A 57671-nucleotide genomic window follows, 5' to 3' on the forward strand; every position below is an offset into this window, starting at 1 on the left:
GCCGACGATGGTCTTGACGACCTCGCCACCCTGGAAGACGTACATCGACGGGATCGACGTGATGCCGTAGCGACCGGTCGTCTGCGGGTTGGCGTCGGTGTCGAGCTTGACGATCTTCAGCTTGCCCTCGTACTGCCCGGAGAGCTCCTCGAGCACGGGCGCGACGGCGCGGCACGGGCCGCACCAGGTGGCCCAGAAGTCGACGAGGACAGGGACATCGCTCTGGAGGACGTCCTGCTCGAAAGTTGCATCGGTGGTCGGTGTGGTGGCCATGTGGTCCTTGTCTCCTTGGGTGGTCTCGGGTGAGTTGGTCAGCGGGCGCCGACGGTGCCGGCGACGGGGTAGTCCTGGGCGGTGAGGGCCTGGTCCTCGGCGGGCGCACCCGCCTCCTCGCGGGCGGCGAGCCAGCGCTCGGCGTCCAGCGCCGCGGAACAACCGGAACCGGCCGCGGTGATCGCCTGACGGTAGGTGTGGTCGACGAGGTCGCCAGCGGCGAAGACTCCGTCGACGTTGGTGCGGGAGGAGCGTCCGTCGACGAGTACGTAGCCTTCGTCGTCCAGGTCGACGACACCCTTGACGAGCTCGTTGCGCGGGTCGTGCCCGATGGCGACGAAAAGGCCCGTGGCCTCGATCTCGCGGGTCTCGCCCGTCACGATGTCGCGCAGCGTCATGCCGGTGACCTTGTCGTCACCGTGGATCGCCGCGACCTCGGAGTTCCACGCGAAGCGGATCTTGTCGTTGCTGTGGGCGCGGTCGGCCATGATCTTGCTGGCGCGCAGCTCGTCGCGCCGGTGGACGATGGTCACCGAGCGCGCGAACTTCGTCAGGAAGGTGGCCTCCTCGACAGCCGAGTCACCGCCGCCGACGACGACGATGTCCTGCTCCCGGAAGAAGAAGCCGTCGCACGTCGCGCACCAGCTGACGCCGTGGCCGGAGAGGCGCTTCTCGTCAGGCAGACCGAGCTCACGGTAGGCGGAGCCCATCGCGAGGATGACCGAGTGAGCGCGGTGGGTGTTGCCCTCGCCGTCGGTGACGACCTTGATCGGGCCCTCCAGCTCGACGGCCGTCACGTCGTCGGTGACGATCTCGGTCCCGAAGCGCTCGGCCTGCGCGCGCATGTTGAGCATGAGGTCCGGCCCCATGACTCCCTCGGTGAACCCGGGGAAGTTCTCGACGTCGGTGGTGTTCATCAGCGCACCGCCGGCGGTGACGGACCCCTCGAACATCAGGGGCTCGAGGTTGGCCCGAGCGGCGTAGACGGCCGCGGTGTAGCCCGCGGGGCCGGAGCCGATGATGATGACGTTGCGGATGTCGGAGCTGGCGTCGGCCACGAGGTGAGTCCTTGGATCGGGGGTGGCGCGTCAGGGCGCGCACGGTCTGACGATGTCAACGCCATCGTAGGGCCGTCTGTTCCACGGGTGTCGAGGACACCCGTGGGTCACGAGGTGCGGACCTTGACGGGGTTCGGCCAGATGGGCTCGCAGCCCGAGGTGACCGCCCAGGCGCGCGAGGGACCGTCAGGGAGGCTCTCCGCGATGAGCAGGAGCCCGTCCTTGCCGTCGAAGCGCGCCACGTCGATCACGACGGCCTGCATCTGCGGCTGGCCCAGTCGGGCGAGGCAGTCGGTCGCGCCAGCCGCCGTCGTCATCGTGCCGAGGGCCTTGTCATCCGTGTTGTCCGGGAATTCAGTGGGGTTGTCGAGCAGCTTGGCGGCACCGTCCGCGAGGGTAGCCTTGCTGTAGTCGGCTCCGCTGGCCGTGATGACGAAGGCCGGTACCTCACTGTCCGCAGACGGCGTGGCGTCTGCGGGGGCGCCCCTGTCAGCCGTGGGCTGCGCGCTGCTGCCGCTCTGGGCGGCCGCGTCGGAGGACGCCTCCTGACCCCCGCCGTTCTTGAGCATCAGACCACCGACGCCCAGGGCGATCACGGTGGCTGCGGCCGCGCCGAGGATCCAGGGAGCGACCGGGCGACGACGGCGAAGGGGGGTGGGCCCGGGCTCGTCCATGGCCCCCCAGAAGCCGGATTCGCCGTCGGCGTCACCGGCGGCCGCGTCACCGGCGTCACCGGCGCGTGCTGCTTGCTCGTCCGCGAGGCTGGCGCGGATACGGTCGTTGAGGTCGGCGGGCATGGGTCCGCTCTCCTTGAGGCTCGCGAGTAGATGACGCATGCCGGTGGGGTCCTGGTTGTCAGTCATGGCCACCTCCCTGGGGGTTCGTCCGGCCTGATGTGTCTGACGAGTCGGAGGGCCTGGAGGTTCCCTCGGCGCCGAACCCGGCGTCGCGCAGAGCGCGTCCGATCGCCTCGCGCCCCCGTGAGCAGCGGGACTTCACGGTGCCAGGAGCGACCTGAAGGATCTCGGCCGCCTCAGCGACCGGGACGGCGTGCATGTCGACCAGGACGAGGGCCAGACGCTGGGCCTCGGGGAGGCCGTGCAGCGCCTCGTGGACCGCCAGGCGGGTGTCGACCCGGCCGGTGGCGTCGGGCGTGGCAGGGGCGAGTCGGATGACATCGTCGGAGAGCTCGCTCGTGGGGCGCGCCCGACGCGTCAGGTCGATGCAGGCGTTGACGACGATCCGGTGCAGCCAGGTCGTCACCGCGGCGTCTCCCCGGTAGGTGTCGGCGCGACGGAAGGCGGAGATGAAGGCGTCCTGGACGGCCTCGGCCGCCAGCTCGCGGTCGCCACAGACTCCGACGGCCACGGCCCACATGCGGTCGCGATGGCGTCGGTAGAGCTCACCGAAGGCCTCTGGGTCTCCGCCGGCGTGTCGGCGCATCAGGGCCCGGTCATCGTCCTCGGCGAGGGAGGGGATCGTCACGACAGCTCTCAGCGGACGGCGATCTCGCCGAGCACAGCCCGGTAGCGTCCGTCGTCGCTGGGCGCCAGGGAGGTGAACCAGACCGTCACGAACTGTCCGGTGACCTCGGAGGAGGGTGTCAGGACGACCGTGCCGGTCCGACCCTCGGTCTTGCCGACCTCGGTGCCGGAGTTGGTCGCCTGGTCGCCCGCGTAGACGGTCGCCCGGGACGTGGTGGGCAGGTCGAGCGTGACCGAGCTGATCTTCTGGGTCTGCCCGAGGTCGACGGTGATGCCGACCCCCTGCTTGACGCCCCCGAAGCTCTCGCTGTTGTAGCCCTCGGTCGTCCAGATGGTCGACGGGTCACCGTCGTAGACGCGCGGCACCTCGGCGTTGTGCTCGGCACCGTCGCCGGGCGGCGGGTCGAAGCCGGCGGCGTTGATGATGCCCAGCGGCTCACCCGTACCGTTGCCGCCAGCGTCCGAGCTCGGCTCGCTCGTCTGCACCGCGGTCGTCTCGTCGCCGCCGAGGATCTTGCCGAGGTCGGTGCTGGACCCGATGCGAGAGGTGCCGAAGACGCCGAGGAGGCAGGCCAGGACGACGAAGCCCGCCATGATCATCATCACGAGGTTGGCCTGACCGCGGCTCGGTGGTGCACCGGCCTCTGCCGGCAGGAGCGGGGCGGGGGACTCGATCTCGGCGGTGGCGGGTGCGGAGCCGAGTGAGGTGCGGGTGCGCTGGTCGGCACGGATGGCCTCGCGTCGGGCCCGGACGTCGTGGATGGCCTCCTTGGACCGGCCCCCGGCGGTGCGGGCGGCCTTGCCGAGGCGATCGCCGATGACCTTGCCACCGGTTCCGACGGCACCGGCTGCTGCTGCTGCGGCGGCTGCCGCTGCACTCGCTCCGACCTTGCGGTCGTGGTGGTCGTCGTCAGCGATGTCCCGTTCCTCGTCGGCCCCCTCGGTGGGGTCCTGCGAGGCAGCGGCGGGGGATGTCTGCGAGGAGGTCGCGCGGCCGCCCGGCGTGATGACGACCGTGTGTCGTCCGTCATCGTCGAGCGTGACCGGCCGGGTGACCTGGTCCGCATCCTCATCGGTGTCGGTGTCGGTACCGGTGTCGGTCCCGGTGGCTGCCACCGTCGTGGCGGCGCCGGCAGCGCTGACGGAGAAGACCTCGGTGGGTGCCTCGTCCGCGCTCGTCGGGCTGGTGCGCACGGCACCCGCGAGCGGGATGCGCGACCACGGTGCTATCTGCGCGGCGTAGTCGCCGGGTGAGTCCGGCCCGGTGCCCTCGGTGAGGGTCTCCCGGCAGATCGTGTCGAGGTCGCCCGGGACCGCGACGGCCACGTGCGAAGGGGGCGTGGCTCGCCCGTGGGTGCGGGGCGCCGCGGGCAAGGTCGTGGTGGTCTCCAGGGGCCAGGTCGCGGTGAGACCGGCGTAGGCGAGGGCCACGATGCTCAGGGCGTCGTCGCGGTCGGCCTCGGCCCCCTCGGTCTCGATGCCGGCGAGGGCGGCGGTCGTGGCGAGGCCGCGGACCTTGACCCGGCCGTCGCTCGTCAGCTGCACGATCTCGGGTGTGAGGGCGAGGTGGTGGAGTCCTCGGGCGCGGGCTGCCTCGACGCCGGTGGCGACCTCACCGGTGATGCGGCGGACCTCCTCGGCGGGCAGGCCGTCGGTGCCGATGGCCGCGGCGTAGGTGCGGGCCCCGTCGAGGGCGTCCTCGGCGATCCAGGCGAGGTCTCCCTCGCCACCGACGTCGAGGATGCGCACGAGCTGGGCCGCCTCGACCCCGGCTGCCCGTCGGGCTGCGTCGAGCGCGGCGGCCGTGGTGTCGGCGTCAGCGGGCATGACGAGCAGGGTCACGTCGCGATCGAGCGTCGTGTCCCTGGCCGCCCAACGTTCGCCGCCCGGGATCTCTTCGATCCGGGATTCGACCGTGTAGCGACCGAGCTCGGTCCCCGGGTTTACCCCGTGCACGCTGTCCCTCTCGTCGGTGGATGTCTGCCGCGCCATCCTAGGTCCCCCAGCCGGTGGAGGCCGGGAGCCGGGCGCGGGGCGCGTCAGCCCCTCCTGAGGCGGCGGGTGAAGGGCTCGAGCGTCTCGGTGACCTCGGTGACCCGCAGCCGCGCGGCGATCGCGATGCTCAGGACGAGCACGACGAGGCCGACGACGGTGGTGAGGACCACGGAGCCGATCCACGTGCTGCCGTCGACGACCTGGCCCAGGCCGCGCAGGACGAGCCACCCGATGGCGGTCCCGACGAGGGTGGCCAGACCGAGCCGGACGAAGGTGCGCACGACCCGGGTGAGCCCGAGGCGGCCGAGGCGGCGGCGCAGCAGCCACAGTCCGAGGACGGCAGCGACCACGTTGGACACGGTCTGGCCCAGACCTACCCAGGTCGCGGCGTGTGCTGGGGGCCCGACGCTGCCGATGATGGTGAAGGTCACCGCGACGGCCGTCACGAGCAGCTGGAGGAAGAAGGGGGTGCGACCGTCCTCGTAGGCGTAGTAGGCCCGCTGGACGAGGAAGAACCAGCCGTAGGGCACGAGGCCGAGCATCATCGCGACGAGGACCCCGACGGAGGCGTCGACCTGTACGCGCGGGATGCCGGGCAGGACGGCCGCGAGCAGGTAGGGCGCGACGAGCAGGATGGCCGCGGTGCCCGGCAGGAGGAGGACACCGGGCATCGTCAACCCGCGGCGCAGGTCGGCGGTCACGGCTGGCGTGTCGCCGTCGTGGGCGGCGTGGGAGATCCGGGTGAAGAGGGCCGTCACGAGCGAGACCGTGATGATGCCGTGCGGCAGCATGAAGAGGAGGAAGGCGTTGGCGTAGGCGGTCAGCCCGGCGCCCTCGACGCCCTGCGCCTCCGCGGCGTGCAGCGCCCCGGTGAGGACCCGGGAGTTGACGAGGTAGGCCAGCTGCCCGACGGCCACCGCGCCGAAGGCCCACATCGCCATCCGTGAGGCACCCCGCAGGCCGCTGCCACGCAGCCCCCAGACGGGGCGGAAGCGCAGCCCGATCCCGCGCAGCGCGGGGATGAGCGCGAAGGCCTGCAAGGCGATGGACAGGGTCGCCGAGCCTCCGAGCACGGCGATCATCGTCGGGTCCCACGTGGAGACGGACCCCTGCAGCGGGCGGTCGGAGAAGACGAACCACAGCAGGCCACCGATGGCCACGACATTGGCCAGGGCCGGGGCCCACATGAAGGCGCCGAAGCGGTGGTGCGCGGTGAGGACCTGCCCCAGGAGGGTGTAGAGCCCGTAGAAGAAGACCTGCGGCAGGCACAGCACCGCGAAGGCCGTCGCGAGGGTGCGCGCCTCGGGCGGCCAGCTGCTCGAGACGACGAGCGAGATGAGCAGGGGGGCGGCCAGGGTCAGCAGCAGCGTGATGACGGCCAGCGCGGTCACCGACAGCGTGAGCAGGCGGTTGATGTAGGTCTGCCCGCCGTCGTGGTCGCGCATGGCCCGTGTGATCTGCGGGACGATCACCGCGTTGAGCACGCCACCGGCGATGAGCAGGTGGAAGATGTTGGGCAGGGTGTTGGCGGCGTTCCACGCGTCGGCGGCGATGATCGTCAGACCGACCACGTAGGCCGTCAGGCTGTTGCGGGCGAAGCCCAGCACCCGGGAGAAGAGCGTCCCCGCCGCCATGATCGCGCTCGAGCGCCCGATGCCGGGGCTGGATCGATCGCCGGTGCTGTCGCCCAGGACCTCATCGGGGGTGGCGGCCTCGCTCATGCCTCGTGGTCCTCGGGGTGGTCGGTCGTGGAGGTCGCCTCCGGTGCGCGACGACCGCCCCGCACGGTACGCCACGTCCCGGCAGCGAGCAGGAGCAGCGCCGCGCCGCCGATGATGCGGTAGATCCAGTCGCCCGTCGGGCGCACCTTGACGTGCAGGGTGGCCGGGGCGGCGACCTGCTCCCCGTCGGGGGTCGTGACGCTCACGTTGACCGGCACCTGCCCGGCGGCCAGGGCGGTCGCGTTCACCGTCACGGTGTGCCGGCCGTCCGGTCCGATCGTCACGGGGCCCGGGTCACCGTCGATGCGCAGCGAGGGGCTGTCCGGGACGAGGCGCACCACGAGGTTGGACAGCTTGACGTCGGTCCGGTTGACGATGGTGATCTGCAGCCGCCCTGTGTCGGCGAAGAAGTTGACGTCCCCGGAGGACACCTGGAGGTCATCCTTCGCCAGGGTGACCTCGTTGGTGAGCTGCTTGTCGAGGATGCTGTAGGCAGGGAGGTCGGATCGCCACCGCGTGGACGTCAGCTGGCGGATGCTCAGCGTCATCTCACGCCGCCAGGTGGGACCGTCGGCGCGCACCGAGGCGAAGGTGAACATCGCCTCGGTGTCATGGATGAGCTTCTCCGCGCGCTGACTGGTGAGGACCGCGGGCGCGACGGGATCCCCCTTCGTCGCTGCCTGGATCTGCGCCCGGGTCCGTGGGGTGCGCTCCGGCGCGGCCTCCGCGGCATCGTCGAGGACGGTGGCCAGGTCGCCCTCGGCGAGCCAGGGGATGGCGCCGGTGGAGCTGCGCAGCCGTTCCCACGCCTGCGGGTCCGGCGTCGCGCTCCGGTCGGGGACGACGACGAGCGTGCGGGCCGTGCCGGCGCGCTCGCGCAGCACGGAGGCGGTCTCGGCGACGAGCTGCTGACGGGCCAGGATCACCTCATCGGCCGATTCCAGCCCGGCGACGAGCGTGGAGAGCGGGCCGTCCCGCACGACCAGCGGCGTGCCGCTCGCGGTGCGGGTGGCGCCGGTGGGGGTGAAGCTGCCCGGCGTCAGGCTCGAGTCGGGCACGAGGAGCGTCGAGCTCCCACCGGGGCGCAGCGCGTCCAGGGCGCTGGCGCGCTCCCGGGTGGCGAGCCCGTCGGCCGGCCAGAGGACGTCGCTGCGGGCGCCGAGCTCCTCGGCGGCAGCGGCCCCCTCCTTGACCCGGCCGCGCACCAGCCTGCGGGCGTGGGCGGACCCGGCTCCGGCTGCGACATCAGCATCGGCGTCGGGCAGGACGAGGGTCTGGCGCCCGACGACCTGCTCCCGCAGCGCGCTCGCCCGCGCAGAGCGCACCGTGCGCTCGGCCGTGCCGATCGCGCTGTCGGGGGACTCCTTCGGCACGTCGAGCAGCGAGGGGTCGACGAGCCAGGCCTCGTCCTCGGCCGGGGGAGTCGCGGTCAGCGCGGCCAGGCGGGAGTCGTCGCCGACTGCCGCCTCCCAGGCCGTGTCCCGCTCGGACCCATTGCGCTCGAAGAGCCGCCGGTCGGCAGGCAGGAGGAGCGGGATGCCCCAGAGCAGGCGAAGGGGGACGTACTCCTTGCGGCGGTGCACGCCGATGAAGGTGTGCACCGCGGTCCCGGTGGTCTGGATGCTCACCCAGGCCGCCCCCGCGGACTCGCCCGGGATCAGGTCAGCGGCAGCCACCTGCAGGGAGAAGGGGGCCGACTCCCCCGCCGGTACGTCGTCGAGGGTCGTGCGGTCCAGTGCCGTACCGGGGACCGGGGTGCTCTCACGGGTCCACGAGGCGATGTCGGAGCGTCGGGGTCCGGCGTCCTGGGGGACGAGCGCGACCTTGGGCCGGGTGAGGGTGCTCGTGCCGGGATTGGTCAGGGTGCCCCGCACCGTCGCCTTCTCGTCCTCGTCGACCACGGTCGAGATCGACGTGATGGTCAGCTCGGCGGTACCCGCGTCCGCGGTGACGGGCGCCGGGTCAGCGGCAGAGGGAGGTGCAGCGACGGGGAGCAGGACGAGCAGCGCGAGCAGCACGCTCGCGGTGACCGCGCTCAGGCGTCGCCGGCGAGCCGCTGCCACGCCTCCCTCGCGATACGCCGCTCGTTGGGGAAGGTCAGGTGCCGCGGCGCGTCCCGCAGGGACAGCCAGGCGACGTCGACCGCCTCGTGGTCGGGGTCGTTGTCGATCGTCAGGTACCCACCGATCGCCTCGAGCAGGTAGTGGTGGACGAACTTGTGGATCCTCCGGTCGGGCGTGGCGAACCAGTAGTCGATGGTGCCGAGCTCGACGAGGACCCTGGCCTCGATGCCGGTCTCCTCGGCCACCTCACGGGCGGCCGTCTCGACGAGGGTCTCCTCGCCCTCGATGTGACCCTTGGGCAGGCACCACTCGAGCCGTCCCGCGCGGTTGCGGCGGGCGATGACGGCGATCCGGGCCTCCCCTTCGTGCACGTCGACGACGACCCCACCCGCGCTGCGCTCCTCGACCGCAGGCAGGCGGCGCTGCGGTCCGGAGGTGGGAGCGGGGTGACTCATGTGGTCACTGTAGCCATGGTGCCTGCGACCGTCCGGGGCCGATGTGCCCCACCGCAAGTGTGACCGCTCGTCTGCATTGCCCTATGGCAATGCAGACGAGCGGTCGTCCGTCCGTCTGCATTGCCATAGGGCAATGCAGGTCACCAGGGCGGAAGGCACCCTTCCTCGGGGCGGGCCCCGGCGGGACGGTGCACGACGTCACCTGCCAGGAGGTTGGACCCCGGGGACGAAGGGGGTGCGTGCGCTGCCTGCCGATGCACGGGCGCTGCGACGAGCACCGCGTAACCTTGGGCCCCATGTCCTCCCCCGCTCTGCCTCCCGAGATCCTGCGTGCCGCGGTGGCCCACCTGGCGCCGACGCTCCCGCTGCTGACCGACCTCGGGGGCAGGTTCGCGGAGGGTGGGCACGAGCTGGCACTCGTCGGCGGCCCGGTCCGGGACGCCTTCCTCGCCCGCACGAGCGGTGACCTGGACTTCACGACGTCTGCGTCACCCGAGGAGACGGAGGCGATCCTCGCGGACTGGGGCGATGCCCACTGGGACATGGGGCGCGAGTTCGGCACCATCGGTGCGCGCAAGGGAGCGGACACGGTCGAGGTGACGACCTACCGGGCCGATGCGTACGACGGCACCACCCGCAAGCCGGTCGTGGCCTTCGGCGACAACCTGCAGGACGACCTCGTGCGACGCGACTTCACCGTCAACGCCATGGCCCTGCGCCTGCCCGATCTCGAGCTGGTCGATCCTCACGGTGGCCTGATCGACCTCGCGGCGCGACGGCTGCGCACCCCGTCGGCCCCCGAGGTCTCCTTCAGCGACGACCCGTTGCGGATGATGCGGGCGGCCCGCTTCGTCGCCCAGCTGGGCCTCGTGCCCGCGCCCGAGGTCGTCACGGCGATGACCGAGGCCGCGACCACCCTGCAGATCGTCTCCGCCGAGCGGATCCGCGACGAGCTGGTCAAGCTGCTCCTCGGCGAGGACCCGGTCGCGGGTCTACGGGTGCTCGTGGACACCGGACTGGCCGACCAGATGCTGCCGGAGCTGCCCGCCCTTCGCCTGGAGATCGACGAGCACCACCGCCACAAGGACGTCTACGAGCACTCGCTGACGGTGCTGGAGCAGGCCATCGACCTCGAGGGCCCCCGGGGCGACGACGAGCACCCCGTCGCCCGGCCGGACCTGGTCCTGCGGCTGGCTGCCCTGCTCCACGACATCGGCAAGCCGCGCACCCGCCGTTTCGAGGACAAGGGGGGCGTCTCCTTCCATCATCACGACGTCGTCGGCGCCAAGATGACGGCCAAGCGGCTGAAGGCGCTGCGCTTCGACAAGGCGACGACGCAGTCGGTGGCCCGGCTCGTCGAGCTGCACCTGCGCTTCCACGGCTACGGCGACGGGCAGTGGAGCGACTCGGCCGTCCGCCGCTACGTCACGGACGCCGGTCCGCACCTGGAGCGCCTGCACCGGCTGACCCGCGCGGACTGCACGACGCGCAACCAGCGCAAGGCCACGCGTCTGCGTCAGGCCTACGACGACCTCGAGGTGCGCATCGACGAGCTGCTCGAGCAGGAGGAGCTGGGCAAGGTCCGGCCCGACCTCGACGGCAACGAGATCGCCGAGGTCCTCGGGATCGCCCCGGGACCCGTCCTCGGTGAGGCCTACCGACACCTGCTGCAGGTGCGTCTCGACGAGGGCCCGCTCGACAAGCAGGAGGCCGCGCAGCGGCTGCGCACGTGGTGGACCGCGCGCGACTGACCGGTCGGGACGCACGGTCCGGCGCACGGGAGGGGAGTGCTACCCATCGCGCACCCCGGGGCCTCGCCCTACGTTGGTCCCAGTTGTGCACCACACCGCCTCACGACCCACCAGGGAGACCGTCCATGAGCCTCGATCAAGGGATGGACACCGGGCGCGTCCGGCAGATCGCGAGCGGGATGGAGTCCCAGGTCGTCCGCCTCGGTGAGATCGTCGCCGCCGGCACGACCAGTGCCGACGTCCTGAGCGCCAACTGGGACGGCACGGACGGGCAGGAGCTGATCGTGCGCTGGCGCACCCAGGCCGCCAAGCAGATCGGCGCCGCCAGCGAGCTGCTGCGGGCGACGGCCAAGGAGCTGCGTCGCCAGGCCGACCAGCAGGACGGGGCCTCCGACGGCACCGGCCCGGGTGGGGGAGGCGGCGGTGGAGGTGGCGGCGGCCAGGGTGGGGGAGGCGGCGGTGGAGGTGGCGGCGGCCAGGGTGGCAGCTCCGGAGGTGGTGGCGGTGGCGGCCAGGGCGGTGGCCGCGGTCAGGGACAGCCCGGCACGGGCAGTGACGGTCGGTGGCCCGACGGGCTCCCGGGCGGGTACGACATCTTCGGTCGTGATCCCGGCTCCGTCGGCGTGCGCACCAACCGCGGGGACGACAACACCCAGCACCACTACGACCCGCTCACCGGCAAGACCTGGCAGGAGGCGGAGGACGGCAGCTGGCGCAACGGCCAGGACGTCTTCGGCAACGAGACCGTGTCGAGGACCGACACCACCGACCGCGGCGACGGCTGGGAGAGCTCCCACGAGAGCACCCGCGGCCAGGCCGGGCGAGGGGAGTGGGGTGACTCGTGGTCGACCGAGCGGTCCTTCGACAACGAGGTCGCCTCCAACACGCAGGAGATCCTCGACAACGTCCAGAGCGAGCCGATCGTCGAGCAGGACCTGTGGGACGTCTCGGGGCACGACAGCGTCGCCGAGGCGCGCGCGGGCGATGACCGGACCGGGGCCAGTGCGGAGTTCCTCTCCTACGACGCCTCGACGGACGGCTCGATGGGCATCGACGCCACCCGCGGTGCCTATGTCGAGGCCAATGCCGAGGCCGGGGCCTACCTGGGCCGCGCCGAGGCCCACTGGACCGGTGACCACGGCACCACCGCACAGGCCGAGGCCATGGTCGGTGCCGAGGGCCAGGCCAACGCCGGAGCCCAGATCGGACCCGCCGGCGCGCAGGTGGGAGCCGGCTTCGAAGCCTTCGCCGGTGGACGGGTCGAGGGCGGCTTCAGCCAGGACCTCGGACCGGCTGACGTCGGTGCCTCGGGCTCGCTCTCCTACGGCATCGGCGCCCACGCCGACGCCAGCGCCGAGGTGTCCATGGACCGGGTGGGCGTCTCCTTCGACGTCGGAGCGACCCTCGGGGTCGGCGGCTCCGTGTCCCTGGACGTATCGGTCTCGCCCAAGGAGATCGTCGACGGTCTCGCCGACGTGGGCGAGGCGCTCGCAGATTCCCCGGTCAACCCAGGCAACTGGTGGTGACCCCCCTTCGACCCGGGATGGCAGGCTGGGCCCCAGACCACGGCCGCCGCCCCCGAACCCACAGGAGCGCAGCATGACCCAGATCAGCTATCCCAGCGAGGTCGTCCCCGGCCCGCCGCCCATCACCCTCGAGATGCCCGAGGGCTGGACGCAGGTCTGGGCCCCCGACACGCTCATCGCGATCCGCGACGGGGCACAGGGCGTCGACCACTTCCTGGCCAATGTCGTCGTCCGCTTCTACCAGCGGTTGGCTCCCTTCGGGCCGGATGAGATCCACGCCGAGCTCGGCGAGTACGTCGCCCAGCGCCGCGAGGGGACGCTCGGGGCCCTCAAGCACCAGGAGGTCGGTGGGCGGGAGTTCGTCGGCGCCGACCTGGCCTTCGTCGACGGGGATGCGGGCACAGTGGGGCAGGTCCACTGGTTCACCGCGCAGAAGAGCAACGACGTCCTGGACGTCGTCCAGATCACTGGTTCCTATGCCGGTGCGCGGCGCGAGACGGATTACGGCACGATCGACGGCGTCGTCGACTCCGTTCGCATCAATCCCTGAGAGTGCCCCCCACATGCCACAGCTGACGTACCCGAGCGAGACCTTCCCCGGCCCACCGGGCGTGACCATCGACGTCCCCGACACCTGGGGACCGGTACGCGTCGGGGGCACGCTGCTCGCCTGCCGACGGATCGCGAGCGACCACGGCTTCGCGCCCAATGTCGTCGTCCGGGGCTTCCAGCGCACGTCGGACTTCACCATGCGGCACGCCCTGGAAGAGCTGCGCGGATTCGTCGCCCAGCAGCAGGAGGGCAGTGTCGACGAGCCCTTCGAGCTCGAGCTGGGGGAGATCCCCTTCGTCGGGGTCAATGTCTCGTGGGTGGACCCGCAGATCGGCACGATCGTTCAGATCCACCTCTTCGCCGGGTCTCGGAGGGGTCGCGTCGTCGACCTGCTCCAGGCCACGGGGTCAGTCGGTGGCACTGATGCGCAGAGCGCCTACGCCGAAGTTCAACAGGTTCTCCAGACGATCCGGGCCACCACGTGAGCGCCGTGACCGGGCACGACGAGCTGCCGGGACTGATGCTGCGGGTGGGAGCTGCGACCGACACCGGTCGGGTGCGCACCCTCAACGAGGACTCCGCGCTCGCCGAGGGCGGCATCTTCGTCGTCGCCGACGGGATGGGCGGGCACGCGGCAGGGGAGGTCGCCAGCGGCATCGTCGTGGAGACGATGCGCGACCTCGTCACCCGTGGTGACCTCACCGCTGACGACGTCACGCGCCAGCTGATCCTGGCCAACCAACGGATCCTCGCGGCGGTCGCTGCCCACCCGGAGAACAAGGGCATGGGGACGACCGCGACCGGTCTGGCCCTCGTCACGGCCGGGGGCGCGGACCACTGGGCGGTCTTCAACGTCGGTGACTCCCGGGTCTACCGCTCCATCGACGGGACCCTCACCCAGGTGACGGTCGACCACTCCGAGGTCCAGGAGCTCGTCGAGGCCGGCGTGATCACCTCCGAGGAGGCCCGGGTCCACCCGGCTCGCAATGTCGTGACCCGCTCCCTCGGGACCGACTACGCCTACCAGTCCGATGTCTGGGTGCTCCCCCCGTACGCGGGGGAGCGATTCGTCATCTGCAGCGACGGCCTGACCAACGAGCTCACCGATGCCCGCCTGCGTGAGATCCTGCTCCAGCACCCCGAGCCCCAGATCGCGGCCGAAGAACTGGTTCGCGCAGCGGTCGAGGCCGGGGGACGGGACAATGTCACGGTGGTGGTCGTCGATCTCGACGGCACCGTGGGCGACGACCTGTCGGTGACGAGCCCGCGGGCATCGGGCGAGGACACCGCGCCCCGGGGACAGCTGAGCGACAAGGAGTGACCATGCAGACGAGGATCGAGAGCCGCGAGGGCTGGATCGAGATCGCCCGTGACGGCATCCACCTGCTGGCGAAGGGGGAGGACTCTCTCGCCGCTCGGCTCGAGACCGCCTTGGCGAGCGCTGACGGCGACGACCCCACCGACGTGGTGACCGACGAGCTGAGCACCGGAGGGATCCGTCGGACCCCCGACTTCGCCCTCGTCGACGAGACCGCCGGCCGCGTCCTCGTGCGGGGCACGGCCTGCGTGGTCGTCACGCGTGCCGATGGCACGACGCACACGATCAGCGCCCCCGTCCGCGGCCCCTGGGCCGACGAGGACCTCGAGGGTGAGGTCGCCGAGGTGGTCATCGGGACCGGTGAGCCCGACGCCGAGCCCGAGCCTGAGCCTGCCCCCGAGCCCGAGCCCGAGCCCGAGCCCGAGCCTGAGCCTGGGGCCGAGCCCGAGCCCGAGCCCGAGCCCGGGGCCGAGCCCGAGGCACCGGCCGACGCCCCGGCTCCTGAGGTCGCCGGGTCCCGGGCAGCCGGTACCGGCTGGGCGATGCCGTCGGTGTTCGGCCGGGAGTCGGAGCAAGGACCCGAGCAGACCGCGCAGGACCCCACCGACCAGGAGCCGGTCCAGGAGGCCGAGGTGATCGAGACGCCGGCACCGCAGGCCGAGGACCTGGTCGCGGACGAGCCGCAGGAGAGCCCGGGACCCGACGTCGCGCGGGCCACCGACGCCCCGGCCGACGATGACGACGAGCTACCGAGCTTCGACTTCCTCTTCGGCAACACCCATCACCACCGCAGCTCGCTCATGGCCGCCTCCGAGACGGATGCCCCGCAGGACGCGCCCATCGACTCCGGCCCCGTGGCGGCAGCGGGTGGGTTCCAGCCGAGCGAGGACCCGGCCGGCGCCACCCTGGCTCCGCCGAACGAGGACGACGAGCACCCCGAGCCGGCACCGTCCGGGCCCACCGTGGCAGACCACTCCGGCGGGCTGCCCCCGATGCCGGGCAGCGCCCCCTTCGTCGAGGTCCCCACTCCCGGCCAGCCCGGACCACAGAACGCCACCGGGGGCCCCGCTCGCGTCCAGGCTGCCCGCGATGATGCACCCGGGCACGAGCCCGGCGGCAGTCGACCGCAGTTCGCGGACGGGCACCTCGTCGGCTCCCGGGTTCCGCTGGTCACGGCCGGCGACACCGCGGCGGCCGACAGCGGTCCGTCGCCGATCACTCCGGACACCGGCGCCGAGGACTCCTCAGGAGTCATCTCCTCGGTGCCCTGGGGCGCCGCTCCTGCCGCAGGACCCGTCGCGGGGGCCCCCGGCATGCCCTTCGGGTTGCCCTCGTTGCCCACCCCTGACGCGGGGGCCGCGCAGCCCGTCGACCCGGAGCCCGCAGCGGCCGAGGGGTCCGAGGGCGAGCCCGCCGGACCCATGGTCCTGGCGGTCAGGTGCTCCTCCGGCCACCTCAACGCGCCGCACGCGACCCGGTGCCGGGCGTGCGGTCAGGACCTGCCGTCACAGCAGCCGGAGCAGACCCTGCGCCCCGCGCTGGGTCAGCTGCGCATGTCCACGGGCGATGTCGTGACCCTCGATCGCGGAGTCCTCATCGGTCGGGCGCCGCGAGCCGCCGAGACGGGCTCGGGCTCGCCCCACCTCGTGCGCATCTCCAGCCCCGACAACGAGATCTCCCGCAACCACGTCGAGATCGTGCTCGATGGCTGGCACGTGCTCGTGCGCGACCTCGGTTCGACCAACGGCACGACCGTGGCCCTGCCCGGGTCCTCCCCGGTCCGGGTGCGCCCGGGTGACCAGCAGACCATCGAGCCGGGGACGACGATCACCCTCGCCGACCAGGTCTCCATGGTCTTCGAGGTCACGGGATGATGCCTGAGTGAGCAGCGCGATCCCGCCCGATCTCGAAGGGCTCGACTACGTCCAGCCGTTGGGCTCGGGCGGGTACGCCGACGTCTACCTCTACGAGCAGCAGATGCCTCGGATGAAGGTCGCCGTCAAGGTCCTCAAGACCGAGGGCCTCACTCCCACCATCCAGCAGCAGTTCATCGACGAGGCCAACACGATGGCCCAGCTGGCGGACCACCCCTACATCGTCCAGGTCTTCCGCGCCGGGACGAGCCGGGACGGACGTCCCTTCCTCGTGATGAAGTACTACCCGCCGCCCAACCTGGCGCAGCGGGCGCGCACGGCCAGGTTTTCCGTCGAGGAGGTCCTGCGCACAGGCATCCAGCTCGCGAGCGCCGTCGAGACGGCCCACCGCGCCGGCGTCATCCACCGCGACATCAAACCGGCCAATGTCCTCGTCAGTCAGTACGGCTCCCCGGGCCTGACGGACTTCGGCATCGCCGGCCGAGGTGGCGCCGCCGAGGAGGTCGACGAGGACCTGGGGGTCTCCGTCCCGTGGTCTCCACCGGAGGTGCTCTTCGGCCACAGCAATGGCGACGCGCGCGCCGACGTCTATGCGTTGTCGGCCACGTTGTGGCAGCTCCTCGTGGGCCGCTCTCCCTTCGAGGTGCCCGGCGGCAACAACTCTGCCTTCGAGCTCATGCCGCGGATCCGGTCCACCCCGCCACCGAGCACCGATCGCGCGGACGTGCCCCAGTCGCTCGAGCGGCTCCTGGCCCAGGCCATGAGCAAGAACCCGCTCGCGCGTCCGGCGAGCGCCATCGAGTTCGCCCGCAGCCTCCAGCAGATCGAGCAGGAGGAGCGTTTTTCGCGGACCGCGATCGTCGTCCTCGACGAGCTCGGTCACAGCGGGGACTCCGGGGCACTCGGCAACACCAGGGACCGGACCCAGCTGCGAGCCAGCACCGGGTCGGGATCACGCCCGACGACGAGCATGCCACCGCCCCCGCTGGGTCAGCCCGTCATCGGTGGCCAGCTCAGTGGTGGGCGCGGCATCGGGCACACGGGGTCCGTGCCGATCGCCGATGGGGTCGTCGCACGCTCGGGCAGGCAACCAGCACCCCCGTCCCAGCTCTCGGGTCCGCGTCCGCCGCAGGCCTCCGGTCCGCGCCCGCCGCAGGCCTCCAGTCCGCGGCCACCCCAGGCCTCCAGTCCGCGTCCGCCGCAGATGTCCGGTCCGCGGCCGGCCCCGTACTCGGGCCCACGTCCGCCCCAGGCCTCCGGTCCGCGCAGCCAGGGGAGCGGCCCGGTGCCGACCAAGGCCGCCCCGCGACGGTGGCTCCCGATGGTCGCCGGAGTGTGCGGGGTCCTGCTGCTCGTCGCCATCGTCGGCACGGCTCTCGCGCTGGGCGGCCGCGGGGGTGGCCCCGGGACCCAGACGCAGACCGACACCTCGCTCGCCAGCGCACCGACCTTCACGATGACGGTCGACAGCTCCGTGCTCGAGTACACGATCGACTACGCCGGGTACCAGAAGGGCGATCGCTATCTCGTCAAGGCCGCCCTGTCCAAGGACGTGATCGACAAGGCGACCGCCTACGGCGTCTCTGACATCGACGAGGCGACGGGGAAGGGATCCTTCTCCCAGGAGTTCGGGTCCGCTCCGCGTCAGTGCGCCAAGGTCCGCGTGCAGCGCGGCGAGGACTACTCGCCGTGGAGCGAGACCATGTGCAAGGACAAGGGCTGATGTCGACTCGTCCGCGCACCACCACGCCCCCGCCGCCGCAGCAACCGCGGTCGTCGGGGATCGAGGTGGGTCTGCTGCCCCTGATCGCCGGCATCGTCGGGGTACTGCTCGTCTGCGGCGTCATCGGGGGAGTCCTGTGGGCCACCCGCGACGGCGCCGAGGAGCCGGTGGCGACGCAGACCGAGGCGACCCAGCCCGGTGGAGCCGTGGCGGGGGCCCCTGATCTGCGGGTTCGGCTCGATGGTGAGACCCTCGTCTTCACCTTCGACTACACGGGACTGCAGGAGGGCGACTACTTCCGTATCCGCACCGGTGGCGACCCCGACGCGGTGACCGGGACGCCGGTCCGCGTCGATGGCACGGAGTTCAGGCTCGGTGTGGCCCCGGGCGTCCAGCAGTGCGGCACGGTCCAGGTCGTGCGGGGAGCGCAGCGCTCTGCCTGGTCACAAGTTCAGTGCGAGACGGTGAGGAAATCATGAGCGACAGCGTGGTGACGGTCGATTTTTGCGGAGAGCTGCACACAGCACCCCGTGACGGGACCCTGACGATCGGGCGTGAGGGCGATGTCGAGATCGACGACAACCCCTTCCTCCACCGGCACTTCCTCCAGGTCACGCACGAAGGGGGCTGGTGGTGGCTGACCAACATCGGCACCACGCTCACTGCGACCGTTGCGGACAAGAAGGGACTCTTCCAGGCCTGGCTGAGCCCCGGCGCCCGCATCCCGCTCGCCTTCGAACGCATCACCGTGTGGTTCACCGCAGGACCGACGACCTATGACTTCGACGTCCTCGTGGACAACCCGAGCTTCATGAGCATCGACAACGATGTCCTCCTGCCGCAGGAGGGTGGGGAGACGACCGTGGGGCGGGTCTCCCTGACGCCCGACCAGAAGCTGCTCGTCGTCGCGCTGTGCGAGGACTTCCTGCGGCGGGACGGCGCCGGACAGGGCACGATCCCGAGCTCCGCAGCGGCTGCTCACCGCCTGGGGTGGAAGGTCACGAAGTTCAACCGCAAGCTCGACAATGTCTGCCAGAAGCTGGCTGACGCCGGCATCCGAGGCCTCCACGGCGGGCCCGGCAAGCTCGCGAGCAACCGCAAGTCGCGGTTGGTCGAGCACGCCCTGTCGACGCGGATGGTGACACTCGACGACCTGGCGCTCCTCGAGGACCCGTCGGCGGCGGAGGACTGACCGGGGGATGACCACGCAGGGGAGCCGGGGCGGTGAGGGGACCGCCGTGACCGAGCGACGTCGACGACCGACGTGGCTGCGGGCGATCTCCGGCGCCCTGGTGACCCTGCTCGTCGTCGTGATCGGGATCCTCGCCGTCCGTGCCGATGGTCAGCCGGTCCACGACGTCGCCCTCACTGACGGCAGCGTCTGGGTGTCGGGTGGTCGCACGGGCGACTGGGCCCGGGTCAACACCGGTGCGCACGGCTTCGATCTCGTCATGCAGGAGGCGGCACCCGGGGCCGGAGAATCGACGGCGGCACGCCCCGACGTGCTGCAGGACGGGCGCAACGCCGTCGGCGTCACGAGCGACCTGCGACTCGTCGCCTTCGACTCACGGACGGGAGAGCCCATCGACGGCGTGGTGCAGGTGCCCCCGCCCACCTATGTCACCGGCGTGGACTTCCACGAGCCCGGGCTGGTCGCGATGCACGGCAACACCCTGGCCGTGGTGGACCAGACGACGGGACGGGTCTGGGCCAAACGCCTGGACCCCAAGGGAGGGACCCCGATCGGTGACCTCCGGGACAACGGTGGGCTGGCGACGGTGGGTGCCAACGCGGCGGTCACCGTCGACCTCGACGGGGACGTCATGGCCGTCTCGGCAGACACGGGCATCGTCGTCGAGATCCCCGCGAAGGGAACCGGGTTCGGCTCGCCCGAGCGCACCGACCTGGGCTTCACGGGCGGCCGCGCCGCGGACATCACCGCAGTCGGTGACACCTGGGTGGTCCTCGATCTCGAGAAGGGGGAGGTTCACGTCGAGGGGCAGGACAGCCCGCAGGAGCTGCCGGGCGAGAGCCAGCCGACCGCCGGGGTCACCCTCACGATGGCCACGCTCCAGCAACCCGGTCCGAGCAGCGATGTCGTCGCCTTCCAGACGAGGGAGCGGGCCGGGTACCTGCCCGTCACGCAGGGGTCCGTCCAGGCGAACGGTTCGGCCGGCATTGTCTCAGGCATGGTCAGCGACAAGCGCACGACGCGCTACCAACGCATCTCCGAGCCGGCCGTCAACGGGGACTGCCTCTACGCAGCCTGGGGCGATGGTGCCGCCGTCCGGTGGGGTTCGGTCTGCGGCGCGCAGGAGGTACCGGCTGGTGAGCTGTCGAGTCCCGGGACCCTGGCTCGCCGACACGGTGTCGCGGTCCGGCACAACCGTGGGCAGCTGCTCCTCAACGACCTCGACACGGGGCGCGTGTACGACCTGACGCTGACCGGCGATCTGCGGATCGACACCTGGCCCTCGTCGACATCGCCGGCCAAGAAGGCCACGAAGAAGGCCACGAAGAAGAAGACCGCGACGTCGAAGAAGACGTCTCCGGTCACGAAGTCCACCACGACATCCGGATGAGGAAGCAGGAACGATGAGCGTCTCCCAGGAGCAGGCCGGCTGGTTCAGTCATGCCTTCCAGCAGATGGTCGGCAACATCGACCAGGTCATCCTCGGCAAGCAGCACGTGGTGCGGCTGGCCCTGACCTGCCTGCTCTCCGAGGGGCACCTGCTCCTCGAGGACTACCCCGGCACCGGCAAGACCCAGCTGGCCCGGGCCATCGCGGCGACGGTCCAGGGCAGCAGCAGCCGGATCCAGTTCACCCCTGACCTGCTCCCGAGCGATGTCACGGGAGTGACGATCTACGACCAGCAGAGCAAGAAGTTCGACTTCCACCGCGGACCGATCTTCGCGTCGATCGTCCTCGCGGACGAGATCAACCGCGCCTCTCCCAAGACCCAGTCGGCGCTGCTCGAGGTCATGGAGGAGGGGCGGGTGACGGTGGACGGCACCACCCACGACGTCGGCTCGCCCTTCATGGTCGTCGCGACGCAGAACCCCATCGAGCAAGCCGGCACCTACCGCCTGCCCGAGGCCCAGCTCGACCGCTTCCTCATGAAGACCTCGCTGGGCTACCCCGATCACGAGGCGACCGTCGCCGTGCTCGCCGACTCGGCCCGACGGGATCGGACCCAGGGGCTGCGACCGGTCGTCACGTCCAAGGTCGTCACCGACATGGCCAAGCTCGCGGACCAGGTGCACGTCGACGCGGCGATCCTCGCCTACGTCTCCCGCATCGCCGAGGAGAGCCGCCGCCACCGGGATGTCCGGCTCGGACTGTCCGTGCGCGGATGCCTCGCCTTCGTGCGGTGTGCCAAGACCTGGGCCGCCGGCCAGAGCCGCACGCACGTCGTCCCCGACGACATCAAGATGCTCGCCGAGCCGGTGATGAGCCACCGGTTGCTGCTGTCCGCGGAGGCGGAGTTCGCCGGAGTGCAGGTCACCGACGTCATCGGCCGGATCCTCGGCCAGGTCGCTCCTCCGACCGAGCGCGTGGCCTGACCCTGCGATGACTTCAGGACTGCCGACCCCGCCCCCCGACGCCCCCCGTGGGCGTGGTCGGGTGCGCTCGGACGCCCCCGCGAGAGCGGCTGGGGGAGGCGACGAGGCCCGGTTGGAGCAGATGGCCAGGTCAACCCGTGAGCGCGCCTCGGGTACGCGGCGCACGGTCACCCTCCCGGGCGCCTCGGTCGTCGCCGCGGGCAAGGGTGCGGGTCGCGCAGTCCGTCAGGGCGTCGTGGCCACCGATGGACGGGTGCGGCGAAGGTGGTTCGGAGGTCGGCTCGACTGGATCACACCCCTGGGCTGGAGCTTCGTCGGTATCGGGCTGCTGCTGTGGTTGCTCGGTGCCCTCCTCGGGTGGGTCGAGCTGACGACCTTGGCAGCGGTGACCCTCACCCTCGTCCTGCTGTGCGTGCTGGTCTCCCTCGGACGGCACCGCGCCGACGTTGACCTCGTCGTCGAGCCCCTGCGGGTGGACATCGGTGGGCTGGCCCAGGGACACCTCGTGCTGACCAATGTCTCCCGGCGCACGATGCTCCCCTCGCTCGTGCGGCTGCCCGTCGGCGACGCCGAGGAGCTCATCCCGGTCCCCGTCCTGCGCAAGGGTGCTCAGCACCGCATCTCCTTCCCGATCACGTCCCCGCGGCGGGGCGTCATCCCGGTCGGCCCCCCGACGACGGTGCTCGGGGACCCTCTCGGGGTCACCCGCCGGACCACGACCTTCGGGACCCGGCAGCTCATGCACGTCCACCCGCGCCACATCGCCCTCGAGTCCGGCGCGCACGGCCTCCTGCGTGACCTGGAGGGCGAGGTCACCCCCGACCTGTCGATGGCTGACATCTCCTTCCACGCGTTGCGCGAGTACGAGCCGGGGGACGACCGTCGCCACGTGCACTGGAGGTCCTCGGCCAAGCACGACAAGCTGCTGGTCCGCCAGTTCCAGGAGACCCGGCGCTCGCACCTGGGCATCGTCGTCGACACGGACCCCGCGATGTACACCGACGGCGAAGGGGGCGTGGAGACGGCCATCGCCGTGGCCGCCTCGTTGATGGTCCAGTCGATCAAGGACGAGCAGGAGGCCAGCGTCGTGTGCAACGACGCTCTCGCGTCGCGCACGACCGTTCCCCTCGTCCTGGACACCCTCACGACGGCCACCACCGGTCGCGTCGACCTCGTGCGCTCCGCGCGCGCCGTCGTCCAGCGCGCCCCCGACTCCTCGGTCGCGGTGCTGTGCACGGGGCCGGGCCGGGCCTTCCTCGAGATCCAGCAGTGCCTCGGCGAGTTCGAGGCCGAGGTGCACAAGGTGGCTGTCGTCGTCGACCCGCGCGCGCAGACCAGCCTGCGACGGGTCCGAGGTCTGAGCATCATCACCGTCACCGAGCTGTCCGACCTCGGTCGGGTCGTCGGCGGGCTGGTGCCGGCATGAGCGGGGAGCGGAGCGCGGGCAGCACCCTGATCGGGGCCCCGAAGCCGGGGATGATCAAGCCCCAGCTCACGACCGGGGAAAAGGTCCGTGCCACGCTCGGGCGGATGCGGCCCGGGCGAGGGACCTGGGTCGACACCTTCTTCGCGATGGCCGTCGTCACCTGTGCGCTCGTCGGTCTGCGGACCGTCCTCTTCGGCTGGCAGTGGTGGCAGGCGGTCGCGGTGGGCGTCCTCCTCGGCCTGGTCGTGGGCCACGTCCAGGGCACCTACCGATGGCCACTCATCGCGATCACCGCGCTCGGGGCGCTCCTCTACTTCCTGCTCGGCGGTCCGCTGGCGGTCCGGGACGACCTGAGATGGGGGATCCTCCCCACCGGTCAGACCTTCAAGGACCTCGCCGCCGGGCCCACGAGCGGCTGGATGGACCTGGTGACCCTCGTCCCGCCCGTCGACGCCCGGGGGCGCTACCTGGCGTTCGCCTTCTTCCTGGCTCTCGTCGGGACCACGATCACCTACGCGACCGCGCGCGTGACGAGGTCGCGGCTGCGACTGGTGCTTCCCCCCTTCGTCCTGCTGGGGGTGACCATCGCCCTCGGGACGACGCAGCCCGCTGCCCGGTGGGTGCACGGACTCCTCCTCGGGGTCCTGCTCATCGGGTGGCTGTCGGTACGGGACCACCTCGACCCCGAGGTCGGCATCGCCCGTCCGGGTGCGCGTCGCCCCGCGCTGTCCCGGGTCATCTCGGGGATCGTGATCCTCGGCCTCGCGACCCTCGTGGGGGCCGTCATCGGGCCGCGCCTGCCGGGGCTGGGGTCGCCGAGCGACCGTCAGGTCGTGCGGACCGGTGTCGTGCCCGGTCACGACGCCACCATGCTGGCCTCGCCGCTCTCGCAGTACCGGGAGTTCACCAGGGCGAGTCCCTCCGGCATGTACGACCGCCAGCTCCTGCAGGTGGACGGGGTGCCGGCAACCACGCCGATGCGACTGGCCACCCTCGACACGTGGGACGGTTCGACCTGGGGCATCGCCGGCCGAGGTGATGCTCGGGCCGACGCGGGTCGGGCCTTCCAGCAGTTCGGTCGCCGGGTCGGGGTCCTCGCCAGCGGGTCGACCACGCAGGTCCGGGTCAGCGTCCCGGACGGCGGGTACCGCAGCCCCTGGATCCTCACGACCGGTCGCGTCGAGGGCATCGAGTTCCTCGGGTCGGCGCAGGAACGCCTGCGGGACCAGGCCTGGCTCAATCTCAGCACCAACACCGTGCTCGTCCCCCCGGGGATCGCGCCGGGTGACGTCTACGAGGTCCGCACGGAGCTGCCGCCGACCGGTGCCGGCGCGCTGCCCGAGGAGCTGCGGGTCGCTGCGGGCAGCATGCCGATCAGCGGGGACGCGAGCTTCGTCGACGGACGGATCCAGGCGTGGAAGGGGGACGCGACCGACCGTTGGGGTCAGTTCCGCGCCATCGCCACGACGATGCGTGAGGAGGGGACCTACACCGACGGGACGCCGGCGACGAGCAAGAAGCCCCTGGCCGAGGCCGAGCGCTCGGGGCGGGCACGCTCGAGCCTGCTGTACCCGGCCGGGCACGGGCTCGGCCGACTGGACGACTTCCTCAACTCCGACCCGCTCGCCGGCAACGACGAGCAGTACGCCGCGACACTGGCGCTCATCGGCAACCGACTGGGCATCCCCACCCGGGTCGTCGTCGGTGCCACCGCCACCGATGACGGGGTGGTGCGGGGCCGAGACATCCACGCCTGGGTCGAGGTCCGGCAGACCGATGGTCAGTGGTTCCAGGTCCTGCCGCAGACCTTCATACCGGACGCCGTCGAGCAGGCCACCCCGGCCGGCGCCGCCCCGACCGCGTGGACGGCGCCCGAGGTCACGCCACCCCCGCCGCCCCCACCGCCGCCGGTCGCGCCACCCGAGCCGGTCGTCGACTGGTCCTCCCCGTCGACCTGGCCGCTGTGGGCCCAGCTGCTCGGCGTCTTCGGTGGTGTGCCGCTGCTCCTCCTGCTGCTCACGCCCGTCGTCACCGCCACCCGGCGAGCCATCCGGCTGCGACGCGGCAGTCCCGATCGTCGGGTGGGTCGGGCGTGGAACGACCTCGTCGAGGAGGCCGGGGTGCTCGGCCGCCGACTGCCTGCCGGGGCCACCCGGCTCGAGCAGGCCCGTGCCCTCGGGCAGTCCAGCGGTGCCGTGCCCGCTGCGGTGAGGGCCGACGGCCTGATCTTCGGTGAGGCGCCACCCCGACCGGCCGACGTCAGCGCGTGGCAGGCCGAGCTACGGCGCGTGCGTCGCCGGATGCGGCGAGAGACTCCCTTCGTCACCCGGCTGCGGGCGACCTTCGACCCACGACCGCTGTTCTCCCACCAGGAGGACATCGGACTGCACGACTCCACCACCGCCCCCACCCGGAAGGCGCTTCGATGAAGCTGATGTTCACCCTCCGCGGGTCCGACAACGAGGACACCGACCTCGTCGCGACCGTCGACGGCCGCACCACCGTCGGGGACCTGGCCGAGCACCTCGTGCTCGCGGACCCGCGGCGGCAGCGCGCCGGAAGCAGCTACGAGAGGCCCGACCTGGGTCAGACGACCTTGGCGCTGGTCAACGAGAACTTCCGCGCGGTCGACCCCCACACGACGGTGCAGGAGTCGGGGCTGCGCTCGGGTGCGCACGTGAGCGTCACCCGACGTTCCTCCGGCTACCAGGACACCGAGGCACCGATCGCGGTCGCCACGGTCGTCGCCGGACCGGACGCCGGACGCGAGTACGCCCTGCAACGCGGGACCTCCCACGTCGGGCGCGGCCGGGACTGCGAGGTGCAGATCAACGACGCCTCCGTCTCCCGCAAGCACGCCAAGCTCCTCGTCGCCGACGTCGTGGAGGTCACCGACCTCGGGTCGTCCAACGGCGTGGTCGTCGGGGACGAGCACGTGGACCGGGCCATCCTGCGCGAGGGCGAGGCCTTCACGATCGGGGACACGACCTTCGAGATCTCGACGCGCACCGCCGCGGCCGGAGTGACCACGACCGAGTCGGGCGACGTGGCCTTCACGCGCTCGCCGCGGATCTCCCCCGTCTACCAGGGCCTGCAGTTCGAGGTCCCGGACCTGCCTGAGCGCGGCAAGCCGCAGCGCATCCCCCTCGCGATGATGATCGTGCCCGTCTTCATGGGCGCCACGCTCTTCGCCATCACCCGCTCGCGCTTCACGATCATGTTCATGCTCATGATGCCGATGATGATGCTGGCCAACGCCTGGGAGTCCAAGCGGCGCGTGCGGCTCGACTTCGAGGAGGCCATGGTCGACTTCCGCGAAGACGTCGGCTACCTCGTCGAGGACATCGAGACCGAGCTGGACCGCGAGCACGACACCCGCCGCCAGGAGCACCCGGCAGTGGCCGAGCTCGGGCAGGCCGTCGCCGCCCACCACCCGCTCATGTGGACCCGTCGTCCGGGAGAGCCCGGCTACCTCGAGTACCGACTCGGCCTGGGGGTTCGGCCCAGCCGCAGCGAGATCAAGCTGCCCAAGATGGGACGCAGCCGGGCCGAGGCCTGGCTCGAGGTGTCCACCCTGATGCAGGGCCTGGGCGTGGTCGCCGACGTCCCGGTCACGGCACACCCGCTCCTCGACGGAGCGATCGGTGTCTCGGGCCCGCGTGAGGCGGCGCTCGGGCTCGCTCGCTCGATCATCGTGCAGACGATGTCCGCGCACTCGCCCGCAGAGGTCGTCCTCTGCGCGCTCGCCTCGACGACATCGGCGCGCGACTGGGACTGGTTGAAGTGGGTCCCGCACGCCACGTCCCCGCAGAGCCCCTTCGACGTGCAGCAGACGGCCAGCTCGAGGCCGGGCTGTGCCGCGATCATGGAGCAGCTCGAGTCGCTCGTCGCGAGCCGGAGCGCCAAGGACGGTCCCGGCGCAGGCGGGCCCTCGGTCGTGGTGCTCATCGAGAACGACGCCCCCATCGAGCGAGCCCGGCTCGTCCAGCTGGCCGAGGCGGGGTGGAAGGTCGGGGTCGTCGTCGTCTGGGTCTCCCCGGTGACCGAGCAGCTGCCGGCGGCCTGCCGGACCTTCGTCGAGGTCGGGGACGGCGGCCGGTGCCGCGTCGGCTGGGTCGGTCCGGCACAGCTGGCCGCCGACGTGCAGGCGGACCCCATCCCCCTTCGTGATGCGGTGACGGTCGCTCGTCAGCTCGCGCCCATCACCGACTCCAGCGCGCTGGCCAGAGACGACTCGGACATCCCACGGTCGGTGTCCTACCTCGCCCTCGTGGGCACGGAGATCGCCCACTCGGAGACGGCCGTCATCGAGAGGTGGAACGAAAATCGCTCGATCCTCACCGGGCCGCACGCGCCACCCACGCCCAACCGCAAGCCGGGCTCGCTGCGTGCCGTCATCGGGCAGTCCGCGATGGGCACGCACAGCGTGGACCTGCGTACCGACGGCCCGCACGCTCTCGTCGGTGGCACCACGGGCGCCGGCAAGTCGGAGCTGCTCCAGGCCTGGATCCTCGGCATGGCCACGGCCAACAGCCCACAGCGAGTGACCTTCCTCCTCGTGGACTACAAAGGCGGTTCGGCCTTCCGTGACTGCGTCCAGCTGCCGCACACCGTCGGCATGGTCACGGACCTCTCGCCGCACCTGGTGCGCCGGGCGCTCGCCTCGCTGTCGGCGGAGCTGCACTACCGCGAGCACCTGCTCGCCCGGTACAAGGCCAAGGACCTCATCGAGCTCGAGCGACGCGGTGAGGTCGAGGCGCCACCGAGCCTGATCATCATCGTCGACGAGTTCGCCGCCCTGGTGCAGGAGGTTCCCGACTTCGTCGATGGCGTCGTCAACATCGCCCAGCGAGGCCGTTCCCTCGGTATTCACCTCATCCTCGCGACCCAGCGGCCGGCCGGTGTCATCAAGGACAACCTGCGCGCCAACACCAACCTGCGGATGGCCTTGCGCATGGCGGACACGGACGACTCGACCGATGTCCTCGGGACCCCGGACGCGGCCTACTTCGATCCGGCCCTGCCCGGCCGCGCGCTGGCCAAGTCCGGCCCCGGGCGGCTCGTCCCCTTCCAGACGGGGTATGCCGGAGGGTGGACGAGCAACACGCCGCCCCCGCCGGACATGCTCGTCTCGACCCTCGCCTTCGGCGCGCCCGTGGCGTGGGAGCTGCCGGCGAAGCCGCAGGGTGACGAGGAGGCCGACCTGGGTCCGACGGACATCCAGCGGGTCGTCGACACCGTCGAACGCGCCCGGGTCGAGGCCCAGCTGCCGCTTCCCCGAAAGCCCTGGTTGTCGGAGCTCGCCGAGGTCTACGAGCTGGCCAAGCTGCCGACGGAGCGTCGTGACGACGAGCTGGTCATCGGCATCGCCGACAACCCGGAGCGGCAGAGCCAGCCGGCGATCTCCTTCCGTCCCGACGTGGAGGGCAACCTCGCCGTCTTCGGGGCCTCGGGCGCCGGCAAGAGCTCCTTCCTGCGGACCATCGCGATCGCCGCGGGGTTCACCGTGCGTGGTGGTCCGTGCCATGTCTACGGCCTGGACTTCGGGAACCGGGGTCTGGCCATGCTCGAGGACCTGCCGCACGTCGGAAGCATCATCTCGGGTCAGGACGAAGAACGCGTCAAGCGCTTGATCACGATGCTCCGCGAGACCATCGACGAGCGGGCTATCCGGTACTCCAAGGCCAATGCCACGACGATCACCCAGTACCGCAAGCTCGCCGGTCGGACCGACGAGCCGCGCATCTTCGTGCTCGTCGACGGGTTGAGCGCCTTCCGCAACGCCTATGAGTCCTCGGGTGCCCTGATGAAGTGGCTGGACGCCTTCACCGCCCTCCTGTCCGACGGGCGGCCGGTCGGGGTGCACTTCGTGCTGTCGGTCGACGCGCGCAACGGTCTCCCGGTGTCGATGGGCTCGTCGGTCCAGTCCCGCTTCGTCCTGCGCATGGCGACCGAGGACGACTACTCCTTCCTCGGGGTGCCGGGTGACGTGCTCACCCCGGACTCGCCTCCGGGGCGTGGTCTGTTCAAGAAGCGCGAGGTGCAGGTCGCTGTCCTCGGTGGGACGCCGGACGCGTCAGAGCAGTCGCGCATGGTCCGTGGGTTCGCCGACACGATGGCCAAGTCCGGAGCGCGCCCGGCAGCGCCGGTCGCCTCCCTGCCGGAGGTCGTACCCGCATCGAGCATGCCCGCACAGGTCGGCGGTCTCCCGGTGCTGGCGATGAGCTCGGACGACCTGGCCCCCGTCACCATCGACCCGCACGGTGGTTTCGTCGTCACCGGACCTCCCGGCAGCGGCCGGACCACGGTGCTCATCCAGCTGGTGCAGGCCGTGAAGCTCTGGGACCCGGCGGCGCAGCTGCACCTGGTCACTCTGCGGCGCAACTCGCAGATGCTCTCGATGCCGCAGCTCGCGTCCGCGGTCACCCGCGAGGAGGAGATCAAGGAGCTGTGCGTGCTCCTCAAGGAGCGGGCGCTCGACGAGAGCTCGCCGCTGCAGGTGCTCGTCATCGAAAAGCTGGACGACCTGAACGCGCCGCCGTACCAGATGCCCCTGCAGGACGCGATCAAGCCGCTCATCGACAACGACCACTTCGTCGTGGGTGAGGCCGACCCGAGTGCGCTCACGACGGGCATGGGACTGCCCGGCCTGGTCAAGGGAGGGCGTTCGGGGATCGTGCTGGCGCCAGACGGTTCCGAGTCGTCGATGATCTTCAAGACGACCTTCCCGCCCCTCGCACGTGTCGTCATGCCTGAAGGGCGAGGGGTACTCGTGCGTCGAGGCAGGGCGCAGATCGTCCAGACGGCGCTTCCAGAGATGCCACGGTGACGGTGAGCAGCCTTGTGCGCCAACGGTATTGCGCATGCACATCGGATTCATCGATGTCTGGGGAGTTCTCCCCATGTACCTCGCTGCGCACCTTCTCTAGTGTTGACATCAGTCGGGCAGGGAGATGGCCCGAAGACACACACCACGTATCAGCACCTATCGACAGCAGGAGTAGATCATGTCTTTCGTCGGAATGAACCTCGACATCGTCAAGGGCGAGCTGCCCAAGTGGCAGAACCTCGCGCAGGACCTCGAGACCGTCATCACCAGCGTCGACACGCAGGTGCAGGAGGCCAACGACGCGTGGAACGGTCCCGACTCGGACAAGTTCGTCGCCGAGTGGCAGGGCCAGCACCGTGCACAGCTCGTGGGGGCCAAGACCCTGGTCGAGCACCTGACCGCGACGTTGGGGCACGAGATCACCGAGCAGGGGCGTGTGTCCGGCGCCTGATCCGGCCCGCATCACGCTCACCCCCCCACACACACTTTTGAAGGAGAACTGACATGGCACTGACTGACGGAATGGACCCGGTCCGCATCCGAGAGGTTGCGCGGCAGCTGACGCAGCAGTCCGGCAAGATCGAAGAGGCCATCACCAACGGCACCACGCAGGCGGCGACGCTCGTGGACAACTGGCACGGCAACGACTCCGAGCAGTTCGCGACCTCGTGGCAGGACGCGATCAAGGCCCTCCAGAGCGCCAAGGACCTGATGACCGACTACGCCCGGACCGCGGTCCAGCAGGCCGACGAGCAGAAGGGCGCCTCGGGCGGCGGCAACAGCGGCGACTGAGCGTCCGCGCCAGCCCGCCCGAAGGGGGCGAGTGCGACCACCCGGTCGCACCCGCCCCCTTCGTCGTGCTCGCAGGCTCAGTCGTCGATGACGACGAGGACCTCACCCTCCTGGACGACGTCCCCGGCAGCGACCTTGACCTCGAGGATCCGGCCGGAACGCTCGGCGAGGACCGGGATCTCCATCTTCATGGACTCGAGGAGGACGAGCTCGTCCCCCACCGCGACGGTCTGGTCATCGACCACGTGCACGGCGATGACATTGGCGACCAGCTCTGATTCGACTCTGTGACCCATGCCACCGAGGTTAGTGGAGTCGGTGCCGACTCATCTGCACGGTCCTCCTTCGGGCGCCGGGCTCGGCTGGGCGAGGATGGTTGCCATGAACGATGTCGACCTCTCTGCGCGGGAGCTCCTGGACGACCCCTACCCGCTGCTGGCCCAGTGGCGTGCGGCCGGACCCGTGCTCCGAGCGCTGGACGGCCGGTGGGTGGCCACGACCCACGCGTCGGTCAGTGCCACGCTGCGGCACAGGGCCATGGGCCGGATCTGGTCCGACTGGCAGCCGGCCGAGCGGATGGAGCCCTTCAACACCCTCCACCGCCACCAGCTGATGGAGAACGAGCCGCCGGAGCACACGCGCATGCGTCGCCTGCTCGCCGGCGCCTTTGCCAAGGGCCACGTCGAGCGCATGCGCCCGCGGATCGAGGAGCTCGCCGACTCCATGCTCGAGCGGCTCGACGCGACCGGGCCGGTGGACATCCTCGCCGCCTACGCGGAGCCGATGCCGGTCTTCGTCATCGCCGACCTCCTCGGTGTGCCGCGGGAGGACCACGTCCGGCTGCGGGACTGGTCCCAGGCGATCGTGCACATGTACGAGCAGGGGGTCGACGACGCCACCCGCGAGGCAGCCGTGCGCGCCAGCGCCGACTTCGCCGCCTACACCCGGGAGGTCATCGAGATGCGCCGGGTCCACCCGGGCGACGATCTCGTCAGTGACCTCATCGCCGAGCGGGACGGCACCGGCGGCTTCAGCGACGACGAGCTCGTCGCGACCGTCGTCCTGCTCCTCAACGCGGGCCACGAGGCCTCGGTCAACGTCTTCGGCAACGGTCTCAGCTCGCTCCTCACCCACCCCGACCAGCTCGCGCGGATCACCTCGGGCGAGGTCGGCGTCGCCAGCGCCCTCGAGGAGCTGATCCGCTTCGACGCCCCGCTGCAGCTCTTCGAGCGGACCGCGACCCAGGACGTGGAGATCGAAGGTGTCGTCGTGCAGGCCGGGGAGAGGGTCGCCTGCCTCATGGGCTCGGCCAACCGTGACGCCTCGGTCTTCGGGGACAGCCGGGAGCGCGGAGCCGACGCCTTCGACGTCTCTCGTGACCCCAACCCGCACGTCGGGTTCGGCCTCGGCCGGCACTTCTGCCTCGGCGCACCGTTGGCCCGGGTCGAGCTGGAGATCACCGTGCGGCGCCTGCTCGAGCGGTACCCGAACATCTCGCCGGCAGCCACCCCACCGCGCCGGCCCACCTGGGTGCTGCGCGGCTTCGAGGCGCTCCCCGTCACCCTCTCCTGACACAGGTGGGCGGTTGGTGCTGCGTACCCGCGAGTACGCGCCAACCGCCCACCTGATGGAGCCAGGGCTCAGCGCTCCTGTGTTGATTGAGCGCTGTCGCTGCACGTCAGGAGCGTCCCTTCGTCCCTCAGGTCCGATCCCGACGCTCCGCTCAGCGCTCTTCTGTACCTGCGATGAAGGCCTCGAGCTTGACGCGGCCCTCGGTGTCCTCGCGCTGCTCCGGCGGGGACTTCATGAGGTAGCTGCTCGCGGAGAGCAGGGCGCCGCCGATGCCGCGGTCCTTGGCGATCTTCGCCGCGCGGATCGCGTCGATGATGATGCCCGCGCTGTTGGGGGAGTCCCAGACCTCGAGCTTGTACTCGAGGTTCAGGGGGACATCGCCGAAGGCGCGACCCTCGAGGCGGACATAGGCCCACTTGCGGTCGTCCAGCCAGGCCACGTAGTCCGACGGGCCGATGTGGACATTGCGGTCGTCCGCACCGACGCCGGAGAGAGGGCCATCGAGGTTGGAGGTGACGGCCTGGGTCTTGGAGACCTTCTTGCTCTCCAGGCGCTCGCGCTCGAGCATGTTCTTGAAGTCCATGTTGCCGCCGACGTTGAGCTGGTAGGTGCGGTCCAGGACCACGCCGCGCTGCTCGAAGAGCTTGGCCATGACACGGTGCGTGATCGTCGCGCCGACCTGGCTCTTGATGTCGTCACCGATGATCGGGACGCCGGCGTCCTCGAACTTCTTGGCCCACACGGGGTCGGAGGCGATGAAGACCGGCAGGGCGTTGACGAAGGCCACGCCCGCGTCGATCGCGCACTGTGCGTAGAACTTGTCGGCCTCCTCGGAACCCACCGGGAGGTAGGACACGAGCACGTCGACCTTGGCGTCCTTGAGCGTCTGGACGACGTCGACCGGCTCGGCGGGGGACTCGTCGATGGTCAGGGCGTAGTACTTGCCGATCCCGTCGAGGGTGTGGCCACGCTGGACCTCGACGCCCGTCGTCGGGACGTCGGCGATCTTGATGGTGTTGTTCTCCGAGGAGTTGATCGCCTCGGAGAGGTCCTTGCCGACCTTCTTGTCGTCGACGTCGAAGGCAGCGACGAACTCGACGTCGTTGACGTGGTACTCACCGAACTTCACGTGCATCAGACCCGGGACGGTGCCCGACGGGTCGGCGTCCTTGTAGTACACGACACCCTGCACGAGCGAGCTGGCGCAGTTGCCGACGCCGACGATGGCGACGCGGATTGAACTCATGGGTTCTCCTTGGTGGGGGGCGGGTTGAAAGCTGGGTGGGAGGGGTCGCTGAGGGTGCCGGGCCGAGCCTGCGGGCCACGCCGCTCGGCGTCGATGAGCTCGTCGAGCCACGCGACGGCTCGCTCGATGGCGTCCTCGCCGTGCGCCGCGAGTGCCGCGGACCATCGGTCCTGGCGCACGGATGCCTCACCAGTGCGCATGCCGTCGAGCTGCTCGGTCAGCCGGGCTCGTCGTCCCTCGAGGAGGCGCAGGCGGACCTCGCGCTCGGTGCGGGCGAAGAAGGCCACCCGGACGTCGAAGGCGTCGTCGGCCCAGCTGCCCGGGTCGGTGCGTCCGGCGATCTGGGCGAATGCGGTCCGACCGGCGTCGGTGATCGTGTAGGTGATCCGCTGTCGTCGGCTGCTCGGGGAGCGCGGCTCGTCACGGTCGACGCTCACCAGGTCCTGCCCCTGCAGGCTGGCCAGGCAGGGGTAGAGGGTGCCGAAGGAGAGGGCGCGGAAGGCGCCCAGCCGGGTGTTGAGCCGACGGCGCAGCTCGTAGCCGTGCAGGGGGTCCTCGTGGAGGAGGCCGAGGACGGCGAACTCGAGCATCTCGCGACGGCGCACGTCCACTCCCTTCGCTCAGGTCGGTGCCACACACCAGAGGTCAGAAGTGCTCGGTGCTGTGTGAGCCTACTCGATGTATCGGGTGGATACATCGACTCGCAGTGTTTGGGTGTGGCGCTTTGCGCTCATACTGTTTGGCAAGGTCTTGATTCCCCCGTATCACGAGGTGCCGCATGTCCACATCCCCCCGCTCGAGCGCTGCATCGCGCTCTCGACGACGGCCGTCGTCCTCGCGGAGCGCACGGCGCAAGGGCAAGCGCGGCATCCTGCGCAAGATCCTCATCGGCTTCGCCCTGCTCGTGGCCCTCGGGATCGGTGCGGTGGTCGCGGCCTACCTGATGATCGACATCCCCAAGCCCAACGACCGGGCCGTCCAGCAGGCGTCCGTCCTCTACTACTCGGACGGCAAGACCGAGATGGACCGGATCGCGACGGTCAACCGCGAGTCGGTCCCGCTCGACCAGATCCCCGAGCCGGTGCAGCACGCCTTCCTCGCCGCCGAGGACCGGTCCTTCTACGACAACCAGGGCATCTCGCCCAAGGGCATCTTCCGCGCCATCAGCGGTGCGTTGGCCGGTCAGAACCGTGGTGGCGGATCGACGATCACCCAGCAGTACGTCAAGAACTACTTCCTCACCCAGGACCAGACGCTGGACCGCAAGGGGCGCGAGATCCTGCTGTCCGTGAAGATCGACGGCGAGCTGAGCAAGGACCAGATCCTGGAGAACTACCTCAACACGATCTACTTCGGTCGCGGGGCCGACGGCATCCAGACCGCGTCCAAGGCGTACTTCAACAAGAATGTCCAGGACCTCACCCCGGCCGAGGGCGCTCTGCTCGCCAGCGTGATCCGCGGGCCCTCGCTCTACGACCCCGGGCTGGGCGAGGAGCAGACCACGCTCGCCACCGGCCGATGGAACTACGTCCTGGACGGCATGGTCTCGCAGGGCTGGATGACCGCAGCGGAGCGGAAGGACCAGGAGTTCCCCAAGACCACGGCCCCCAAGCGGAACACCGCGAAGTCGAATGACATCGGCTTCATCACCGAAGAGGTACGCACCGAGCTGCGCAACCGCCTGAAGCTGTCCGACGCCGACATCGACCGTGGCGGCTTCAAGATCGTCACGACGATCGACAAGAAGGCGCAGCAGGCCGCTGCGAAGGCGGTCAAGAGCCACCGCCCCACCGGGGAGCGGACCTCGGACCTGCACATCGGCCTGGCCTCCGTGCAACCCAATGACGGGGCCATCCGCGCCATGTACGGGGGAGCGAAGTTCAGCCAGGGCAAGTACGGCTACTTCAACTCTGCGGTCGACGGCAAGATGCAGGCCGGGTCGACGATGAAGCCCTTCACGATGATCGCCGCGCTGCGCAAGGGTCTGCCCTTGTCGACCACGTACAGCGGTGCCAGCCCGTACTACAACAAGGCCTTCGTCTCGACCGGCGCGGGGACCTCCGAGATCCAGCGCAATGGCGGCGTCGTCAACTACGGCAATGCCTCCTACGGCCCGGTCACCATGCGCACCGCGACGCAGAAGTCGATCAACACCTACTACGCGCAGCTCAACCTCGCCGTCACGCCGAAGTCGACCGCCACGTCGGCCAAGGACGCTGGCGTCGTCGGGTGGGACGGCGACAAGCGGGTGCCTCTGTCGCAGACGCCCGCCAATGTCTTCGGGACCGACGCAGTGCGCGTCATCGACATGGCCAACGCCTACGCGACGATCGCTGCCGAAGGGAGACGGGCCACCCCCTACTACATCTCCTCGGTGAAGAGCACGGGCGAGTACGAGCTGGACTACAAGGTCAAGAAGGACGTGCGCAGGGCCTTCCCCCAGGACGTCGCTCGCGATGCCATCCAGGCCATGAGCCAGGTCGACAAGCCGGGTGGCACCGGCTACCCGACCGTCGCCGACCTCGGACGCCCGCTCGGTGGCAAGACCGGCACGACCTCCAACAACTACGCGGCCTGGTTCGACGGGTTCACTCCCGGCCAGCTCGCGACGGCTGTCGGGATGTACAAGGGCGATGGGCGGTTGGTGGAGAAGAACCAGCTGGTCAACCTCGGTGGCTTCGCCGAGGTCACCGGCGGGACCATCCCCGCGAGGATCTGGACGGACTACATGATCGGAGCGCTCGAGGGGAAGCCGGTCAAGAGCCTCCCGCCGGCCGGCAATGTCACCTACCGGCCGCAGACCGACCGGCCGAGCAATGCGCCGGCGCCGATCACGTCGACGCAGGCCCCCGCGCCCCGTCCGACGACGCAGGCCCCCGCGCCCCGCTCGACGACCTCGAAGAGCTCCTCGACGTCCACGAGCTCCTCCACCTCGACCACGACATCGTCGAGCTCGACCACGAAGTCCTCGTCGAGCACGACGAAGACCTCGTCGACCCCGACCAGCACGTCGACCACCCCACCCCCCACCAAGACGCCGCCAACGTCGAGTTCGACGCCGCCGCCGCCGTCGACCAGCGAGCCCACGATCACGGTTCCGACACCGAGCCTGACGCGGGGCGATCCCACCCCCGGCGCGAACCAGGCCGACTAGTGCCTCGCGAGTGGTCGGTGCGTGACCTGCTGCCCGACGACGCCAGCGCGGTGATCGGTGGGCCGCTCGGTCGACGGGCCGCGCCACGCGAGCGGTCGCTCACCCGGCTGCTCCCCTTCGTCGTGGCGTTGCTGCTGCTGCCGATGTCGGCGGCGGTGCTGCGTCAGGGGCACTGCATGACCAACGGCTGGAACGGCGACGACCAGTTCTGGCGGGGGTGCTTCTCCGACCTGCCTGCCCAGTACCAGATCGCCGGGCTCGAGCGCGGCTTCTCCGGGTGGCTCGCGGGCGACATCCGCCTCGACCAGATGCCCTTGACGTCCGGCCTGATGGCGGCACTGGGTGGGTTGGTGCCGGACTCGGGCTGGCTAGATGCCACTCGGTGGTACGTCGTCATCTGGACCGTGCTCATCGCCCTCTGCCTCGCAGTGGCCGTCTGGTGCGTCGCTCTGATCCGTCCGCAGCGGATCGATCTGGCGGTCCAGCTCGCGCTGTCGCCCATCCACGTCGTCGCTGCTCTCATCTCGCCCGACCTCGTCGTCGTCACGCTCGTGCTGACAGCGATGCTGGCCGATGCGCGTCGGCGCCCGATCCTTGCGGGCGTGCTCCTCGGGCTGGCCCTGCTGGGGCACGCGTGGGTGGGGCTCGTGGCCATCGCTCTCCTCGTTGCCTCCCGGCGGCGTGATCGCGTCCCGGAGGCGAGACGCACCGTCGTGACCGCTGTCGTGATCGCCGGGGGCATCGTCGTGCTGCTCGTACTGGCATCACCACACATCGTCACGGGTCCACTGACTGCGTGGTGGTCGGAGAAGCCGGGTTACGGCTCGGTCCTGCTCATCCCGGAGCTGGCGGGCCACCCCCTTCCCGACAGGGTCGCCCCGCTCTTCGCCCTCGCCGGCTGGGTCGGCGCGATCTGGGCGGCCGTCGTCATGGCCCGCCGTGCCTGGCGGCCGGCGACCTGGGCCCAGGTCGCCGCCTTCAGCGTCCCGGTGCTGGCGCTCACCGGCGCCTCGGTCCCGGTACAGGCGGCGCTGTGGGTACTGCCGCTGGCGATCCTCGCGGGGGTCTCCTGGCGCACCCACCTGGGCTTCGTCGCCGTCGAGGCGGTGCACGCGAGTGCGCTGTGGCTGCACATCGGTGCGGCGTCGGACCCGGACAAGGGCCTGCCGGCCGCCTGGTACGCGGTCGTCGTCCTCGGCCGGGCCATCGCGTGGTGCTTCCTGCTCTGGAGTGTCTGGTACACGCCGGTCGACAACCCGGTCGACCCAGCGCCTCGTCCCCAGCCCCTCCCGGACCGGGAGCCTCGTCCACAGCAGCCCGCCACCCTCTGACCTGTCCGGTCCTCAGGGGCACGCTTTGGTGCGAAGGGAGTGCAGCCGATAGCCTTGGGCGTTCCCGGTAGCACGTCGTCGTCCGATGATGTGCCCGAGGACAGATGCACAAACCCTCCTGTCACGGAGAGACCGTGACCGTCCAGACCGAAGGAGGCGGGTTATCAGCATGCGTAAGTACGAACTCATGGTCATCTTCGACCCCGAGACCGACGAGCGGGCCGTCCAGCCGCTGCTCGACAAGTTCCTCACCGTCGTCACCACTGACGGTGGCACCGTGGACAAGATCGACCACTGGGGTCGTCGTCGTCTCGCGTACGAGATCAACAAGAAGGCCGAGGGCCTCTACGCCGTCGCCAACCTGACCTGCACGCCGGACACGAGCAAGGAGCTCGACCGGCAGATGGGTCTTTCCGAGCAGGTCCTGCGGACCAAGCTCATGCGCATCGAGGCCTGAGACTTCACCCTCGACTCCGGTCTGTCGGTGCTCACCGACGGACTCACCTGAGACGATCCCCGATCGAGAAGGAAACCCATGGCTGGCGAGACCCCCATCACCGTTATCGGCAACCTCACGGCTGACCCGGAGCTCCGGTTCACCCCGAGTGGCGCCGCAGTGGCCAACTTCACCGTTGCCTCGACCCCCCGCACGTTCGATCGTCAGACGAACGAGTGGAAGGACGCGGAGACGCTCTTCATGCGCTGCTCCGTGTGGCGCGAGGCTGCCGAAAATGTGGCGGAGTCCCTCACCCGTGGTACCCGCGTCGTCGTGACCGGCCGCCTCATCTCCCGCTCGTGGGAGGACAAGGAGACCGGCCAGAAGCGCTCCGTCATGGAGATGCAGGTCGACGAGGTCGGCCCGTCGATGCGCTACGCCACCGCCAAGGTGACCAAGACCCAGCGAGGTGGCGGCGCCCAAGGTGGTGGCGGCGGCTCCTGGGGCGGCGGCCAGCAGGGTGGTTCGGGTGGCGGCTTCGGCGGCCAGCAGGACGACCCGTGGGCGACCGGCGGCGCGAAGGGCGGTCAGCCTGCTCAGCAGGGTGGCGGCTTCAGCGGTGCTCCGGCAGCTCCCGCTCAGGGTGGCACCCCGCAGGGTGGCGGTGGCTGGGGCAGTGCTCCCAGCTACGACGAGCCTCCCTTCTGATCGATCTCTCTCGCCCGGCTCCGGCCGGGCACTGACAACACCCCCATCCCGAGGATCAACCTCGGGCTCTCGTGAACACGAAGGAGAGCACCACGATGGCCAAGCCCGTAGTGCGCAAGCCCAAGAAGAAGGCCAACCCGCTCAAGGCGGCGAAGGTCGAGAACATCGACTACAAGGACGCGAACCTGCTGCGCAAGTTCATCTCCGACCGCGGGAAGATCCGTGCGCGTCGCGTCACCGGCGTCTCCGTCCAGGAGCAGCGTCGTATCGCGACCGCCGTCAAGAACGCCCGGGAGATGGCCCTGCTGCCCTACTCCTCGTCCAACCGCTGATCCGCGGCGCCGAAGAAAACAGGAGCAGACATGAAGGTCATCCTCACCCACGAGGTCACCGGCCTCGGGACCGCCGGCGACATCGTCGACGTCAAGGCGGGCTATGCCCGCAACTTCCTCTTCCGCCGCGGTCTGGCGGAGCAGTGGACCAAGGGTGCGCAGAAGCAGGTCGAGGCGCTCGCCGCCGGCCGTGCAGCTCGCGCCGGCAAGTCGCTGGAGGAGGCCACATCGATCAAGGGCAACCTCGAGTCGAGCACGGTCACTGTCAGCGCCCACGCGGGTGAGTCCGGTCGCCTCTTCGGCGCAGTGACCAGCCGTGAGGTCGCCGAGGCCCTCAAGGCCGGCGGTGGCCCGGAGATCGATCGTCGCACGATCGAGCTCCCCACCCCGATCAAGGCTGTCGGCCCGGCGGAGGCGCTCGTGCGTCTGCACCCCGAGGTCCAGGCCACGGTCAAGCTCGACGTCGTCGCCGGCTGAGCCGACACGATCCCTGCGAAGGGGGAGAACCACCTCACCGGGTGGTCCTCCCCCTTCGTCGTGCGTGGGGAGCGCTCCCCTTGGACCGGCGAAGGAGGCTGTCCTAGGGTGAGGGCCGCACACCGACTATCAGGGGGAAATACATGACCATGCGGACACGTGTCGTGGCACTGGGGGCCGCGACGGCTCTGGCACTCACCGGCTGCTCGATGCTCGGGGCAGACGACAGCGATGGGGACGCAGGCGCTGACGCGTCGTCGTCGCAGACGTCTGGTGTCGTCAACGGCGACGCCAGCACCAACGGGGCCAAGGCTGCGGGGATCGACCTGAAGAACCCGCCGAAGCCGATCGCCGAGCAGACGATCACGGTCGACCAGGACTCGGTCGACGAGACGAAGGTCGAGCTGCTCGAGCTGCGCCGGGACGACAACGTCATGCTGGCGACCTTCCGCCTGACCGGGACGGGCCGGGGCACCGAGGACAAGACGGCCTTCAAGCTCCTGGGCTGGAGCTCCTTCGCCCCCGTCCTCATCGACATGAAGAACCTCGAGAAGTACAAGCACGTGGAGGACCTCACGAGCGACGACATCTCCGCCTCGGCTCCCCTCGGGCAGCCGGTCTACATGTTCACCGCCTTCCCGCTGCCGCGGGACGGCGTCACCGAGATGGACCTGCGGGTGACCTCGGAGTCGCCGGCCATCGAAGACATCCCGATGCCGAAATGAGAGCCCGAGACTGCCGACGGACGCTCATCGCCTCCGCTCTCGTCGCTCCCTTCGTCGTCATGGGAGCCGCGGGAGCGGGGGCCGTGGATGACGCGCCGTTGACGATCGACAACCTGCCGACCCTCACGGACCATGAGGTCGACGCCTACCGCACGGCCATCGACCTACCCGAGATCTCAGCGATCACCGTGCCGGACATCGTGCCCTTCGAGCCGGACATCACGACCTCTGGCGGCAGCACGGTCGTCAGCCTCGACACCGACGTGCTCTTCGAGTTCGGCAAGTCCGAGCTCGGGGAGTCGGCGAGCGATGCCGTCGTCGATGCGGCCAAGGATGTGCCGAAGGGCGCGAAGGTCTCGGTCGTGGGTCACACCGACTCCGTGGGGTCGGACTCGGCCAACAGGACCTTGTCCAAGAAGCGCGCACAGGCCGTAGTCGACGTCCTCGAGGACGAGCGGGACGACCTCGTCCTGCGCGTCAGCGGCAAGGGCGAGAGCGACCCGGTCGCACCCAACGACAGCGGCGGCAAGGACAATCCTGAGGGTCGGGAGAAGAACCGTCGCGTGGAGATCCGCTACACGGGCTGACCGGCGCCTTCGGTGGGTAGTCCTCCCCATGTCGCATGGTGACGAAGAACCTTAAGGTCTTGGTCAAGACACCACACGACAGCATCGACCGGGGAGACCATCATGACCATGCCGCCATACGGCCAGCAGCCGCCCCCGCCCGGGTACGGCCAGCCGCATCCCCCGCAGGGCTACGGCCAGGCCCCCTTCCAGGGCCAGCCGCACCAGCCCGGGCAGTGGGGCCACCAGCCTCCGCCGCCGCAGGCGCCGCGATCCAACAAGGCGTTGAAGTGGGGGGCCTTCGGAGCCGCAGGTGTGCTCTCTCTCGGCCTCCTCGGCGGTGGCGCAGTCTTTGCCTACAGCAAGATCAACGGTGGTGGTCCCCAGCCCGAGGCCGCGCTACCGGGCAACTCGATCGCCTTCGCCAAGGTCGACCTCGACCCCTCCGCGGACCAGAAGCTTGATGCCTTCCGCTTCATCCGCAAGTTCCCCGGGGCCAAGGACTCCATGAGCGGCATCGACGAGAATGGCGACCTGCGCAAGGAGATCTTCGAGGCGCTCCAGGATGACGGCGAGCTCGAGGGCGTCGACTACGCCCAGGATGTCGAGCCGTGGCTGGGTCAGCGCATCGGCATGGCCGTGGTGCCCAGCGCGGACGGTGGCGAGCCGGGAATGGTCATGGCGCTGGCCAGCACGGACGAGGAGGCCGCCAAGCAGGGTCTGTCGAAGATGACGGGCGATGGAGGCTACTGCTCCGTCCAGCCCGACTTCGCCATCTGCGGCGACGAGCAGTCCGTCGTCGACAAGGCCGTCAACGACACCAAGAGCGGGTCCCTTCAGGACAACGCCAACTTCGCCAACGACATGAGTGACCTGGGCGAGGACGGCATCGCGTCCGCCTGGCTCGACGGCACCCAGGTGGGCGCCTTCGACAGCATGCTGGGCAAGAGCATGACGAGCAACGCTCCGGCTCAGGGGCGCTACGCGATGGCGTTGCGTTTCGACGGGCCCACGCTGGAGCTCGCTGGCGTCGCCAACGCACTGCCGCAGGGCGGCGTGCCGGGTGGGGACGGCACCGCCATCGGCGATCTGCCGGGCGACACCCTCGCGGCCTTCTCGATCTCGGGGCTGGACGAGTCGCTGCGCAAGGCCTGGCCCGACATCGACAAGACCGCCCGTGACGCCCTTGGTGATGACTGGCAGTCCGGTCTGGACTCCTTCACCAGCGAGACCGGCCTGTCCGTCCCGGATGACGTGGCCAAGGCCGTCGGGAGCGAGACCACCCTCGCGCTCGGTCCGCACGCCGATGAGCCCAAGGTCGCCCTCGTGACCAACGGCGACCGTGGCCTGATCGACACGCTCGTCGGGTCGATCAACCCTGACTCCTCCTCCAACGGACCGCAGCTGACGGTCAAGGACGCCGGCGACAACCGCACGGTCGTCACGACGACCACCGGCTATGCCGACGAGATCGCCAACGGCTCCGGCCTGGGCGACTCTGATGCGTTCAAGGACGCAGTCCCGGATGCCGACACGGCGGGCTCGGTCGCATACGCCGATGTCAGCAAGATCGTCGAGACCTTCGGCTCCGACATGGACGACGAGACCAAGGCCAACCTCGCGCCGCTGTCCGCGGTCGGGTTCTCGATGAGCGGCGAGGGCGATCACGCCGACTACCGGCTCCGTCTGACGACCAAGTGACCTGCTGAGACAGCTCGACACGCTCCGTCGAAGGGGGCCCGCCGCGACGGCCGGCCCCCTTCGACGTGCCCTGCGCTTCCGTCCGTGGCAGGCAGCAGGCAGGATGCAGGGGTGACTTCCATGGAGCAGATCGAGCGCACCCGTGAGCGGCGGGCCGAGTTCTGGCGCGGCGTCGGCCAGGTCGGGAGCCAGCACGCGGCCCTCGGCGATGTCGATGAGTCGGCCTTGTGGCCGGGCGGCTCGGCCGGCTATGTCGCCGTGACCACCCCGCACACCGGTGTCGTGGCGACCGACGGGCTGAGCGACCCCACGACTGCAGCTCCTCCGATTGAGCTCTACGTCGAAGGTCGCGAGCTGATGGCCGGCCCCGCTGGCGAAGGGCGTTGGCTCACTGCCGCGCTCGAGGAGGCCGCCGGGGCGCTTGCCGGCGCCGGTGCGAGCCTCGGCGAGGCGCTCCAGAACCACGAGGTCCTGTCGGTCGAGCTCTCCGGTCAGGGCGCGCCCGCCGACTGGCTGGCGGACGGACGCCTCGGCGCGCTCGTCGGTGTGGAGCTGCCCGGCCGGCCCGGCGACTTCGAGGTCGACGGCGACCGCGTGCGCATGCTGACGCTGACCCCCCTTCGTCCGGCAGAGCTCGAGCTCGTGCGGTCCGAGGGCGCAGCCGGCCGCCGTCGGGTGGCGGACGCCCTCGCAGGTCAGGGCTGGTACTCCTACGCCGACAGCACCCGCCCCGCCGTCGTCTGACTCCGTGCAGGACGAAGGGAGCCGGGAGACATCGTCTCCCGGCTCCCTTCGTGATGGTCGTGGCTCAGTCGTGCTTGAGCTCGCTGCCCTCCATCTCGGGCAGCTCGTCGGTGTTGCCGTGCTGCTCGCGGATGGCCGCGAGGTCGGCGTCGTCTGCGGCGCCCAGCTCGAAGAGCCGTCCTGACTTGCGGTCGGCGAGGTACTCCTTCATCTCCTTGCGGACCTCCGGGAGCAGGATGTAGAGGGCGGCCAGGTTGATGAAGCCGCAGATGAAGAGGAAGGAGTCGGTGATCGTCAGGACCTGCCCGAAGGTCAGCACGGTGCCGATGACGGTGAAGGTGCAGAAGATCAGCCGGTAGATGTTGAGCGAGAGCCGCGTGTGGCCGAAGAAGAACTCCCAGGCCTTCTCGCCGTAGTAGCTCCACGTGACGAGCGTGGAGAAGGCGAAGAGCGCCACGGCGATCGCGAGGACCACGGGGAACCACGGCAGGAAGGTGGCGAAGGCGTCAGAGGTGAGGCTGACGCCGTCGGGGACGGGCCCACCGTCGATCACCTGGTCGATGCCGCCCTGGAAGGACGGGGCGTCGGCAATGATGATCGTCAGCGCGGTCATCGTGCAGATGATGACGGTGTCGATGAAGGGCTCCAGCAGAGCAACGAAGCCCTCGGAGACCGGCCGGCGCGTCTTGACCGGGGAGTGGGCGATCGGGGCCGAGCCGAGGCCGGCCTCGTTGGAGAATGCCGCGCGCTGGAACCCGACGATCAGGACTCCGACGAGACCGCCGAGCCCGGCCTGCGGGCTGAAGGCACCCTGGAAGATGTCGACGACCGCAGCGGGGATGTGATCGAAGTTGGCGAGGATGACGAAGAGGCAGGCAATGACATAGGTGACGCCCATGAAGGGGACGAGCTTGCTCGTCACTCGGGCGATCGACTGGATCCCGCCGATGATGACGGCGGCCACGAGACCGGCCATGATCAGGCCGAAGATCAGCGAGGCGCCGTCCGAGCCGAGGAAGCCGTCACTGCCACCCGTGACCTCCTGGGCCTGCACGAAGGTCTGGTTGGCCTGGAACATGTTGCCGCCGCCGACGCCGAAGCCGAAGATCGCGATGGCGAAGAGGCCGGTGAGGACCATCGCGGGGCCCTTGCCGAAGAGCCGGCCGAAGGCGACCGGCATGTACTTGAAGGGACCTCCGGAGAAGGTGCCGTCATCGTTCTGCTTGCGGTACTTCACACCCAGGGTGCACTCCGCGAACTTCGTCGCCATGCCGAGCAGCCCGCAGATGATCATCCAGAAGGTGGCACCGGCTCCACCGAGCGCCATGGCGGCACCGACACCAGCGATGTTTCCGAGCCCGACCGTGCCGGACAGCGCAGAGGACAGGGCCTGGAAGTGGGTGATCTCGCCCGGGTCGTCGGCGCGCGAGAACTTCCCCCTGATGACCTCCGTGGAGAGCCTGAGGTAGCGCAGCTGTGGGAAGCCCAGCACCGCGGAGATGATCACTGCCGCGGTGACGAGCCAGAGCACCACGATCGGGATCTCGATGTCTCCAACAGGGAAGGCGTAGAAGACCCAGCCGGAGATCCACGCGGCGAAGGGCTCGAAAAAGGAGTCGATCGCGTCTTCGATGGCTGAGAGAGCCCCGCTGTCAGAGGCGGAAGCCAAGGTGAGTGCTGTCATGCATACGAGGAAAACAGCCCTGTCGGCCTGAGTGTCCGACCACCGGCTCCGAGAGCGGATTCGTGATCACCCTGTGATCTGACTCACGTCCGACGGGTGCGCTGGGCGCCGGTCACCGCCCAGGCGTCTCCGCGGATGCGCCAGGCCATGAAGAGGCCGCGTACCGCCATGAAGACGGTGAAGGCGATCCACAGCGTGACGACGGCCGCCTCGGGACCGTGATCCCCGCCGATGGCGCGCGCGACGAGCACGACGGGCAGGTAGGCGACCAGGACCAGGGCCATCGACCCGGCCAGCCAGCGACCGTCGCCGGCACCGATGAGGACGCCGTCGATGACGAAGACGTACCCGGCGAGCGGCTGGCCGAGGGCGACGACGACCAGCCCTGCGGCGATGGCGCTGCGCACGGCCGGGTCGTCGGTGAAGAGGGAGGGCAGCACCCGGTGCAGCGCGAGGACCACCGCGCCGAGAGCCACGCCGCCCCACACCCCCCACCGCACCATGAGTGTCGTGGCGGCGCGGGCACCGCGCGCGTCACCGCTGCCGAGCTGTGCTCCGGTGAGCGCCTGGCCTGCGATGGCGAGCGCGTCGAGGGCGAACACGAGGAGCGACCAGATCGTCGTCGTCACCTGGTAGGACGCGAGCGGGACGTCGCCGAAGGACGCCGCCGCTGCGACCGTGAGCAGGATGACCGCGCGCAGGGCCAGGGTGCGGATGAGCAGCGGCAGACCGTCGAGCGCGGCCCCGATGACCCGGCCGACATGCGGGCGAAGGGAGGCCCCCGCCGCCCGACCTCCCCGCAGCACGACCACGAGCAGCGCGAGGGCCATGCCCCACTGGGCGATGACCGTGCCCCATGCGGCGCCGGCGATCCCCAGGTCCAGGCCGAGGACGAGGACCACCGAGAGGACGGCATTGGCACCGAATCCGGCGGTGGCGACGACGAGCGGGGTCCGGGTGTCCTGCAGCCCGCGCAGGATGCCGGTGGCGGCGAGCACGAGCAGCATTGCCGGGAGGCCGATGGCGCTCACGCGCAGGTAGATGACCGCCTGGTCGAGCGCGCCGGGGGAGGAGCTGAAGCCCTCGGCGAGCGGGCGGGCGCCGAGCCCGACGACGATGCCGGCCAACAACCCCAGTCCGCCGGCGAGCCACACGCCACCGACCCCGAGCTCGAGGGCTCCGCGCCGTGACCCGGCGCCGTACTGACGGGCGACGACGCTCGTGGTGCCGTAGGCGAGGAAGACGAAGATCCCTGCGGCAGTGAGGAGTACCGAGCTCGCCGCCCCGAGACCGGCGAGCGGGATGACGCCGAGCCGGCCGACGACTGCCGCGTCGACCATGAGGAAGAGCGGCTCTGCCACGAGCGCGAGGAAGGCCGGCACGGCCAGACCGAGGATCTGGCGGGGGCCGGCGTGGATCGCGGCGGGTGGTGGGACGGACGCGGGCATGCCGAGAACCCTACGGAGGGCGGGTCGGCGCGGACAGGGCCCCTTCACCAGAGGCGCTGTCAGTCGCTGGAAGGTTGTGTGTTGAACAGGGACTCGTGGTGCCTGCACGGCCATATACGCGGTGCCGGTAGCTGGAGTCCCACTTCAACACACAACCAACCCACGACGAAGGGCGGGACCCCGTGATCCGGGACTCCCGTCCACCGCGTCGGCACAGAGGTCGAAGTAGATCTCGAACTCGTGCGGCCTCGGGTGCCTGCAGGGGGAGCACCTCGTTCTCCTACCCACGCTGAGCGCTCACCGGGCGAGGCGGCGCAGGGGAGTCCTCCCCAGTGCCAGCCTCCCGCCGACTACGTAGAGTGGCCGCGTCATCGACCACAGCAGCCAAAGGGGAGCGACGTGCCGCCCACGAGCAGGATCAGCAAGGACCAGCTGGAGCGGGCCCGTAGCCTCGTCGCCTCGGTCGACAAGGGTTTCGAGGCCAAGGTCGTCGGCCAGAAGAGGCTGCGTGAGACCCTCCTCATCGGTCTGCTGACGAGCGGGCACGTCCTGCTCGAGTCCGTGCCGGGCCTGGCCAAGACCACCGCGGCGCACGCGCTCGCGACCGCGATCGGCGGGGCCTTCAAGCGCATCCAGTGCACGCCCGACCTGCTGCCCAGCGACATCGTCGGCACGCAGGTCTACGACGCCAGCCAGGGCAAGTTCGTCACCCAGCTCGGCCCGGTGCACGCCAACTTCGTCCTGCTCGACGAGATCAACCGAAGCTCTGCCAAGACGCAGTCCGCGATGCTCGAGGCGATGCAGGAGCGTCAGACCTCCATCGGCGGCCAGGTCTTCAAGCTCCCCGAGCCCTTCCTCGTCCTCGCGACGCAGAACCCCATCGAGCAGGAGGGCACCTACGTCCTGCCCGAGGCGCAGCTCGACCGCTTCATGCTCAAGGACCTGCTCGACTACCCCAGCCCGGCGGAGGAGGCCGAGGTCGTGCGCCGCATCGATGCGGGCGTCTTCGACCAGCCCGACCGCGCGATGATCGACGTCGCCGACGCCCGTGAGCTGCAGCGGCTGGCAGCCTCGGTCTACCTGGACAAGGCGATCCTCGACTACATCACCTTCATCGTCGCGGCGACCCGCGCCCCGGGCAAGGTCATGCCTCCGGAGATGGCTCGCTATGTCGAGATCGGCGCGAGCCCCCGTGCGTCGATCGCCTTCGCCAAGGCCTCGCGCGCCGCTGCCCTGCTCCAGGGCCGCGACCACGTGATCCCCGAGGACGTGCGCCACCTGGCCCACCGCGTGCTGCGCCACCGCGTGCTGCTCACCTACGAGGCCACCGCCGACGACGTGCGCGTCGAGACGATCATCGACGCGGTCGTGCGCGCCGTGCGCACCCCGTAGAGGTCGCCATGACCCGCCTCGTCCACCAGGTCCAGGGCAAGCTGTCGATCCACGTCCGACGTCGCTCGGTCGCGCTGCTCGACGGTGGGTACGCCTCTGTCCACAAGGGGCGGTCGATGGACTTCGACGACCTGCGCGAGTACGCCTACGGTGACGACATCCGAGACATCGACTGGCGTGCCTCGGCGCGGCACGGCTCGATGCTCATCAAGCGCTATGTCGCGGAGCGGCACTTCTCGCTCATCATCGTGATGCCTGCCGGTCAGGAGATGGCCGCGACCGCCGCAGGCGGTGAGCCCAAGCGGGACATCGCGGTGATGGCTGCCGGTGTCCTGGGGTGGTTGGCCATCCGTCACGGCGATGACGTCTCGATGATCAGCGGGGGCCCCGGCCGGATCCACGCCACCCGCACCCGCAGCTCAGAGGGTCACCTCGAGATGCTCCTGCAGGAGGCGCTGACCCTCTCCCAGCCGGACTCACCCCCTTCGGACCTGCCGGGACTGCTGCGGCACGTCAGTCGCAATGTCAGGGGACGCAAGGTCCTGCTCGTCATCGCCGACGACGGCGTGGAGCCCGCCGAGGTCGAGGACGTGCTGCGCACGCTGCGGCTGCGCCACGAGGTGCTGTGGGTCGACGTCGCGGACCTCGATCCGCTCGGGGTCGCGCCCGACACGCTGGTGCGCGATGTCGCGGCCGATCACACGCTGCCCGACCTGCTGGCCACCGACCGACGACTGGCCGAGGAGTTCGGCCGTTCGGAGAGCACCCGACGATCGGATGTGGAGACCATGCTGCGCCGCACGGACATCTCCTCTGCCCGCGCTGGCCACACCGACGAGGTCGTGCCGATGATCGTGCGCATGCTCGAGAAGAGGCGACGTGGACGCTGACCCGATCTACCTCGCCCCTCAGGACTACTCCATCACCTGGCCGGTGCTGGGTGGCTTCATCATCTTCGGACTCATCCTCTGGGCCGTCGCGATCTGGCTCCTCACCCGCCGGCCCGAGCCGGAGGGCGGGCGCGGCTCCCTCCCGCCGGCCGCGCTGCTCAAGCTGCGCCGTGACGCCCTTCGCCGCATCGACGAGATCGACAAGGCCGTGCGGTCGGACACGATGCCGGCTCGCCGCGGTCACCACGAGCTGTCCAAGGTCGTGCGCGCCTTCGTCAGCAGCGCCAGCGGGCTCAAGGCGGAGACGATGACCGCCAGCGACCTCCGCGAGCGCGGGCCGGCACACCTGGCCACGCTCATCGAGGAGTTCTACCCGCGCCAGTTCGGTGCGGTGGAGGCCGACTCGAGCGGCTTCCCGCGCTCGGCCGCGGCGGCTCGCGATGTCGTCGGGGGGTGGTCGTGATGGGGTTGACCTGGTGGTGGCTGACCCTGATCGTCATCCTCGCGACGCTCCTCGTGGCGGGCGTCGGCTGGTGGGTCGCCGGGCGGGAGACGCCGTCCACGGATGCCGTGCTCATCGCCCACACCCGCCGGCTCACCCGGCTGCCCGCCTACCGGGCGGCCTTGGCCCGCCAGCGGGTGCGTCTCCTCGGCCTCGGTGTACTCATCGCGCTGGTCGTGCTCCCGATCGCCGTCGCCGCCGGCCGCCCCGGGACGACGGAGACGATCGACCCGGAGAAGAACAACCGGGACATCATGCTGTGCCTCGACGTGTCGGGGTCGATGTACCGGACCGACAAGGCGGTTCTCGAGGACTTCGCCGAGATCGTCAAGAACTTCCGCGGCGAGCGGATCGGGCTGGTGCTCTGGAACAACCAGGCAGTGACCGCCTTCCCCCTCACCGACGACTACGACCTCGTCGAGGAGCAGCTGACCGGTTATGCCGACGGCTTCTCGCTCTTCGGCGGGGGGGAGTACGACCCGACCGACGGCACCTTCAACGAGCGGATCTACGCCAGCTCCCTCTCCGGGGACGGGCTGGCCAGCTGCGTCTACAACTTCGACCACGTCGACCAGAAGCGCCCGAGGGCGATCATCCTGGGCACCGACAACGAGGTCCACGGCAGCGGTGTCTACACCATCGACGAGGCCGCCACGCTCGCCAAGGAGCGCAATGTCCGCGTCTACGGGCTCAACCCCCTCCCATACGGCCCCAACCACAGCGAGCTGTCCGCAGCCACCGAGAAGACCGGCGGTCGTACGTGGGGGCTCGACCAGGCCGGCGCGACCGACGAGGTGACCAGCAACATCGACAAGCTCGAGGCCGCCCGGCTGCCCGACGTGGCCCCCGTGCACGTCCGCACCGACCTGCCGACCATCTGGCTGAGCCTGGGCCTGCTGGGACTCATCGGGCTCTACCCGCTCCTGTGGTGGTGGCGCCGATGAGCTGGCACCCCGTCATCCCCTGGCCGCTGATCGTCGTCGCCGGGCTGCTGCTCGTCGGCTTCACCGGCTGGCGACTGGTCGCCGAGTCCCGCCACCGGGTGCGGTGGGGACTGCGGGTCGCGACCAGCCTGGCCATGGTCGTCGCGCTGCTGGGACCTGCCGTCAACGGTGCGATCGCCCGGCAGGCCGCCTCCGACGTCAACGTCTTCTTCGTCGTCGACACGACGACCTCGGCGATGGCCCGGGACTACGGCGAGGGCCGCCCCCGGCTGGAGGGCTACCGCGAGGACATCGCCAAGATCCAGGAAGAGATGCCCGGGGCCCGGTTCTCGATCATCACCTTCGACTTCGCTGCCCGGGTGGTCATGCCGCTCACGACGGACACCCAGGCGCTGAAGACCGCGACCGAGAACCTGCGGGCGGAGGACAGCCAGTACTCGGGCGGATCCTCGGTGACGGTCGCCCAGGACCGGCTCAAGAAGACCCTCGAGGGGACCAAGGAGCGCCAGCCCGAGCGGTCACGGATCGTCTTCTACCTCGGCGACGGCGAGCAGACCTCGTCCGACGAGCCGGCCCCCTTCGACCTGCCCGACCTCGTCGACGGCGGCGCCGTCCTCGGGTACGGCACCGCGCAGGGCGCGCAGATGGCCAAGACCGAGGCCGACGGGAGCACCAGCGGTGATGTCACGGACAGCGCCGGCAAACCGGGCGTGAGCACGATCGACGAGAAGCGCCTGGAGGAGATCGCCAAGCAGCTCGACGTGCCGTACACGCACCGCACCGGTGGTGACATCGCACCGGCGATGGAGGATGCCGACCCCGGCACGACGGTGGCGGGTGCGGGCGCCTCGATCGAGACCTACACCTCGCTGGTGTGGATCGCGGCGCTGGTGATGGCGGCGCTGCTCCTCGTCGACCTCTTCCTCGTCACCCGTGAGATCGGCCGACTGCGAAGGGTGGAGCCATGAGTCCCGACAGGCCCACGGTGGAACCCCGCCTGCGGCGGCGCCGGCGGCTGATCTGGGCCACGATCCTGCCCGCGATCATCCTGCTCGTGCTGGCCGCACGGTTCCTCACCCTGCCGATCAACATGGGGCAGGCACAGGAGGCCCACGGCGGTGACGACGGCGCCGGGATGGTGAGCGCGGCCGACAAGCTGCACGTCCTCAACATCGTCGAGCGGTGGCGCGCTCCCTTCGTCGAGGGGACCGGCAAGTCGATCTCCGGCGACCTCGAAGGGGGTCGGGCCGACCTCGAGACAGCCCTGGCCCGGACCGGCAACCCGCAGGACGACTGCACCGTGCGGACCAACCTCGTCATCACGATCTCCCAGCAGTCGGACAAGGCCAAGGAGGACGGCGACGCGGCCCGCGAGAAGGCCCTCGCCGAGGAGGCCCTCAAGCTCATCGAGGACGGACCCGAAGGCTGCCTGGACGGCTCCGACGACGGCAACGCCGGCGACGCCGGGCGCAAGCAGCAGGAGCAGAAGGACAAGCTCGAGGAGCAGACGGGCAAGGGCGAGAAGCAGGAGCCCAAGGACCCCGACGACTCGAAGGACAAGAAGGAGCCGGGTGAGGGGACCGAGGAGAAGAAGGACCCCAAGCAGAAGGAGCTCGAGGACCGCAACCAGACCGGTCAGAAGGAGGCCGACGCCAACCGGCGCGAGGAAGAGGGCCAGGACAAGGGCAGCGACGGCGTCGACAAGCCCTGGTGACCCCCCTTCGCCCGCACGACCTCAAGGAGATGCGGCCTGAGGGGCGGGTCAGCGCTCGTCGAGCATGAGGTCGATCGTGTAGTCCGAGGCCCGGTAGGCGTGGTCTCCGAACTCGATGGCTGCCCCTGAGGCGTCGAAGGCCATCCGGGTCATCGTGAGCACCGGCTGGCTGGGACGCAGCCCGAGGGCGCGGCGCTCCGCGGCCGTCGGCATCCGGGCGCCGATCGACTGCTGCGCGACGACGGGCTTGACCCCGCGCTTGCGCAGCAGGGCGTAGAGCCCCTCCTCCTGGAGGTCCTCCCGCGTGATCTCCGCGTGGGCCGGGGGCAGCCAGTTGTGCATGATCGCCAGCGGTTGATCACCGGCAGAGCGCACCCGGACCACGGCGAGCATCTCGGTCCCGGGCTCGAGGTCGAGCGCGGCGGCGGCCCGCTCGTCGCAGCCCATCCCGATCTCGATGACCTCCGTACGCGGCTCGCGCCCCTCCGCCTCGAGGTCGTCGAAGAGCGAGGTCAGACGTGCCTTGCGGTGCACCTTGCGGTTGGCGACAGTCGTGCCGAGGCCGCGCCGGCGCACGAGCAGCCCCTGGTCGACCATCTCCTGGATGGCCCGGCGCACGGTCGGACGAGAGAGCGTGAGGCGCGCGGCGAGGGCGAGCTCGTTCTCGAAGGGGTCCCCGGGTTGGAGGCGACCGTCGTCGATCGCGGCGGTCAGCTGCTCGGCGAGCTGGTGGTACAGCGGCACGGGGGAGGCCCGGTCGATGACCACATCGAGCTGCAGCGCTGACATGCCGGGGAGCCTACGCGCAACACAGGCGGACAGCCATACGTCCTCATGTCAGGACAAACTGTTGACATGCGTGAGGGGCTGGACGAGAGTGTCCCGCATCACGTTGCCCCACCCTCACGCCAAGGAGGATCCCGCTGATGCGGATCGGACTCGTCGGCCTCGGCCGGATCGGTGCCTTCCACGCCGAGACCCTGGCCGGTCTCGCCGCTGTGGAGACGCTCGTCATCACCGACGCGCGCGAGGGGGTCGCGGACGAGGTCGCCGTCCGCCTGCGCGAGATCGCCCCGGGCACCCGGGTCGAGGTCGTGCGCCCCGAGGAGCTGCTCGCCGCAGGCGTCGACGGGCTCGTCGTCGCGACCGCGACCAATGGCCACGCCGAGTGGATCCGCCGCGGGATCGAAGGGGGCGTTCCCACCTTCTGCGAGAAGCCGGTCTCCGGCGGTCTGGCGGAGACGATCGAGCTGGCCCGGCTCGAGGCGGCCAGCGACACCCCCGTGCACATCGGGCACCAGCGTCGCTTCGATGTCGGCTTCCGTCGCGTGCGCGAGGCGGTGGCCTCGGGCGAGCTCGGCTTCGTCCACACGATCCGCGCCAACACCCACGACCAGGCCCCGCCGCCGGCCGAGTTCATCCCGACCTCCGGCGGGATCTTCCGCGACTGCGGGGTCCACGACTTCGACGCGATCCGCTATGTCACCGGCCGCGAGGTCGCCTCGGTCTACGCCGTGGGGGCCAACAAGGGCGCCGACTTCTTCAGCGCGGCAGGCGACGTCGACACGGGCGCCGCGGTGCTGACCCTCGACGACGACACCCTCGTGCTCATGTCGACGACGCGCTACAACGGCGGCGGGCACGACGTGCGCATGGAGGTCATGGGGGAGCGCGGCACGATCACCGCCGGGCTCGACCACACCCTCGCGATGACGAGCGCCGAGCCCGACGTCGACTTCCCCCGCGGCCCGCAGAAGTGGTCCTTCATGGAGCGCTTCCTGCCCGCCTACCAGGCCGAGCTGACCGCCTTCTTCGAGGTGGCCGCCGGTCGGGCGCCCAGCCCCTGCACGATCGCCGACGCATTGGAGGCCTTCCGCGTCGCGGAGGCGTGCGAGCTCTCCCGGGCGGAGCGCCGCCCCGTCGCCATGACCGAGATCGAAGGACTGTGACCATGACGGACCGCACCCCGCTCGCCGAGCGGATCGCCGCAGCCCCCATCTCCTGGGGTGTCTGCGAGGTCCCCGGCTGGGGCTGGCAGCACCAGCCGCCGACCGTGCTGACGCAGATGCGTGAGCTGGGGATCGCCGCGACCGAGTTCGGACCGGACGGGTTCCTCCCCGACGACCCGCAGGCCAAGGCGGACACGCTCGCCGAGTACGGCCTGGCCGCTGTCGGTCAGTTCGTCCCCGTGGTGCTGCACGACCCGGGGGTCGACCCCCTTCCTGTCGTCGAGGCTGCGATGGCCGGGCTCGTCGCCGCTCACGCGAGCACCGTCGTCCTCGCCGCGGCCACCGGCGCCCAGGGCTACGACGCCCGCCCCGAGCTCGACGCGACCGGTTGGTCGACGCTGCTCGGCAACCTCGACCGGATCTCGGATGCCGCTGCGGGACAAGGCCTCACGGCCACGCTGCACCCGCACGTGGGCACGATGGTCGAGTCCGGGGAGGAGACCGATCGGGTCCTCGACGGCTCGCACATCGGCCTGTGCCTCGACACCGGTCACCTGCTCATCGGCGGCGGTGACCCGGTGCGGGTCGCGCAGGAGCACCCCGAGCGGATCGCGCACATGCACCTCAAGGACGTGGACCTGGCCTGGGCGCGCAAGGTCCAGGAGGGCTCGGCGAGCTACACCGACGCGGTCGCGGCCGGCATGTACGTCGCCCTGGGTCAGGGGGACATCGATGTGGCAGCCATCGTGTCCGCACTGGAAGGCTCCGGCTACGCGGGCTGGTACGTCCTCGAGCAGGACACGGTCCTCGCGGGCGACCCGGCCGACCCCACCACGGCGAAGGGGGCCGGTGACCCCGTCACCGACGTACGGACGTCGGTGGCGCACCTCGTCGAGATCGCGGAGGGTCTCGAGGCTCCTTCGTCGCACCTCGACCAACGTGGGGACGCGTGATGTACGACCTGATCACGATGGGCCGCACCGGGGTGGACATCTACCCGTTGGACCACGGGGTGCCGCTGGAGGAGGTGCGCACCTTCGAGAAGTTCCTCGGCGGCTCGGCCACCAATGTCGCCGTGGCCGCGGCACGCTACGGCCGCGACACCGCGCTGATCACCAAGACGGGCGCCGACGCCTTCGGTCGCTACGTCCGGGCCGAGGCGCAGCGTCTCGGTGTCGCAGGCGAGTTCATCACCGCCATCGAGGGGGACGGGCCACCGACGCCGGTCACCTTCTGCGAGGTGCACCCGCCCGACGACTTCCCGCTGTACTTCTACCGCTGGCCGACCGCCCCCGACCTGATGCTCACCGACGCGGACCTGCCGCTGGAGGAGATCCGGTCCGCGCGGGTCTTCTGGACCACGGTGACCGGCCTGAGTGCCGAGCCGTCGCGCGCGGCGCACCACACGGCCTTCGCCGCGCGTGCCCGGGCCGGGCACACCGTCCTCGATCTGGACTACCGGCCGATGTTCTGGGCGGACCCGAGCCGGGCGAGCACCGAGGTCGCAGCGGCCCTGGAGCACGTGAGCATCGCGGTGGGCAACAAGGAGGAGTGCGAGGTCGCCGTCGGCGAGACCGACCCGCACCGCGCGGCCGACGCGCTCCTCGAGCGCGGTCTGGAGCTCGCGATCGTCAAGCAGGGACCCAAGGGGGTGCTCGCAGCCACCGCGGACGAGCGGGTCGAGGTCCCGCCGTACCTCGTCGAGGTCGTCAACGGCCTCGGTGCCGGCGACGCCTTCGGTGGTGCCCTCGTCCACGGGCTGCTCGAGGGCTGGGACCTGCGTCGGATCCTCGAGTTCGCCAACGTCGCCGGAGCCATCGTGGCGTCCCGACTGGAGTGCAGTACCGCCATGCCCACGGTCGCCGAGGTCGAGGCCGGTCTGGCGCAGTGGGCAGCGAAGGGAGCCAGCGCATGAGCACGACAGACCGGGTGAGCACGAGCGAGGGGGTCGTCGTCGACATCGCGGGCCTGACCATGGTGCGCGCGAGCGACCCCGGCGCCGTCGCCCGCGGGTGGGCCGCCCGCTCACGCCGACCGCTCCTGGCCGCCGACGGGCGGATGCTGCTCATCGCCGCCGACCACCCGGCCCGTGGGGCCCTCGGGGTGCGCGGTGACGCCACGGCGATGGCCTCGCGCTCGGACCTGCTGCGGCGCCTGGCGGCCGGGCTGGCCCGTCCGGGCGTCGACGGCGTGCTCGGGACCCCCGACGTCCTCGACGACCTGCTCCTCATGGGTGCGCTCGAGGGCAAGGTGGCGATCGGTTCGATGAACAGAGGGGGCCTGCAGGGCGCCTCCTTCGAGCTCGACGACCGCTTCACCTCGCACACGGCGGCCGAGATCCTCGCTCGCGGGATCGACGGCGGCAAGATGCTCACCCGCATCGACCTGCAGGACCCGGCGAGCGTCGCCACCCTCGAGGCGAGCGCCCGCGCGATCACCGAGCTCGCCGCGCACCAGACGATGGCGATGGTCGAGCCCTTCTGGTCCACCCGACGTGACGGCAAGGTCGTCAACCTGCTCGACCCCGAGTCGACGATCCGCTCGATCACCGTCGCCTCCGGTCTGGGCGCGACGAGTGCGTACACGTGGCTGAAGCTGCCCGTCGTCGACGAGCTGGAGCGGGTCATGGACTCGACGACCCTCCCTTCGCTCCTGCTCGGCGGTGACCCCACGGGCGACCCGCGTGACACCTACGCCGCGTGGGGACGCTCGCTGTCGATCCCGCAGGTGCGCGGTCTCGTCGTCGGCCGGGCGCTGCTCTACCCACCCGACGGCGACGTCGCCGCGGCCGTGGACATCGCGGCCGACCTCGTGCACGGGGGTGGCGCATGAACCACACCCCCCGCACCGGAGCGGACAACGAGCGCTGGTTCCACCCCTTCGCGCCGAAGGGGGGTTCCTGGGCCGTCGAGATCACCGACGACATCGACGGGTGGCAGCACACCTCGCTGCGCATCGCGGTGCTCGAGCCGGGAGCCCGTTTGGCGCACACACTCTCCGGGGAGGAGGGCATCGTCGTGCCGCTGGTGGGCGGTGCGACGGTGACGGCCGCAGGGAGCGAGCACGTGCTCGCCGGTCGGCCCAGCGTCTTCGCCGGTCCGAGCGACACGCTCTACGCGCCTGCCGGGAGCGACCTCGAGATCGTCAACCACGGTGGGTCGACTGCACGGATCGCCCTGTGCGGGGCTCGGGTCGACGATCGGGCCGGCGGTGGCCGTGAGGTGGTCGTCGTCCCGGCCGACCGGGTGCCCGTCGAGCTGAGGGGCGCCGGCTCGTGCAGCCGCGAGGTGCGCGGCTTCGGCATGCCCGACACCCTGCCCGGCGCCGAGCAGATCCTCGCCTGCGAGGTCATCACGCCCGCCGGCGGCTGGTCCTCCTACCCGCCGCACAAGCACGACACCGATCGGCCGGCTCAGGAGAGCGAGCTCGAGGAGATCTACTACTTCGAGACGCAGTCCGTCGGTGACGCCGCCGCCGGTCGTGCCCCGATCACCCGCGGCACCGACCGCGAGGACGGCCGCCAACCGGTCGGCTACCAGCAGGTCTACGGCGCCGAGGGTCGTGACATCGACGTGCTCGTCGAGGTCGCCACCGGCGACACCGTCCTCGTGCCGCACGGCTGGCACGGGCCGGCGATGGCCGCCCCCGACGCCGACCTCTACTACCTCAACGTGATGGCCGGCCCCGGCCCCGAGCGGGTCTGGCTGATCTGCGACGACCCCGCGCACGGGCACGTGCGCGAGACGTGGAAG

Annotated in this window: 52 protein-coding genes (2 of these 52 running past the window's edge); 38 read left to right on the forward strand and 14 right to left on the reverse strand. The window is 70.5% G+C overall.

Annotation, left to right across the window (positions count from 1 at the left end; translation table 11 throughout):
* The 8 genes from trxA to ASG73_RS01650 form a co-directional block, all read right to left on the reverse strand.
* A protein-coding gene (gene trxA / locus ASG73_RS01615) for a thioredoxin (RefSeq protein ID WP_055989816.1) crosses the window boundary here: on the reverse strand, positions 1–273 show its 5' portion. Its footprint begins 51 nt before the window's first position; 273 of the gene's 324 nt are visible here — the first part of the coding sequence; it begins with the start codon at positions 271–273; the stop codon falls past the left edge of the window.
* A gap of 38 nt (positions 274–311) precedes the next feature.
* Complete coding sequence (gene trxB / locus ASG73_RS01620) at positions 312–1331, reverse strand: thioredoxin-disulfide reductase (protein WP_055989819.1); 1020 nt, start codon at positions 1329–1331, stop codon at positions 312–314.
* A 107-nt stretch (positions 1332–1438) separates the two neighbouring features.
* Entirely contained in the window at positions 1439–2194 is a 756-nt protein-coding gene (locus ASG73_RS01625) for a hypothetical protein (RefSeq protein ID WP_055989821.1), read from the reverse strand.
* Complete coding sequence (gene sigM / locus ASG73_RS01630; protein WP_156466121.1) at positions 2187–2774, reverse strand: RNA polymerase sigma factor SigM; 588 nt, start codon at positions 2772–2774, stop codon at positions 2187–2189. Before sigM ends, ASG73_RS01625 begins: the two co-directional genes overlap by 8 nt.
* 50 nt (positions 2775–2824) lie before the next feature.
* Entirely contained in the window at positions 2825–4807 is a 1983-nt protein-coding gene (locus ASG73_RS01635; protein WP_055989828.1) for a hypothetical protein, read from the reverse strand.
* A 47-nt stretch (positions 4808–4854) separates the two neighbouring features.
* Positions 4855–6531: a murein biosynthesis integral membrane protein MurJ gene (murJ, locus tag ASG73_RS01640; protein ID WP_055989831.1), complete on the reverse strand. Its 1677-nt coding sequence runs from the start codon at positions 6529–6531 to the stop codon at positions 4855–4857.
* Positions 6528–8594 carry a DUF6049 family protein gene (locus tag ASG73_RS01645; RefSeq protein ID WP_055989834.1) on the reverse strand — a complete coding sequence of 689 codons (2067 nt, stop codon included), beginning with the start codon at positions 8592–8594 and terminating at the stop codon, positions 6528–6530. The genes murJ and ASG73_RS01645 overlap by 4 nt, the downstream gene beginning before the upstream one ends.
* Complete coding sequence (locus ASG73_RS01650; protein WP_055989837.1) at positions 8567–9049, reverse strand: NUDIX hydrolase; 483 nt, start codon at positions 9047–9049, stop codon at positions 8567–8569. Before ASG73_RS01650 ends, ASG73_RS01645 begins: the two co-directional genes overlap by 28 nt.
* Before the next feature lie 296 nt (positions 9050–9345).
* Between ASG73_RS01650 and ASG73_RS01655 the strand changes: the two genes are divergently transcribed.
* The 16 genes from ASG73_RS01655 to ASG73_RS01730 all read left to right on the forward strand — a co-directional run bounded on the left by ASG73_RS01655 (position 9346) and on the right by ASG73_RS01730 (position 30404).
* Positions 9346–10800 carry a CCA tRNA nucleotidyltransferase gene (locus tag ASG73_RS01655; protein WP_055989839.1) on the forward strand — a complete coding sequence of 485 codons (1455 nt, stop codon included), beginning with the start codon at positions 9346–9348 and terminating at the stop codon, positions 10798–10800.
* A gap of 125 nt (positions 10801–10925) precedes the next feature.
* Positions 10926–12326 carry a hypothetical protein gene (locus tag ASG73_RS17745; RefSeq protein ID WP_156466091.1) on the forward strand — a complete coding sequence of 467 codons (1401 nt, stop codon included), beginning with the start codon at positions 10926–10928 and terminating at the stop codon, positions 12324–12326.
* 73 nt (positions 12327–12399) lie between these two features.
* Positions 12400–12876, forward strand: a complete 477-nt coding sequence (locus ASG73_RS01665) for a hypothetical protein (RefSeq protein ID WP_055989844.1) — start codon at positions 12400–12402, stop codon at positions 12874–12876.
* Between the two features lie 13 nt (positions 12877–12889).
* Complete coding sequence (locus ASG73_RS01670) at positions 12890–13363, forward strand: hypothetical protein (protein ID WP_055989847.1); 474 nt, start codon at positions 12890–12892, stop codon at positions 13361–13363.
* On the forward strand, positions 13360–14199 hold the full coding sequence (locus tag ASG73_RS01675) for a PP2C family protein-serine/threonine phosphatase (RefSeq protein ID WP_235499325.1): 840 nt from the start codon (positions 13360–13362) through the stop codon (positions 14197–14199). Before ASG73_RS01670 ends, ASG73_RS01675 begins: the two co-directional genes overlap by 4 nt.
* Before the next feature lie 2 nt (positions 14200–14201).
* Positions 14202–16070: an FHA domain-containing protein gene (locus tag ASG73_RS01680; protein WP_055989850.1), complete on the forward strand. Its 1869-nt coding sequence runs from the start codon at positions 14202–14204 to the stop codon at positions 16068–16070.
* Between the two features lie 7 nt (positions 16071–16077).
* Positions 16078–17793, forward strand: coding sequence for a serine/threonine protein kinase (locus tag ASG73_RS18235; RefSeq protein WP_235499326.1), 1716 nt, complete (start codon positions 16078–16080; stop codon positions 17791–17793).
* Entirely contained in the window at positions 17793–18272 is a 480-nt protein-coding gene (locus ASG73_RS01690) for a hypothetical protein (protein ID WP_055989853.1), read from the forward strand. The genes ASG73_RS18235 and ASG73_RS01690 overlap by 1 nt, the downstream gene beginning before the upstream one ends.
* Positions 18269–18985 (forward strand): hypothetical protein, encoded by a 717-nt coding sequence (locus ASG73_RS01695; RefSeq protein ID WP_055989856.1) that lies wholly within the window; start codon positions 18269–18271, stop codon positions 18983–18985. The genes ASG73_RS01690 and ASG73_RS01695 overlap by 4 nt, the downstream gene beginning before the upstream one ends.
* 46 nt (positions 18986–19031) lie before the next feature.
* The gene (locus tag ASG73_RS01700; RefSeq protein ID WP_162253953.1) at positions 19032–20375 is read left to right on the forward strand and encodes a hypothetical protein; all 1344 of its coding nucleotides are present in this window, start codon (positions 19032–19034) and stop codon (positions 20373–20375) included.
* A gap of 13 nt (positions 20376–20388) precedes the next feature.
* Positions 20389–21357 carry an AAA family ATPase gene (locus ASG73_RS01705; protein ID WP_055989862.1) on the forward strand — a complete coding sequence of 323 codons (969 nt, stop codon included), beginning with the start codon at positions 20389–20391 and terminating at the stop codon, positions 21355–21357.
* Between the two features lie 121 nt (positions 21358–21478).
* The gene (locus tag ASG73_RS01710; RefSeq protein WP_162253954.1) at positions 21479–22783 is read left to right on the forward strand and encodes a DUF58 domain-containing protein; all 1305 of its coding nucleotides are present in this window, start codon (positions 21479–21481) and stop codon (positions 22781–22783) included.
* A complete protein-coding gene (locus tag ASG73_RS01715; RefSeq protein ID WP_055989869.1) occupies positions 22780–25212 on the forward strand; it encodes a transglutaminase domain-containing protein in 2433 nt (810 codons plus the stop codon). Before ASG73_RS01710 ends, ASG73_RS01715 begins: the two co-directional genes overlap by 4 nt.
* A gap of 5 nt (positions 25213–25217) precedes the next feature.
* Entirely contained in the window at positions 25218–29612 is a 4395-nt protein-coding gene (locus ASG73_RS01720) for an FtsK/SpoIIIE domain-containing protein (protein ID WP_162253955.1), read from the forward strand.
* Between the two features lie 178 nt (positions 29613–29790).
* Positions 29791–30063 carry a hypothetical protein gene (locus ASG73_RS01725; RefSeq protein ID WP_156466093.1) on the forward strand — a complete coding sequence of 91 codons (273 nt, stop codon included), beginning with the start codon at positions 29791–29793 and terminating at the stop codon, positions 30061–30063.
* Between the two features lie 53 nt (positions 30064–30116).
* Entirely contained in the window at positions 30117–30404 is a 288-nt protein-coding gene (locus ASG73_RS01730) for a WXG100 family type VII secretion target (RefSeq protein WP_156466094.1), read from the forward strand.
* 77 nt (positions 30405–30481) lie between these two features.
* On the opposite strand, the gene ASG73_RS01735 is transcribed toward ASG73_RS01730, so the two are convergent.
* A complete protein-coding gene (locus ASG73_RS01735; protein WP_055989881.1) occupies positions 30482–30700 on the reverse strand; it encodes a biotin/lipoyl-binding carrier protein in 219 nt (72 codons plus the stop codon).
* Positions 30701–30785: 85 nt separating this feature from the next.
* On the opposite strand from ASG73_RS01735, the gene ASG73_RS01740 reads away from it, so the two are divergent.
* Positions 30786–31976 carry a cytochrome P450 gene (locus tag ASG73_RS01740; protein WP_156466095.1) on the forward strand — a complete coding sequence of 397 codons (1191 nt, stop codon included), beginning with the start codon at positions 30786–30788 and terminating at the stop codon, positions 31974–31976.
* A 151-nt stretch (positions 31977–32127) separates the two neighbouring features.
* Here ASG73_RS01740 and ASG73_RS01745 read toward each other — a convergent pair whose 3' ends face one another.
* Both ASG73_RS01745 and ASG73_RS01750 read right to left on the reverse strand, forming a co-directional pair.
* Entirely contained in the window at positions 32128–33222 is a 1095-nt protein-coding gene (locus ASG73_RS01745) for an inositol-3-phosphate synthase (RefSeq protein ID WP_055989887.1), read from the reverse strand.
* Positions 33219–33827, reverse strand: coding sequence for a PadR family transcriptional regulator (locus ASG73_RS01750; RefSeq protein ID WP_235499327.1), 609 nt, complete (start codon positions 33825–33827; stop codon positions 33219–33221). Before ASG73_RS01750 ends, ASG73_RS01745 begins: the two co-directional genes overlap by 4 nt.
* A 173-nt stretch (positions 33828–34000) precedes the next feature.
* Here ASG73_RS01750 and ASG73_RS01755 point away from each other — a divergent pair, with 173 nt between their 5' ends.
* The 10 genes from ASG73_RS01755 to ASG73_RS01800 all read left to right on the forward strand — a co-directional run bounded on the left by ASG73_RS01755 (position 34001) and on the right by ASG73_RS01800 (position 43396).
* Entirely contained in the window at positions 34001–36376 is a 2376-nt protein-coding gene (locus ASG73_RS01755; RefSeq protein WP_055989890.1) for a transglycosylase domain-containing protein, read from the forward strand.
* 17 nt (positions 36377–36393) lie between these two features.
* Positions 36394–37707, forward strand: a complete 1314-nt coding sequence (locus ASG73_RS01760; RefSeq protein WP_156466096.1) for a DUF2029 domain-containing protein — start codon at positions 36394–36396, stop codon at positions 37705–37707.
* Between the two features lie 169 nt (positions 37708–37876).
* Entirely contained in the window at positions 37877–38164 is a 288-nt protein-coding gene (gene rpsF / locus ASG73_RS01765; protein ID WP_055989896.1) for a 30S ribosomal protein S6, read from the forward strand.
* Positions 38165–38242: 78 nt separating this feature from the next.
* Positions 38243–38851 (forward strand): single-stranded DNA-binding protein, encoded by a 609-nt coding sequence (locus tag ASG73_RS01770; protein ID WP_055989899.1) that lies wholly within the window; start codon positions 38243–38245, stop codon positions 38849–38851.
* 95 nt (positions 38852–38946) lie between these two features.
* On the forward strand, positions 38947–39183 hold the full coding sequence (gene rpsR, locus ASG73_RS01775; protein ID WP_007925814.1) for a 30S ribosomal protein S18: 237 nt from the start codon (positions 38947–38949) through the stop codon (positions 39181–39183).
* Between the two features lie 30 nt (positions 39184–39213).
* Positions 39214–39660 carry a 50S ribosomal protein L9 gene (rplI, locus tag ASG73_RS01780; RefSeq protein WP_055989901.1) on the forward strand — a complete coding sequence of 149 codons (447 nt, stop codon included), beginning with the start codon at positions 39214–39216 and terminating at the stop codon, positions 39658–39660.
* A gap of 143 nt (positions 39661–39803) precedes the next feature.
* Complete coding sequence (locus tag ASG73_RS01785; RefSeq protein WP_156466097.1) at positions 39804–40385, forward strand: hypothetical protein; 582 nt, start codon at positions 39804–39806, stop codon at positions 40383–40385.
* A complete protein-coding gene (locus ASG73_RS01790) occupies positions 40382–40972 on the forward strand; it encodes an OmpA family protein (RefSeq protein ID WP_055989906.1) in 591 nt (196 codons plus the stop codon). Before ASG73_RS01785 ends, ASG73_RS01790 begins: the two co-directional genes overlap by 4 nt.
* 102 nt (positions 40973–41074) lie before the next feature.
* Positions 41075–42652 (forward strand): DUF3352 domain-containing protein, encoded by a 1578-nt coding sequence (locus ASG73_RS01795; protein ID WP_156466098.1) that lies wholly within the window; start codon positions 41075–41077, stop codon positions 42650–42652.
* A 120-nt stretch (positions 42653–42772) separates the two neighbouring features.
* A complete protein-coding gene (locus ASG73_RS01800; RefSeq protein ID WP_055989912.1) occupies positions 42773–43396 on the forward strand; it encodes a hypothetical protein in 624 nt (207 codons plus the stop codon).
* Between the two features lie 64 nt (positions 43397–43460).
* On the opposite strand, the gene ASG73_RS01805 is transcribed toward ASG73_RS01800, so the two are convergent.
* Complete coding sequence (locus tag ASG73_RS01805; RefSeq protein WP_055989915.1) at positions 43461–45080, reverse strand: alanine/glycine:cation symporter family protein; 1620 nt, start codon at positions 45078–45080, stop codon at positions 43461–43463.
* Between the two features lie 83 nt (positions 45081–45163).
* Entirely contained in the window at positions 45164–46528 is a 1365-nt protein-coding gene (locus ASG73_RS01810; protein WP_055989918.1) for an MATE family efflux transporter, read from the reverse strand.
* 399 nt (positions 46529–46927) lie between these two features.
* Between ASG73_RS01810 and ASG73_RS01815 the strand changes: the two genes are divergently transcribed.
* Genes ASG73_RS01815 through ASG73_RS01840 form a run of 6 tightly spaced genes read left to right on the forward strand, consistent with a single transcriptional unit; the run spans position 46928 to position 51970 of the window.
* Positions 46928–47920, forward strand: coding sequence for an AAA family ATPase (locus tag ASG73_RS01815; RefSeq protein ID WP_055989921.1), 993 nt, complete (start codon positions 46928–46930; stop codon positions 47918–47920).
* An 8-nt stretch (positions 47921–47928) separates the two neighbouring features.
* On the forward strand, positions 47929–48810 hold the full coding sequence (locus tag ASG73_RS01820; protein WP_055989924.1) for a DUF58 domain-containing protein: 882 nt from the start codon (positions 47929–47931) through the stop codon (positions 48808–48810).
* On the forward strand, positions 48800–49273 hold the full coding sequence (locus tag ASG73_RS01825; protein ID WP_055989927.1) for a hypothetical protein: 474 nt from the start codon (positions 48800–48802) through the stop codon (positions 49271–49273). Before ASG73_RS01820 ends, ASG73_RS01825 begins: the two co-directional genes overlap by 11 nt.
* Positions 49273–50256: a VWA domain-containing protein gene (locus ASG73_RS01830; protein ID WP_156466099.1), complete on the forward strand. Its 984-nt coding sequence runs from the start codon at positions 49273–49275 to the stop codon at positions 50254–50256. Before ASG73_RS01825 ends, ASG73_RS01830 begins: the two co-directional genes overlap by 1 nt.
* The gene (locus ASG73_RS01835) at positions 50253–51224 is read left to right on the forward strand and encodes a vWA domain-containing protein (protein WP_055989933.1); all 972 of its coding nucleotides are present in this window, start codon (positions 50253–50255) and stop codon (positions 51222–51224) included. Before ASG73_RS01830 ends, ASG73_RS01835 begins: the two co-directional genes overlap by 4 nt.
* Entirely contained in the window at positions 51221–51970 is a 750-nt protein-coding gene (locus ASG73_RS01840; RefSeq protein ID WP_156466100.1) for a hypothetical protein, read from the forward strand. The genes ASG73_RS01835 and ASG73_RS01840 overlap by 4 nt, the downstream gene beginning before the upstream one ends.
* A gap of 48 nt (positions 51971–52018) precedes the next feature.
* Here ASG73_RS01840 and ASG73_RS01845 read toward each other — a convergent pair whose 3' ends face one another.
* On the reverse strand, positions 52019–52759 hold the full coding sequence (locus tag ASG73_RS01845) for a GntR family transcriptional regulator (protein ID WP_055989939.1): 741 nt from the start codon (positions 52757–52759) through the stop codon (positions 52019–52021).
* Between the two features lie 137 nt (positions 52760–52896).
* Between ASG73_RS01845 and ASG73_RS01850 the strand changes: the two genes are divergently transcribed.
* The 5 genes in view from ASG73_RS01850 to iolB are tightly spaced (at most 2 nt apart) and all read left to right on the forward strand, a layout consistent with a single transcriptional unit that may run on beyond the window.
* The gene (locus tag ASG73_RS01850; protein WP_055989942.1) at positions 52897–53919 is read left to right on the forward strand and encodes a Gfo/Idh/MocA family protein; all 1023 of its coding nucleotides are present in this window, start codon (positions 52897–52899) and stop codon (positions 53917–53919) included.
* 2 nt (positions 53920–53921) lie between these two features.
* Positions 53922–54872: a TIM barrel protein gene (locus ASG73_RS01855; protein WP_055989945.1), complete on the forward strand. Its 951-nt coding sequence runs from the start codon at positions 53922–53924 to the stop codon at positions 54870–54872.
* Positions 54872–55834: a 5-dehydro-2-deoxygluconokinase gene (iolC, locus tag ASG73_RS01860; RefSeq protein ID WP_055989948.1), complete on the forward strand. Its 963-nt coding sequence runs from the start codon at positions 54872–54874 to the stop codon at positions 55832–55834. The genes ASG73_RS01855 and iolC overlap by 1 nt, the downstream gene beginning before the upstream one ends.
* Complete coding sequence (locus ASG73_RS01865) at positions 55831–56751, forward strand: Cgl0159 family (beta/alpha)8-fold protein (RefSeq protein ID WP_055989951.1); 921 nt, start codon at positions 55831–55833, stop codon at positions 56749–56751. The genes iolC and ASG73_RS01865 overlap by 4 nt, the downstream gene beginning before the upstream one ends.
* Positions 56748–57671, forward strand: partial view of a 5-deoxy-glucuronate isomerase gene (iolB, locus tag ASG73_RS01870; protein ID WP_082566925.1) — the 5' portion only. Its footprint extends 12 nt past the window's final position; the window shows 924 of its 936 coding nt (coding positions 1–924); the start codon lies at positions 56748–56750; the stop codon falls past the right edge of the window. The genes ASG73_RS01865 and iolB overlap by 4 nt, the downstream gene beginning before the upstream one ends.

This window comes from Janibacter sp. Soil728 (assembly GCF_001428305.1).
Classification (GTDB): Bacteria; Actinomycetota; Actinomycetes; order Actinomycetales; family Dermatophilaceae; genus Janibacter.

Bases quoted from the DNA above. Each gene is read 5' to 3' on its own strand.
- ASG73_RS01625 (WP_055989821.1), bottom strand. From the start codon at position 2,194: ATGACTGACAACCAGGACCCCACCGGCATGCGTCATCTACTCGCGAGC.
- sigM (WP_156466121.1), bottom strand. From the start codon at position 2,774: ATGCGCCGACACGCCGGCGGAGACCCAGAGGCCTTCGGTGAGCTCTAC.
- ASG73_RS01635 (WP_055989828.1), bottom strand. From the start codon at position 4,807: ATGGCGCGGCAGACATCCACCGACGAGAGGGACAGCGTGCACGGGGTA.
- murJ (WP_055989831.1), bottom strand. From the start codon at position 6,531: ATGAGCGAGGCCGCCACCCCCGATGAGGTCCTGGGCGACAGCACCGGC.
- ASG73_RS01650 (WP_055989837.1), bottom strand. From the start codon at position 9,049: ATGAGTCACCCCGCTCCCACCTCCGGACCGCAGCGCCGCCTGCCTGCG.
- ASG73_RS01655 (WP_055989839.1), top strand. From the start codon at position 9,346: ATGTCCTCCCCCGCTCTGCCTCCCGAGATCCTGCGTGCCGCGGTGGCC.
- ASG73_RS17745 (WP_156466091.1), top strand. From the start codon at position 10,926: ATGAGCCTCGATCAAGGGATGGACACCGGGCGCGTCCGGCAGATCGCG.
- ASG73_RS01665 (WP_055989844.1), top strand. From the start codon at position 12,400: ATGACCCAGATCAGCTATCCCAGCGAGGTCGTCCCCGGCCCGCCGCCC.
- ASG73_RS01670 (WP_055989847.1), top strand. From the start codon at position 12,890: ATGCCACAGCTGACGTACCCGAGCGAGACCTTCCCCGGCCCACCGGGC.
- ASG73_RS01680 (WP_055989850.1), top strand. From the start codon at position 14,202: ATGCAGACGAGGATCGAGAGCCGCGAGGGCTGGATCGAGATCGCCCGT.
- ASG73_RS01690 (WP_055989853.1), top strand. From the start codon at position 17,793: ATGTCGACTCGTCCGCGCACCACCACGCCCCCGCCGCCGCAGCAACCG.
- ASG73_RS01695 (WP_055989856.1), top strand. From the start codon at position 18,269: ATGAGCGACAGCGTGGTGACGGTCGATTTTTGCGGAGAGCTGCACACA.
- ASG73_RS01705 (WP_055989862.1), top strand. From the start codon at position 20,389: ATGAGCGTCTCCCAGGAGCAGGCCGGCTGGTTCAGTCATGCCTTCCAG.
- ASG73_RS01710 (WP_162253954.1), top strand. From the start codon at position 21,479: ATGGCCAGGTCAACCCGTGAGCGCGCCTCGGGTACGCGGCGCACGGTC.
- ASG73_RS01715 (WP_055989869.1), top strand. From the start codon at position 22,780: ATGAGCGGGGAGCGGAGCGCGGGCAGCACCCTGATCGGGGCCCCGAAG.
- ASG73_RS01720 (WP_162253955.1), top strand. From the start codon at position 25,218: ATGTTCACCCTCCGCGGGTCCGACAACGAGGACACCGACCTCGTCGCG.
- ASG73_RS01725 (WP_156466093.1), top strand. From the start codon at position 29,791: ATGTCTTTCGTCGGAATGAACCTCGACATCGTCAAGGGCGAGCTGCCC.
- ASG73_RS01730 (WP_156466094.1), top strand. From the start codon at position 30,117: ATGGCACTGACTGACGGAATGGACCCGGTCCGCATCCGAGAGGTTGCG.
- ASG73_RS01735 (WP_055989881.1), bottom strand. From the start codon at position 30,700: ATGGGTCACAGAGTCGAATCAGAGCTGGTCGCCAATGTCATCGCCGTG.
- ASG73_RS01740 (WP_156466095.1), top strand. From the start codon at position 30,786: ATGAACGATGTCGACCTCTCTGCGCGGGAGCTCCTGGACGACCCCTAC.
- ASG73_RS01745 (WP_055989887.1), bottom strand. From the start codon at position 33,222: ATGAGTTCAATCCGCGTCGCCATCGTCGGCGTCGGCAACTGCGCCAGC.
- ASG73_RS01755 (WP_055989890.1), top strand. From the start codon at position 34,001: ATGTCCACATCCCCCCGCTCGAGCGCTGCATCGCGCTCTCGACGACGG.
- rpsF (WP_055989896.1), top strand. From the start codon at position 37,877: ATGCGTAAGTACGAACTCATGGTCATCTTCGACCCCGAGACCGACGAG.
- ASG73_RS01770 (WP_055989899.1), top strand. From the start codon at position 38,243: ATGGCTGGCGAGACCCCCATCACCGTTATCGGCAACCTCACGGCTGAC.
- rpsR (WP_007925814.1), top strand. From the start codon at position 38,947: ATGGCCAAGCCCGTAGTGCGCAAGCCCAAGAAGAAGGCCAACCCGCTC.
- rplI (WP_055989901.1), top strand. From the start codon at position 39,214: ATGAAGGTCATCCTCACCCACGAGGTCACCGGCCTCGGGACCGCCGGC.
- ASG73_RS01785 (WP_156466097.1), top strand. From the start codon at position 39,804: ATGACCATGCGGACACGTGTCGTGGCACTGGGGGCCGCGACGGCTCTG.
- ASG73_RS01790 (WP_055989906.1), top strand. From the start codon at position 40,382: ATGAGAGCCCGAGACTGCCGACGGACGCTCATCGCCTCCGCTCTCGTC.
- ASG73_RS01795 (WP_156466098.1), top strand. From the start codon at position 41,075: ATGACCATGCCGCCATACGGCCAGCAGCCGCCCCCGCCCGGGTACGGC.
- ASG73_RS01800 (WP_055989912.1), top strand. From the start codon at position 42,773: ATGGAGCAGATCGAGCGCACCCGTGAGCGGCGGGCCGAGTTCTGGCGC.
- ASG73_RS01805 (WP_055989915.1), bottom strand. From the start codon at position 45,080: ATGACAGCACTCACCTTGGCTTCCGCCTCTGACAGCGGGGCTCTCTCA.
- ASG73_RS01810 (WP_055989918.1), bottom strand. From the start codon at position 46,528: ATGCCCGCGTCCGTCCCACCACCCGCCGCGATCCACGCCGGCCCCCGC.
- ASG73_RS01820 (WP_055989924.1), top strand. From the start codon at position 47,929: ATGACCCGCCTCGTCCACCAGGTCCAGGGCAAGCTGTCGATCCACGTC.
- ASG73_RS01830 (WP_156466099.1), top strand. From the start codon at position 49,273: ATGGGGTTGACCTGGTGGTGGCTGACCCTGATCGTCATCCTCGCGACG.
- ASG73_RS01835 (WP_055989933.1), top strand. From the start codon at position 50,253: ATGAGCTGGCACCCCGTCATCCCCTGGCCGCTGATCGTCGTCGCCGGG.
- ASG73_RS01840 (WP_156466100.1), top strand. From the start codon at position 51,221: ATGAGTCCCGACAGGCCCACGGTGGAACCCCGCCTGCGGCGGCGCCGG.
- ASG73_RS01845 (WP_055989939.1), bottom strand. From the start codon at position 52,759: ATGTCAGCGCTGCAGCTCGATGTGGTCATCGACCGGGCCTCCCCCGTG.
- ASG73_RS01850 (WP_055989942.1), top strand. From the start codon at position 52,897: ATGCGGATCGGACTCGTCGGCCTCGGCCGGATCGGTGCCTTCCACGCC.
- ASG73_RS01855 (WP_055989945.1), top strand. From the start codon at position 53,922: ATGACGGACCGCACCCCGCTCGCCGAGCGGATCGCCGCAGCCCCCATC.
- iolC (WP_055989948.1), top strand. From the start codon at position 54,872: ATGTACGACCTGATCACGATGGGCCGCACCGGGGTGGACATCTACCCG.
- ASG73_RS01865 (WP_055989951.1), top strand. From the start codon at position 55,831: ATGAGCACGACAGACCGGGTGAGCACGAGCGAGGGGGTCGTCGTCGAC.